Source organism: Candidatus Magnetominusculus xianensis, assembly GCA_001541255.1.
Classification (GTDB): Bacteria; Nitrospirota; Thermodesulfovibrionia; order Thermodesulfovibrionales; family Magnetobacteriaceae; genus Magnetominusculus; species Magnetominusculus xianensis.
Genome location: LNQR01000118.1, coordinates 1 through 44915, shown reverse-complemented (window position 1 = coordinate 44915; position 44915 = coordinate 1). Strand labels below are relative to the sequence as shown.

Annotated in this window: 47 protein-coding genes and 1 tRNA gene; 23 read left to right on the top strand and 25 right to left on the bottom strand. The window is 46.8% G+C overall.

Annotated features, from left to right (window positions below; translation table 11 throughout):
- The first annotated feature begins 151 nt into the window (after window positions 1-151).
- Window positions 152-224 (top strand) — tRNA-Thr (locus tag ASN18_RS14895).
- Between the two features lie 182 nt (window positions 225-406).
- Here ASN18_RS14895 and ASN18_RS14890 read toward each other — a convergent pair.
- From ASN18_RS14890 to asnB, 10 genes are all read right to left on the bottom strand, one after another.
- On the bottom strand, window positions 407-1891 hold the full coding sequence (locus tag ASN18_RS14890; protein WP_085053577.1) for a mechanosensitive ion channel family protein: 1485 nt from the start codon (window positions 1889-1891) through the stop codon (window positions 407-409).
- A 136-nt stretch (window positions 1892-2027) separates the two neighbouring features.
- Complete coding sequence (locus ASN18_RS14885; protein ID WP_085053576.1) at window positions 2028-2522, bottom strand: Uma2 family endonuclease; 495 nt, start codon at window positions 2520-2522, stop codon at window positions 2028-2030.
- Window positions 2523-2588: 66 nt separating this feature from the next.
- On the bottom strand, window positions 2589-3494 hold the full coding sequence (locus ASN18_RS14880) for an energy transducer TonB (protein WP_085053575.1): 906 nt from the start codon (window positions 3492-3494) through the stop codon (window positions 2589-2591).
- The gene (locus ASN18_RS14875) at window positions 3466-4584 is read right to left on the bottom strand and encodes an NAD(P)/FAD-dependent oxidoreductase (protein WP_085053574.1); all 1119 of its coding nucleotides are present in this window, start codon (window positions 4582-4584) and stop codon (window positions 3466-3468) included. Before ASN18_RS14875 ends, ASN18_RS14880 begins: the two co-directional genes overlap by 29 nt.
- Window positions 4575-5366: a type III pantothenate kinase gene (locus ASN18_RS14870; RefSeq protein WP_236861793.1), complete on the bottom strand. Its 792-nt coding sequence runs from the start codon at window positions 5364-5366 to the stop codon at window positions 4575-4577. Before ASN18_RS14870 ends, ASN18_RS14875 begins: the two co-directional genes overlap by 10 nt.
- Window positions 5320-6117 (bottom strand): biotin--[acetyl-CoA-carboxylase] ligase, encoded by a 798-nt coding sequence (locus tag ASN18_RS14865; RefSeq protein ID WP_085053572.1) that lies wholly within the window; start codon window positions 6115-6117, stop codon window positions 5320-5322. The genes ASN18_RS14870 and ASN18_RS14865 overlap by 47 nt, the downstream gene beginning before the upstream one ends.
- The gene (gene nth, locus ASN18_RS14860) at window positions 6114-6782 is read right to left on the bottom strand and encodes an endonuclease III (protein ID WP_085053571.1); all 669 of its coding nucleotides are present in this window, start codon (window positions 6780-6782) and stop codon (window positions 6114-6116) included. The genes ASN18_RS14865 and nth overlap by 4 nt, the downstream gene beginning before the upstream one ends.
- Window positions 6783-6786: 4 nt before the next feature.
- Entirely contained in the window at window positions 6787-7422 is a 636-nt protein-coding gene (locus ASN18_RS14855; RefSeq protein WP_085053570.1) for an MBL fold metallo-hydrolase, read from the bottom strand.
- A gap of 31 nt (window positions 7423-7453) precedes the next feature.
- Window positions 7454-8575, bottom strand: coding sequence for a glycosyltransferase (locus ASN18_RS14850; RefSeq protein WP_085053569.1), 1122 nt, complete (start codon window positions 8573-8575; stop codon window positions 7454-7456).
- Window positions 8572-10461 carry an asparagine synthase (glutamine-hydrolyzing) gene (asnB, locus tag ASN18_RS14845; protein WP_085053568.1) on the bottom strand — a complete coding sequence of 630 codons (1890 nt, stop codon included), beginning with the start codon at window positions 10459-10461 and terminating at the stop codon, window positions 8572-8574. Before asnB ends, ASN18_RS14850 begins: the two co-directional genes overlap by 4 nt.
- A gap of 196 nt (window positions 10462-10657) precedes the next feature.
- On the opposite strand from asnB, the gene ASN18_RS14840 reads away from it, so the two are divergent.
- The 6 genes from ASN18_RS14840 (at window position 10658) to ASN18_RS17300 (ending at window position 14508) form a co-directional block, all read left to right on the top strand.
- Window positions 10658-10900 (top strand): DUF2283 domain-containing protein, encoded by a 243-nt coding sequence (locus ASN18_RS14840; protein WP_085053567.1) that lies wholly within the window; start codon window positions 10658-10660, stop codon window positions 10898-10900.
- A gap of 123 nt (window positions 10901-11023) precedes the next feature.
- Window positions 11024-11809, top strand: coding sequence for a tryptophan synthase subunit alpha (gene trpA, locus ASN18_RS14835; RefSeq protein WP_085053566.1), 786 nt, complete (start codon window positions 11024-11026; stop codon window positions 11807-11809).
- A gap of 6 nt (window positions 11810-11815) precedes the next feature.
- Window positions 11816-12673 carry an acetyl-CoA carboxylase, carboxyltransferase subunit beta gene (gene accD / locus ASN18_RS14830; protein WP_085053565.1) on the top strand — a complete coding sequence of 286 codons (858 nt, stop codon included), beginning with the start codon at window positions 11816-11818 and terminating at the stop codon, window positions 12671-12673.
- The gene (locus tag ASN18_RS14825; RefSeq protein ID WP_085053564.1) at window positions 12666-13988 is read left to right on the top strand and encodes a bifunctional folylpolyglutamate synthase/dihydrofolate synthase; all 1323 of its coding nucleotides are present in this window, start codon (window positions 12666-12668) and stop codon (window positions 13986-13988) included. Before accD ends, ASN18_RS14825 begins: the two co-directional genes overlap by 8 nt.
- On the top strand, window positions 13985-14359 hold the full coding sequence (crcB, locus tag ASN18_RS14820; protein ID WP_085053563.1) for a fluoride efflux transporter CrcB: 375 nt from the start codon (window positions 13985-13987) through the stop codon (window positions 14357-14359). The genes ASN18_RS14825 and crcB overlap by 4 nt, the downstream gene beginning before the upstream one ends.
- The gene (locus ASN18_RS17300) at window positions 14359-14508 is read left to right on the top strand and encodes a hypothetical protein (RefSeq protein WP_157073025.1); all 150 of its coding nucleotides are present in this window, start codon (window positions 14359-14361) and stop codon (window positions 14506-14508) included. Before crcB ends, ASN18_RS17300 begins: the two co-directional genes overlap by 1 nt.
- A 59-nt stretch (window positions 14509-14567) precedes the next feature.
- Here the strand turns inward: ASN18_RS17300 and ASN18_RS14815 are convergent, their stop codons facing one another.
- Window positions 14568-15896, bottom strand: coding sequence for an ATP-binding protein (locus ASN18_RS14815; protein WP_085053562.1), 1329 nt, complete (start codon window positions 15894-15896; stop codon window positions 14568-14570).
- A gap of 358 nt (window positions 15897-16254) precedes the next feature.
- Here ASN18_RS14815 and ASN18_RS14810 point away from each other — a divergent pair, with 358 nt between their 5' ends.
- From ASN18_RS14810 to ASN18_RS14775, 8 genes are read left to right on the top strand one after another with little or no spacing between them, the layout of a single operon-like run.
- Window positions 16255-16689 carry a F0F1 ATP synthase subunit B gene (locus ASN18_RS14810; protein ID WP_085053561.1) on the top strand — a complete coding sequence of 145 codons (435 nt, stop codon included), beginning with the start codon at window positions 16255-16257 and terminating at the stop codon, window positions 16687-16689.
- On the top strand, window positions 16667-17275 hold the full coding sequence (locus ASN18_RS14805; protein WP_085053560.1) for a F0F1 ATP synthase subunit B: 609 nt from the start codon (window positions 16667-16669) through the stop codon (window positions 17273-17275). Before ASN18_RS14810 ends, ASN18_RS14805 begins: the two co-directional genes overlap by 23 nt.
- On the top strand, window positions 17272-17814 hold the full coding sequence (atpH, locus tag ASN18_RS14800) for an ATP synthase F1 subunit delta (protein ID WP_085053559.1): 543 nt from the start codon (window positions 17272-17274) through the stop codon (window positions 17812-17814). The genes ASN18_RS14805 and atpH overlap by 4 nt, the downstream gene beginning before the upstream one ends.
- Window positions 17815-17818: 4 nt before the next feature.
- The gene (atpA, locus tag ASN18_RS14795) at window positions 17819-19333 is read left to right on the top strand and encodes a F0F1 ATP synthase subunit alpha (RefSeq protein ID WP_085053558.1); all 1515 of its coding nucleotides are present in this window, start codon (window positions 17819-17821) and stop codon (window positions 19331-19333) included.
- Window positions 19334-20215, top strand: coding sequence for an ATP synthase F1 subunit gamma (gene atpG / locus ASN18_RS14790; RefSeq protein ID WP_085053557.1), 882 nt, complete (start codon window positions 19334-19336; stop codon window positions 20213-20215).
- A 47-nt stretch (window positions 20216-20262) separates the two neighbouring features.
- Window positions 20263-21678, top strand: coding sequence for a F0F1 ATP synthase subunit beta (gene atpD, locus ASN18_RS14785; RefSeq protein WP_085053556.1), 1416 nt, complete (start codon window positions 20263-20265; stop codon window positions 21676-21678).
- Window positions 21679-21682: 4 nt separating this feature from the next.
- On the top strand, window positions 21683-21946 hold the full coding sequence (gene atpC, locus ASN18_RS14780) for an ATP synthase F1 subunit epsilon (protein WP_085053555.1): 264 nt from the start codon (window positions 21683-21685) through the stop codon (window positions 21944-21946).
- Between the two features lie 24 nt (window positions 21947-21970).
- Window positions 21971-23149, top strand: coding sequence for a peptidase U32 family protein (locus tag ASN18_RS14775; protein ID WP_157073024.1), 1179 nt, complete (start codon window positions 21971-21973; stop codon window positions 23147-23149).
- 127 nt (window positions 23150-23276) lie between these two features.
- Here ASN18_RS14775 and ASN18_RS14770 read toward each other — a convergent pair whose 3' ends face one another.
- On the bottom strand, window positions 23277-23456 hold the full coding sequence (locus ASN18_RS14770) for a hypothetical protein (RefSeq protein ID WP_085053553.1): 180 nt from the start codon (window positions 23454-23456) through the stop codon (window positions 23277-23279).
- 78 nt (window positions 23457-23534) lie between these two features.
- Here ASN18_RS14770 and ASN18_RS14765 point away from each other — a divergent pair, with 78 nt between their 5' ends.
- Both ASN18_RS14765 and ASN18_RS14760 read left to right on the top strand, forming a co-directional pair.
- Window positions 23535-24986, top strand: a complete 1452-nt coding sequence (locus ASN18_RS14765; RefSeq protein WP_085053552.1) for a TRM11 family SAM-dependent methyltransferase — start codon at window positions 23535-23537, stop codon at window positions 24984-24986.
- 18 nt (window positions 24987-25004) lie between these two features.
- On the top strand, window positions 25005-25931 hold the full coding sequence (locus ASN18_RS14760; protein ID WP_085053551.1) for a type II restriction endonuclease: 927 nt from the start codon (window positions 25005-25007) through the stop codon (window positions 25929-25931).
- 54 nt (window positions 25932-25985) lie between these two features.
- Here the strand turns inward: ASN18_RS14760 and ASN18_RS14755 are convergent, their stop codons facing one another.
- The 5 genes from ASN18_RS14755 to ASN18_RS14735 all read right to left on the bottom strand — a co-directional run bounded on the left by ASN18_RS14755 (window position 25986) and on the right by ASN18_RS14735 (window position 31166).
- Entirely contained in the window at window positions 25986-26954 is a 969-nt protein-coding gene (locus ASN18_RS14755) for an NAD-dependent epimerase/dehydratase family protein (protein ID WP_085053550.1), read from the bottom strand.
- Window positions 26955-26968: 14 nt separating this feature from the next.
- On the bottom strand, window positions 26969-28072 hold the full coding sequence (gene glf / locus ASN18_RS14750) for a UDP-galactopyranose mutase (RefSeq protein ID WP_236861792.1): 1104 nt from the start codon (window positions 28070-28072) through the stop codon (window positions 26969-26971).
- On the bottom strand, window positions 28073-28969 hold the full coding sequence (gene rfbD / locus ASN18_RS14745) for a dTDP-4-dehydrorhamnose reductase (RefSeq protein WP_085053549.1): 897 nt from the start codon (window positions 28967-28969) through the stop codon (window positions 28073-28075).
- Window positions 28966-29982, bottom strand: coding sequence for a dTDP-glucose 4,6-dehydratase (gene rfbB, locus ASN18_RS14740; RefSeq protein WP_085053548.1), 1017 nt, complete (start codon window positions 29980-29982; stop codon window positions 28966-28968). Before rfbB ends, rfbD begins: the two co-directional genes overlap by 4 nt.
- A gap of 113 nt (window positions 29983-30095) precedes the next feature.
- Window positions 30096-31166, bottom strand: coding sequence for a glucose-1-phosphate thymidylyltransferase (locus ASN18_RS14735; RefSeq protein WP_085053547.1), 1071 nt, complete (start codon window positions 31164-31166; stop codon window positions 30096-30098).
- A 153-nt stretch (window positions 31167-31319) separates the two neighbouring features.
- On the opposite strand from ASN18_RS14735, the gene wbaP reads away from it, so the two are divergent.
- The 3 genes from wbaP to tsaD are packed head-to-tail and all read left to right on the top strand — an operon-like array spanning window position 31320 to window position 34383.
- The gene (gene wbaP / locus ASN18_RS14730) at window positions 31320-32741 is read left to right on the top strand and encodes an undecaprenyl-phosphate galactose phosphotransferase WbaP (RefSeq protein ID WP_085053546.1); all 1422 of its coding nucleotides are present in this window, start codon (window positions 31320-31322) and stop codon (window positions 32739-32741) included.
- 1 nt (window position 32742) lies between these two features.
- Window positions 32743-33375 (top strand): outer membrane lipoprotein periplasmic chaperone LolA, encoded by a 633-nt coding sequence (gene lolA, locus ASN18_RS14725; RefSeq protein WP_085053545.1) that lies wholly within the window; start codon window positions 32743-32745, stop codon window positions 33373-33375.
- 15 nt (window positions 33376-33390) lie between these two features.
- Entirely contained in the window at window positions 33391-34383 is a 993-nt protein-coding gene (gene tsaD, locus ASN18_RS14720; protein ID WP_085053544.1) for a tRNA (adenosine(37)-N6)-threonylcarbamoyltransferase complex transferase subunit TsaD, read from the top strand.
- 241 nt (window positions 34384-34624) lie between these two features.
- Here tsaD and ASN18_RS14715 read toward each other — a convergent pair whose 3' ends face one another.
- The 6 genes from ASN18_RS14715 to ASN18_RS14690 all read right to left on the bottom strand — a co-directional run bounded on the left by ASN18_RS14715 (window position 34625) and on the right by ASN18_RS14690 (window position 40511).
- Window positions 34625-36988, bottom strand: a complete 2364-nt coding sequence (locus ASN18_RS14715; RefSeq protein WP_085053543.1) for a VIT domain-containing protein — start codon at window positions 36986-36988, stop codon at window positions 34625-34627.
- A gap of 135 nt (window positions 36989-37123) precedes the next feature.
- Window positions 37124-37564 carry a SoxR reducing system RseC family protein gene (locus ASN18_RS14710; RefSeq protein ID WP_085053542.1) on the bottom strand — a complete coding sequence of 147 codons (441 nt, stop codon included), beginning with the start codon at window positions 37562-37564 and terminating at the stop codon, window positions 37124-37126.
- Between the two features lie 10 nt (window positions 37565-37574).
- On the bottom strand, window positions 37575-38378 hold the full coding sequence (locus ASN18_RS14705) for a metal ABC transporter permease (RefSeq protein ID WP_085053541.1): 804 nt from the start codon (window positions 38376-38378) through the stop codon (window positions 37575-37577).
- Window positions 38379-38398: 20 nt separating this feature from the next.
- Window positions 38399-39157 (bottom strand): metal ABC transporter ATP-binding protein, encoded by a 759-nt coding sequence (locus ASN18_RS14700; protein ID WP_085053540.1) that lies wholly within the window; start codon window positions 39155-39157, stop codon window positions 38399-38401.
- Window positions 39154-40044: a metal ABC transporter solute-binding protein, Zn/Mn family gene (locus tag ASN18_RS14695; protein WP_236861791.1), complete on the bottom strand. Its 891-nt coding sequence runs from the start codon at window positions 40042-40044 to the stop codon at window positions 39154-39156. The genes ASN18_RS14700 and ASN18_RS14695 overlap by 4 nt, the downstream gene beginning before the upstream one ends.
- The gene (locus ASN18_RS14690) at window positions 40041-40511 is read right to left on the bottom strand and encodes a Fur family transcriptional regulator (protein ID WP_085053538.1); all 471 of its coding nucleotides are present in this window, start codon (window positions 40509-40511) and stop codon (window positions 40041-40043) included. Before ASN18_RS14690 ends, ASN18_RS14695 begins: the two co-directional genes overlap by 4 nt.
- Before the next feature lie 112 nt (window positions 40512-40623).
- On the opposite strand from ASN18_RS14690, the gene ASN18_RS18020 reads away from it, so the two are divergent.
- Both ASN18_RS18020 and ASN18_RS14680 read left to right on the top strand, forming a co-directional pair.
- Window positions 40624-40890 carry a BrnT family toxin gene (locus ASN18_RS18020; RefSeq protein WP_085053537.1) on the top strand — a complete coding sequence of 89 codons (267 nt, stop codon included), beginning with the start codon at window positions 40624-40626 and terminating at the stop codon, window positions 40888-40890.
- Entirely contained in the window at window positions 40853-41191 is a 339-nt protein-coding gene (locus ASN18_RS14680) for a BrnA antitoxin family protein (protein WP_085053536.1), read from the top strand. Before ASN18_RS18020 ends, ASN18_RS14680 begins: the two co-directional genes overlap by 38 nt.
- Before the next feature lie 57 nt (window positions 41192-41248).
- Here the strand turns inward: ASN18_RS14680 and ASN18_RS14675 are convergent, their stop codons facing one another.
- Window positions 41249-42034, bottom strand: coding sequence for a mechanosensitive ion channel family protein (locus ASN18_RS14675; RefSeq protein WP_085053535.1), 786 nt, complete (start codon window positions 42032-42034; stop codon window positions 41249-41251).
- A 180-nt stretch (window positions 42035-42214) separates the two neighbouring features.
- Here ASN18_RS14675 and ASN18_RS14670 point away from each other — a divergent pair, with 180 nt between their 5' ends.
- Window positions 42215-44545 (top strand): acetate/propionate family kinase, encoded by a 2331-nt coding sequence (locus tag ASN18_RS14670; RefSeq protein ID WP_085053534.1) that lies wholly within the window; start codon window positions 42215-42217, stop codon window positions 44543-44545.
- Window positions 44546-44644: 99 nt separating this feature from the next.
- On the opposite strand, the gene ASN18_RS14665 is transcribed toward ASN18_RS14670, so the two are convergent.
- Window positions 44645-44915 (bottom strand): Uma2 family endonuclease (locus ASN18_RS14665; RefSeq protein ID WP_236861790.1); only part of this gene is annotated, 271 nt, incomplete at its 5' end.

Sequence of the window (44915 nt, the reverse complement as noted above, 5' to 3'; positions counted from 1 at the left end):
CTTACGGTCTCCTTGACTCCACATCGTTTTCACTTATTAATACACTATACGTATAAACAGTGTCTTTCTTGCCTTCACCGAGAATTGCTGCCCTGGTAATGATTCACTTGACAGAAATTATCATTAAATGTTACCTTTAGTAGCGGTCAATGCCACCGTAGCTCAGTCGGTAGAGCAGCTGATTTGTAATCAGCCGGTCGGGGGTTCGAATCCTCTCGGTGGCTTCCTTAATACCGGGCTTACGGCAAGCTGTATTAAAACTCCTTCTAACGTCATCATACAAAGAGATATTTTCCCCATTCCTCTGGCAGCGGTCAAAATGGTGATATTATTGAAAAGTACAATGCTAAGAATAAGACTGTCAGACTTGTTAAATCACCTTCTGGTACAATGGGGCCAACACTGTTTACTTAATAGATTCGCTGATAGAGCTATCCTCGTCTGCGTAGAAAAAGTATTTCATCTGCTGTAAGATTTTTTTCGCCAGATTTGCCTTTTCCTCTGGAGGTTTTGTCTCATTTTCAACTTGGCTTAGTCTTGCAAGCATTTCGCTTCTTTTTGCCATTACCTTGCTTATCTTTTCCATCAATTCTGGGGTCTGCGCAAAGAGATTACTGAGAATATCCTTGGAAATCTCAAAACACTCAATTTCTGTTACCGCCCTGGCAGTGGCGCTGCGCGGCTGCCCGGTTAAGAGCGACATCTCCCCAAAATACTGGCCTGGTTCCACCTGAGCTACAAAGATTTCCTTTTCACCCTGGTCTTTTACAAATATATGAATCAGTCCCTCAAACAGGATGTACAACGAGGAGCCCTCATCGCCCTGTTTAATAATCGTATCCTTTGCCTTAAAACTCCTCTTTATCATTTTCGATTCTATGACTGCCAGTTGAGCGTCGTTGAAAAATTCAAAAAACTCAATACGCTTCAGCAGCTTTTCTTTCACAGGTGTTTTCTCAAGCCCTGAGCTAAATGATGTGAAATTCCTCATCTCCACCGTGGGGTAGGAGAAGTCTATACCAGCAATTTGAAAATGCCGCAATACGCTCTCATGGGCAGCCTTGACCACCTTGCGGTTGTGAGTGAAATCACTTACCCAGAATCTCGCCGACCACAGCACTCCCTCGCTGTCAAATCGCAGAAGAGTTATCTTTGGAGCTGGTTTCGTCATTATTTCGGGTGTTCCTCTGACTGCGGCCAGAAGTATACGCTTTATTCTGTCCGATGGCACGGTATGCCCTACGTGGAGCTGAACCTCAGCCCGGTAATGTCTTTCCGGTTTGCTGAAGTTGATAATTCTCATGCGCGCCATTTCACTGTTTGGAATAACTACTAGTTCATCTGCTTTTGTATGCAAATGAGTAGCACGCCAGTTAATTTCTACCACTTCTCCGGTTATATATCTTTTCTTTCTTGAAGGGGCCTCTATCTCAAGCCAATCCCCTACACTGTATGCCCTCTCAATGCTCAATGCTGCCCCGGAGAATACATCGGAAATCATTCTTGTTATGGCAAAGCCGACCACCGCGGCAACAACGCTTGACCCGGCTATCAACCCCGATATGGGCACCTTAAACACATTGGACAATATGTTTAATATAATAACAAAGAATATTGTCGCTTTAATGATGTCTTTAACGAGTTTTGGAGTGGCATAACCCTGTTTTTTGTCCTGTATTTTGACCAGATAAATATCTATAGCCCCGTAAATCAACCAGCCGCCGGAAGTCCACAGGGTGAGCTTTATTAATGTATCCAGTAGCTGCTGAAGTTTACTATTGGTTAAACCTAGTAAAAGAAAGACCGTATTTTCGTATTCACTGACTACTATTACGGCAGCTACAAGAAATATCTGCAGACCAAGCCTCTTTATCTCTTTTCTTATCACCACAGTTTGACTGTTATGCCTCTCCTATTACATCAAATTATAATTACACAATACTGTCATTGTCAAACAAAAATGTTCAATTAATTTATGCGATCACCCGTCCAGTCTGTAGCCGTTATTGGGCAACACCGTTGTGGGCTCAGTCGAATATATCGCTGATATTAATCTGAAGCCCTTCTATAACCTTAGACGTAACCGAACCTTCTATCGCTGCGAATGAATGCAGCTTATACTTATCGCCTTCAATCGTCAATATCTCAATGGTTTTTGGCTCCGGCATTACTATCCAGTACTCCGGCACCCTGTATTTCTCGTAGATAGCCATTTTCACTTCGGTATCTATTTCATAGCTGCTTGAGGAGACAATTTCGCAAACCATATCGGGGACGCCTCGTATCCAATCCTGAAAGATACCCATGTTCTCTTTCCTGATAAATAATATATCGGGCTGGAGCCTGTTAATTCCATCCTCAAAAATAACATCAAGTGGAGAAAAATATACAGAGCCCAATGGCTCAACAAATCTATCTAACAGTCTAAAAATATTCGCCGCTATTCTTTGGTGTTTTCCAAACGGACTAGGCCCCGTGATTTCCACTCCATTAATGATTTCCGTTAAGTCTAATGTTTCCATATCGATAGTTTAGCTCTAACATTACGGTTTTGTCTAATATATGATAGAATGTCAGCCTCCCCCCTGTTAATTAAGCGTCTGCCCGTGCAGTCTGTACACGAAGTGGCCCTTTACCGTAAAGGAATCCTTTCCCCATTCCTCTGGCAGCGGCCAAAACGGTGCAGCGTCTTTTACTGAGCTTACTGCCGCGTCGTCAAGCGACCTCTGACCTGATGTGCGCATCACATCTATCGCCTTGAGTGTCCCGTTTTTGTTAATCGTAAAACTTATGTTTAAATCGCCGTGTATTCCCCTTCTGGCTGCGTCTGCCGGGTACTGCCATGCGCTTTCTATTGCCTCCTTCAGGCGTCTCATGTAGGCTGCGTATCTGATGTCTGAGGTATCGAATGATATAGAATTGCCGCTGCCTTCCTTTGAGTTCGGTGAACTCCTGTCTCTGGCAATAGAGGCCATCGCGTGTTTTCCTATTATGTCTTTATCGAAAAAACTCCCAATGCCAGATAGCTTAGGCGCTTGCGGCGAGGGTTGGGACGGGGGCTGCTGGGGCGGCGCTTCGGCAGCGCTCGGCTCACTCTTGGGCAGGATAGGCCTGGCAGTAGGCTCTATACCGCCTGTCTCCTTTGGCTTTGATGGGGTATAGATTTTCGGCTGCCGCGGCGGGTGCGGCACCGGTTTTGACTGAGGGACAGGTTTAACCTGTGGGGGAGGTGGCGGCACTTTCTGTGCCGCTTGTGGCTGCGGTTGAGGCGGTCTAGGCTGTGGCTGTGAATCGGAGCGCTGTTGGGGCGGAGCTTGTGGTGGCGGTGGGGCCTTCACATCCGGGGTTACTATCTTTGCCATCAGCGGTCTCTCTCCAACAAGCGGCTCCTTGTGCCCCTTTATCAAATACAATATCAGACCAAACACCAGCGCGTGAAGCAGTATCGATATTGTTATATAACGATCAAGCATCAGCTTCTCGCACACTGCCATATTTTCTTATAAGGGCTGCAAAACCCCCTATCAGATTTATCTTTGTGTCATCCTGTGTCCACAGGCGCATCGACGCCTCCCGTATGTGCGTGTGACCGTACAGAGACACAAGCTGCTCCATTCTGCCGTCGTTTTTTAGAAAATATCTCTGAAGCGCCCTCATCACAAGGTAGCGTTTTCTGTACGCCTCCTGCCAGTGTTTTCTATAAAGGCCGGGTTTATTTTTCAATATAGCAGCCACGGCAAACTCCGCCGACCTCATCGCATAGTATATACCCTCATACGTAAAGGGCAGGACCATACCCGCTGCATCACCAACAAAATAGACGCCATTTTTATAGTACAATGACCCATCCCACACCGGTATAAAATACCCCCTGCGCTGACCATTCGGTTTAGTCCCATGAGCGCTCACCAGCCTGTCTAAATACGCGTCAACCTCCCTCGTGTGTTCTGAGCCTGTGCCTATGGATATGCCGTCTTTGTGTGGAAATATCCATGAGTAAAATCCCGGGGGCGTTACAGAGCCAAAACGAAACTCGCAGTGGCTCATATTACACGCTCCGCCCTCAGCGCTGTGAATCTCATGCGCCGTGTAAATGCGCCGCGGGAACCTCTTAAGCATCCTCTTTACTACAGTTGAGTTCACGCCGTCAGCCGCTATGACATGCCGTGCCTTAATTGTAATCTCTCCGGCGGTTGTCTTTACAGTCAGTACCGATTGTCCATCGATATGCCTTATGTCGTTAAACCGCCCCTCTATAATCCCAGTGTCTTCTGATGCCGCCAGCTTTCTCAGCGCCTCGTCAAACTCCACTCTATGAACTATGGCAAGATATGCCGTACTAAGCGATATATCGTGCGTGTTTCCATTTGGGGATACGATTCTTATCGATTCTACCCGCTTTTTGATAAGCTCAAGTGGTATGTCAAATGCCGTAAATGCCTTTGAGAGGAGTCCGCCGCCGCAGGGTTTTTCGTTCTTCAGATTTCTCTCAATCAGGACGGTTTCCCTCTTAGCGCGGCTCAAAAGCCTTGCAGCAATTGCCCCGGCCGGGCCTCCGCCTATTACGGCTATATCTACATCCAAGCCTGTCTCATCCTCTCATATATCTGCTTTAAACCCTTAAGCAGCAAATCAGGCTCTGCCACATCTACCCTTTCTAAGCAAGGTACTATCAGCGGCATATTTCCACCTGTTATGGCAATCTTTAGATTATAGCCAATTTCCATCTCTATTTCATATATTATACGCGATACTGCCCCAGCCGTGCCGTATACTATGCCGGAGATTATGGCCTCGCGCGTGTCTTTTCCCAATGCTGACAAAGGCATAGCCAGCTCCACAAGTGGAAGCGCCGCCGTATGCTCACTAAAAGCCCTCGCCATTGTCCTTAGCCCAGGGATGATTGCACCGCCTATAAACACCCCACTATGCCCTGTTACGCTTATCGTTGTGGCCGTGCCAAAATCTATCACCGCTGAAGGAGCGCCGAAGTGATGATACGCCCATGCTGCCGCCACTAGCCTGTCTGCCCCAAGGCGCTCGGGGTGGTGTAGTGAATAACTTAACCCCGTGTTCGTGCGGTGCGATACGATGTGTAGCTCTCCTGTAAGGTATGGTCTTAGAGCCGAACAAATCTGCCCCGTCAGCAACGGCACTACGGAGGATACCATGGCGGCTGTAATCTTCTCAGCAGCAGCGTTCTGTCTGATAAGTTCGCCTAATCCTTCGCCAAATAAATGACTGTCAGCTAGTGCAATTGAAAATTTTATTAGTGAACCACCGCAAAACAGTCCAAGCTTTATGTTTGTATTTCCTATGTCAATGGCAAGGAGCAATTGTAATCCCGCTGCTTGTGACAGCTTCACCGTTTTCAAGGGCTATGACCAGCGAACCGTCTTCGTTTAACGCCCTGGCTATGCCGCACTGTCCTGCAACATACACATATGAACCAATTGTCTTACTCATGCCTGTCCACTCGCTTATCACATGACCCGGGGCACAGCGGCGGCACTGGTCAAATTCCCTTAAGATTGATGCGATTAGCTGTCCTCTGCTGTATGTCATGCCGGTCTCCAGAGTCAGGCTTGTTGCCTTGTCCTTTAGTCCTGCGGGGAATCCCGGTGTGTTTACATTAATGCCGATACCGATTATCAGCCTGAGTACTCTGCCGCCCAAGATTATGGACTCGGAGAGGATGCCGCCGGTTTTCCTCGTGCCGATATATACGTCATTGGGCCACTTGGGCCAGACATCCAGGCCGGTCTCAGCCCGAAGCGCCCTTGATACTGCAAGCGAGGCAGCCGTGTTCAACAACGAAAGCGCCGCAGCGGGCACATCATCAGCGGGTCTCAGCGCTATGCTCATTGATATATTCACGCCGGGCGGGGAGTACCAGTCCCTTGTGAACCTGCCCCTGCCGTTGACCTGGGCATCGGCTATGATTACCGTCTCTGCGGGGTAATCCCCTGACTTTGCCGTGTCGTTCGTCGAGTTAATGCTGCCGTAATAAACAAAGCTGTAAGAGGCGTCAGACGCCTGAGAAAATTCCCGCAGCGGCCTTAAGTCCTCCGGCAGTGTTTCGTCATAAATACCGCATGGCAACTGGAGGGAATTCATTTAACGGGCGGCTGGCTCTTTTTCTCCGGCCATTTGCAAATATCATATATTGCACATTTCCAGCAGAGGGGTTTTTTTGCCGCGCATATCTCCCTGCCAAACAAAACCAGTCCAAAGGAGACTGTTATCCACTTTGCCTTTTCAAAGATGCCGCAAAGGGCAAATTCGATTTTCTCCGGGTCTTTAGAACTCACAAGACCAAGCCTGTTTGAAATCCTCAGCACATGTGTATCAACCGCAATGGCTGGCACATCGAATGCCGCAGCAAGGACAACGCTTGCCGTCTTACGCCCCACGCCGGGCAGCGTTACCAGTTCCTCCATAGTTGAGGGTACCTGACCATTGAAATCTTTTAGAATTGCCTGTGCCGCGCCGATTATCATCTTAGTCTTGTTCTTGTAAAACCCGGTAGATTTTATCTCCTCCTCGAATACGGCGGGGTCAGCCGCGGCATAGTCTTCCACAGTTCTATAGCGCCGATATAGGGTCTTGACGACGATGTTGACACGCTTGTCTGTACACTGTGCGGAGAGAATTGTTGCAGTGAGCAGCTCAAAGGGGCTGCCAAACTGGAGTTCTGTCTTTGGATCAGGGTATCTGCGCTCCAGATACGCTGCTACAGCATCTATCTCATCTTGATTCAACTTACAAGCGCTGGTTTTCATATCTTCAGTGCTGCGGCAATATTACCGTTTCTATTTTAGGGCCGGAGGCGGTCAGGCGTTTTATCTCATCGGCAAATCTCTGTGCATCTTTCAATGTGCCGACAATATCGCCATAGTGCATTGGGATGGCGAACTGTGGGGCAATGTCAAAAGCCGCCCGTACTGCCTCATCAGCAGTCATAACATATACGCCGCTCACCGGCAGAAAAGCCGCATAGATTGCCTTCAGCGTTTTCATCTCAGCAATATGGTCTGTGTCGCCAGCGATGTAGTATCTCCTGCCGCCAAGCGTAAAGACATATCCAACCCAGCCGTGTGACTTTGGATGAAAATCTTTATTGGTATTGTACGCCGGGACAGCCTCAACTTCTATACCGGCTGCGGTAAATTTATCACCAGGTGCAGCGATTTTTATATTGCCCTTCAATTTTGCAGCACAGTCTTTGGGGGCAGCAATTACGGTCTTATCCCCACTAACTCTTACAATGTCATCCACTGAGCAGTGGTCGAAGTGGCTGTGGGTAATCAGGATAAGGTCAGCCGCGTCCGGCTTTTCAATCTTATACGGGTCTGTGTAGACAACAAGCCCATCTGTTATCTTAAAGGAATCATGACCAAACCATGTGATATTCTCAAGCATATGATTGCCTCCTTATTCACAGGGTATTATATCATATGGCGTTGAGAATGTCTTTAAGCAGTGTGGTATATTTCTGGACTACTACATCAAGGCTGTATTGAGATGTGATTTTACTGTATGCCCTTTGTGCCAGCCCGTTTCTCAGAGAATTGTCTGACAGGAGCATCTCCATTGCCTCAGCCAATTTAGCGGAGTTTTTTATGGGAACAAGTACAGCCGTGTCCCCTGCAAGCTCTGCATTTACCGGAATATCTGTTGTTATAATGGCAACTTTTGACGCCATTGCCTCCATAATAGCGTTACTCATGCCTTCGTAAAGCGTGGGGAGGACAAAGAGGTCGCTTATTTTCAATATCTCGCGGACATCGTCTCTGCTGCCGAGGAAATGGATGTTGGCCTGAGATGTAAAGGGCTTGATTTGCTCAACCAACTGCTTCTTTTTCTGCCCGCCGCCGACAATCAGCAGATTTATGCCAGGAAAGCGTTTTGAAAATAGCTCTTCAAAGGCGTCAAGCAGGTATTCGTGTCCCTTGCCCTCTCTCAGATTGCCAACGCATACGATAGTTTTATTGTTAGGGTTGAGGCCTAGTTCTTTCTTTTTCGCGGCCTTATCCAAATCAAATGTCGTTGTATCAATGGCGTTGCCGATTACTGCTATCTTTTCACCTGATATTTTAAGGGCAGCCGTTAATTCTTCTTTGGCCGTCTCTGTCTGAACTATATATTTAGTTACCAGCGGCTTAGTAAGCCTGTCAAATGTACGCAGGAATTCCCAGTTTAAGAGGGAACCGCGCTGATAGCATACAATCCTTTTTATGCCAAATGCCCTCCCGCATATCCTTCCAAAGAGGTCTGCGTGAATTAAGTATGTTACAAGTATATCGGGTTTGAACTCAGCGGCAAGTCTTCTGAATCTTAATATTGGCTGTAAATTAAACGGGCTCTTAAGGTCAAGATAAACGACGGGAATCCCTGTCTGCTCAAGTTCCGGCCCAAGCCGCCCCCTGTCTTTGATTACACAGACACGGTTTTCAAATGCACCCTCCATGCGCGGGACTATGCGCAGGAGCATCTTTTCTGCCCCGCCTACTTCCATGCCGGTTATCAGGTGAAGGACCTTAGAGCGTTTTGCTGTCATCAGAAGATTTGTCAATCAAAAAACTCGCGAAACCACAGCTCAAGCATCAGGAGTGCCCAGAGGTGATAGCCCCAGTTTATTCTTGGCTCATCAAGAAGTGCCTTCACCGCGTCTTTTTTGAACATACCGCGCCCAACTGCCTTGTCAGACAGCAGTACCGCCCTGGCATAGTTCTTTAGCCGTGTCCTGAACCACACATCAAGCGGGACAGCAAAGCCCATCTTTGGCCTATACATAACAGCCTTTGGAAGCAGTGTCAGGAGCGCCTTTTTCAGTATATATTTCTTATTGTTCAGCCCCTTGAGTTTAAGGCTGTATGGAATTTTTGCAGTAAGCTCAAGGAATTCGTGGTCTAAAAACGGGCTTCTCCCCTCAAGGGATACGGCCATAGCGGCAATATCCATCTTGACCATCAGGTCATCGGGCAGATAAGTCATAAAATCAGTGTAGAGCGCGGCGTCAAGCAAATTTCGAGTACCGGCCTCTCTGAATCTATTCTCAATAAGTGCATATGAATCCTTACCAGCCATACGCGCGGCGAATTTATCGCTGTAGAGTGTGTGTTTCATTGCATTTGTAAAGTAGCAGATATAGTTTACATATCTGCGGGCGGCGTCATCGGGCAAGGTTGTGATGAAGCGCTCGAGGCGGTTAACAAGTGTGGTCTTAATCCTGCCAGAGAGAAATCTGCTGATTTGCCTAAGCAGTTTATTGGGCAGGAGAGCGCCGTAGTTAACGGCAAATTTGTGAACTGCATATCTGTCATAACCGGCGAAGTTCTCATCGCCGCCGTCGCCGTTGAGGGCAACTGTGACGTGTTCCCGGGTAAGTTTGCTGACATAGTAAGAGGGTAGGGCGCTGGAGTCGGCATAAGGCTCCTCGTACATATGCGCTAGATGCGGCAGGATTTCCTCGGCGTTTAGTGGTGTAACGATGAGTTCAGTATGGTCTGTTTTGAATTTATTTGCAATTATTTTAGCATACCTGAGTTCGCTGAATTTATCTTCCTCAAACCCTACAGAAAAAGTCCTGATTGGTTTGCTGCTTACGCGGCTCATCAGGGCGGTAATGGCGCTGGAGTCAACCCCGCCCGAAAGCAGTGCCCCGAGGGGGACGTCGGAGCGCATTCTAATGCCGACAGACTCAGTGAGTTTTTCCATAATCGCAGCGCCCCACTGCCGCCGCGTCTGTTCCAGTTTTTGTGAATAGTCCAGCGACCAGTAGCGTTTTTTTGTTATCTTCATCGTGTCGATTTCGATGAGCAGATAATGCGCCGGTTCAAGTTTTTGGATTCCCATAAAACCGGTCAAAGGAGACGGCACGTATTGATAAGTCAGATAGTGGTGAATGGCCTCGTAGTCGGGTTCTCTGTGGTATTCGTCCTGAGTAAGAATGGCCTTCAGCTCTGAAGCAAAGATAAATACATTGTTATTCAGGAAATATTTAAAGGGTTTTTTGCCAACCCTGTCGCGGGCACAAAATAGTGTACGCCGCTTTTCGTCATAAATTGCGAAGGAGAACATGCCGCGCAGGTGTTCAAGGCAGCCAACTCCGAATTTATCATAGAGGGCGGGGATGACCTCAGTGTCCGTGTCTGAGTGAAAGCTGTATCCATCTTTTTCAAGGTTGGCGCGCTGCTGTCTGTAGTTATATATCTCGCCGTTATAGACAATCCAGTATCTTCTGTTCCCCTGACCGGGGCAGTACATGGGCTGTCTGCCAAGCGGCGACAGATCGATAACAGACAACCGCCTGTGCCCGAGGCCAACCTTGCCGTCACGGGATATGAATACGCCGTGACCGTCAGGGCCGCGATGGGCCATTGCATCATTCATAGCGCCAATATCGCCTTCAGATATGGCTGTACCTTTAAATATAATTTTTCCAGCTATCGCACACACTCAATCTATTATCGCACATATAATCTATAAATTTCCCGCTGCAAAAAAACTACCCTGCGTATTATGTGCTCTGCCGATGACAAATATATAGGCACACTGATTAAAATTCTGGGATTAAAATTCTGGACAGCGTCAGTAATTTAGTTTTACTATTATATGGAAAGAGGTATTTTTAATGAGAGGAGGGTCTTAAAAGATGAAAATAACCTACGATCCAAGATATAATATTGCCTATTTCCGGTTGCATAAGAAGGTTGCCGAGGTGGAAACAATAAAAATAAGTGATGAAATTAACATTGATATGGCACCTGATGGCACAATTTATGGTATAGAATTATTAAACGCTAACGAACAAATTACAAAAGAGGACAAAGGAAATCTCCTTGTGGTTAACGAGGCAACAGGAGAGGAGACGGAAATCCTGTTAGCAGGCGCTTAGAAGTCAGATGCAATGAACACCCCGTGAAACCACTACAAAAAAACTCCACCGCGTATTATGCTTTAATGGTATAATAGGCTGCCGATGGCACAGAATGACGCGTACTGAGGAAGTGGGGGCACTATGACACACTCTGCTATTACCGAAAGATTCATAAAGATTAAAAAGGCAGATAACGGGAAAAAGGCCTTTATTCCATATATCATGGCCGGGGAGCCGTCCCTGTCTTCAACTGCGGTCATTGTACAGGAACTTGAGGAGATGGGGGCAGATATTGTCGAACTTGGCGTGCCGTTTTCTGACCCCGTTGCCGACGGCCCTACCATACAACATGCCGCGATGAGCGCTCTAAGCAGAGGGGTAACGCTTCGTAAGGTCATCGATATGGTCAAGTCTATAAGGCAGAAGTCCACAATCCCCATCGTCTTAATGACATATTTTAATCCTGTGCTGAAGTTTGGACTTAATAATTTCATCGGTGCTGCCCTAAGCAGCGGTGTTGACGGCATAATCATCCCTGATTTACCGCCTGATGAGGAGACTGATTTTATTGCATCGTGCCACAAGGCAGGCCCTGATACGATTTTCCTGCTTGCCCCCACATCGACAGACAAAAGAATAGACCTGGTCTGCCATCAATCGCGTGGATTTATCTATTATGTGTCATTAACCGGCATAACCGGCTCTGCAATCTCTATAGATGATTCACTCAAGGCGCAGATAGAAAAGATTCGCTCTAATTCAAATAAACCTGTTGCTGTCGGCTTTGGCGTAAAGACAAGTGATGAGGCGGCAAGAGTAGCGGCAATTGCCGATGGGGTAATAGTTGGAAGCGCTATTGTCAAGGCTATTGAAGAAGGACGTGAATCCTTTCGGGCTCTTGTGAAATCTCTAAGGGCGGCAATCTAAAACTCAATGGCATGGTTTAAAAAGACAGCTGTCACAAGCAGTGACCCGTCAAAAAAAGTAAAAATCCCCGAAGGTCTCTGGGTCAAGTGCGCTGACTGCAAGGAAATCGTATACAGAAAAGAGTTCGAGAAAAACCTTAAGGTCTGCCCGAAGTGCAACTACCACAGTCGAATCGGCGTAAAGGAACGTATAGCCCTCACTACTGATGCGGGGAGTTTCGTCGAAATCGCTGTTGAACTTCAGTCCTGTGACCCGCTTGACTTTACTGACACGATAGCATATAAGGAACGTATACTATCGAACCAGTCAAAGGCCGGACTGAAAGACGCCGTTACAGCCGGTACGGCTGCGATTAATAAAAATCCGGCGGTTGTTGCTGTGATGGATTTTTCGTTCATGGGCGGCTCGATGGGCAGTGCCGTCGGGGAGAAGATGGTACGGGCTGCTGAGGCGGCCATTGAACATCGTCTTCCTCTTATAGTGTTCACGTCTTCGGGCGGGGCACGAATGCAGGAGGGAATTTTTTCTCTGATGCAGATGGCAAAGGTCTCTGCTGCGGTGGGACGCCTGAAAAAATACCCGCTGCCATATATTACAGTCCTGACAGACCCCACGTTTGGCGGTGTCAGCGCCAGCTTTGCCATGCTTGGCGATATAATCATTGCAGAGCCAAAGAGCCTGATAGGATTTGCCGGTGCAAGGGTAATCCAGCAGACTATCAACCAGCAGCTCCCTGATGACTTTCAACAGGCCGAGTTCCTGCTCAAAAAAGGACTGATTGACAAGGTTGTCCACAGGAAGGATTTAAAGACCTCCATTGCAAGGCTCATCAGGATGCTGAGGGGCGCCCCAAAAAATGCCTGACCACAGATACGAAAGGGCTGTCTCCTATCTATACAGCCTCCAAAAACACGGGATAAAATTAGGTCTCACCAACATAACCCACATATCGAATCTGCTTGGCGCGCCGCAGTCTGCTTATAAGTCAATCCATGTTGCCGGTACTAACGGCAAAGGCTCGACATGCGCTATGCTTCAGGGGATTCTCATGGAGAGGGGTTATAAAACAGGGCTTTTTACATCGCCTCACATGGTTAGATTTACAGAGCGTATTAAGGTAGACGGCGTTGAGATACTGCCTGAGACAGTTGTTGAGCTGACAGAAGAGATTAATCATGCAATAAGGGGCGCTGACACCCTCAACCCTACGTTTTTTGAATTCGTAACTGCGATAGCCTTTTTGTATTTCAAGAGGCAGGATGTCGATTGGGTTGTCTTTGAAACTGGCATGGGCGGGCGTTTTGACGCTACAAATATAATCAAGCCGGAGGCATCGGTTATAACAAATATCGATATGGACCATATGGAATTTCTGGGTAATACGATAGAGGAAATAGCCGGGGAAAAGGCCGGGATAATCAAACAAGATACACCAGTTGTGACCACATCACAGGCGCCTCGTGCGCTTGGCGTACTCAGACAAAAGGCAGCGGAGCAAAATGCCCGGCTGGAGCAATTCGGCGTAGACTTTGACGCACATCTCATAAGGCATGACATCACAGGTATTGAGTTTAACTATTGTGGCAGCGGCGGACTTAGTACACTGAAAATCCCGTTTACCGGCGTCCATCAGGTGGAAAACGCGGCATGTGCTGCCCGTACTGCTGAAATATTATTTAACGGCACGCAAGGCCTTGAATCTGCCCTGAGGGGCATTAAGTGGCCGGGCAGGTGTGAGTTGATTAAATATGCCGGAGTAGATATGCTGCTTGACGGCGCACACAATCCAGCCGCAGCGGAGGCGCTCTCACAGACGCTTCAAGGTATATACGTTCAGTCGTTCCCTGCGATTATCCTGATTATTGGTGCAATGGCAGACAAGGACACCGCTGGGATGCTGCGAGCGCTCATGCCCGCTGCCGACACAGTGATTCTCAGTACACCGTCCTATGAAAGGGCAGCAAGGCCGGAGAGACTGCTTGAACTGGCAAGGGCACACTCAACACTGAGGCATACGCTCTACTCTGCACCATCGATAAGCGAGGCCATTAAGCTGGCCGGGCAAATTTACAAAAAGGGCAGCCTGGTCGTAATCACCGGTTCGTTTTACACCGTCGGCGAGGCGAAAGAGGCAATGGGTGAACCGGCACTGTTAAAAACGCTCGCGGAGTTTAAATGACCGCCTATTTAGTTGTAGGCATAGGCGGATTTCTCGGCGCTATAAGCAGATATGCCATTCATGTGTGGATACTGGGGAGATGGGGCAGGGTGTTTCCGCTTGGCACGTTTGTGATAAACGTAAGCGGCAGTTTTTTGATAGGGTTTGTGATGTCCATACTTGCCGCAAGGAACATCATCGATTCGCAGTGGAGATTGTTCGTTGTGGTGGGGTTTCTTGGTGGATATACGACATTTTCTGCGTTTGAATTTGAGATTAACTCCATGCTAAAACAAGGAGAGCCGTATACTGCGATGCTCTATATCGTGTTGAGCGTCATTGTGGGATTTATCGCCCTGAGAATTGGCGATGCCGCCGGTAAGTATATTTAATGGGGTTTTCTGCTGCCGTCTACGCAAATATATTTAGCGGCTTTTTTGGCACAAAATTCGTGGATATTAAAGTGGGGACAACATCGGGCGGCACATACTATGTCCAATGGTTTACAAACGGCACCAGGCATTCTGGCCTGGATGGATGAACTGGAAATAACAAAAGCGCATTTTGCCGATCATTTTTCGACTCTTCTTATTTCCAACGCTATTTTATCACCGGAAACTGCAATACCACTGTCGTTCCCTCACCAACAGCGCTTGTTATGTTGATTTTCCCGTTGTGGCGCTTTATAATACCCTCAGTTATTGACAGCCCAATGCCGGTACCGGCACCAACATCTTTTGTCGTGAAAAAAGGATCAAATACCCTTTTTAACACATCAGGGGACATTCCTACGCCGTTGTCAGATATGTGGACAGTTATTGTTTTTGTTTCATCGTCATAGGATGTCTTTATATTAATAATACCAGTATGTGTAATAGCGTCAACGGCGTTTGTCAGTATGTGAAGCAGTGCCTGATTTATCTCTTTAGTGATACAGTCAATCAGTGGCAACTGATTCAGTTCCTTAATGAATTGTATAGACTTAGAATCCTTAGTGGATAGAATTTCAAGCACTTCTTCTATGCTCTTATTAATGTCAACCGTCCCTGACTGATCCATATCCAGGCAGGTTATACTCCTCATGGAGTTAACTATCTTTGAAATTCTTGTAATTCCCCGCTGAATCATATCAAACTTTTTATTTATTGATGCATTCATAGAATTGATATTTAACCCGTCTATATATTTCGCGTATTCATCCACTGTGGTTTGACTAAACGGATGATTCTCCCAATATACTGCCGCTTCAGTTAATTTAGCGAACTGCTTTTCAATAAACACTACACCGCTTTTCAGAAAACTTAACGGATTGTTAATTTCATGAGATATACCGGCTGCCAGCGTCCCCATCCCTGCAATTCTATCCATTTCTATGAGCTGCAGATCAACTTTTCGTAACATCTTTGTCTTCTCTTCCACTTGTTTCTCAAGTTCCTTACTGAAAAGAAGTAACTTGTCCTTTTCCTGTATAAGTTGTTTTACAACCTGTATGTTCGCGTGTTTCATTCTTTGATTGATACCCCACATCAGGTTCTTGCCTATAAGCGGATACTTATAATAAAAATCCCAGAACGTTTTCTTTCTGATGCTTCCTAATATACAATCTGTTCGTGTCCTCATAGTGGCTGCGCGTGGTGAGTTTTCGATAATAGCCATATCTCCAAAGAAGCAGTTCGATTCCACTGTGGCTATTTTTAATTCTACCCCATCGTTTGCTATTACTATGACATCAACTTCCCCTTCAAGGACAAGAATTATGGTGTCGCCTATGGAGCCAGCCTCGAAAATCGTCTCACCCGGCTTACGATATGAGATGTCTATCAATTCAACTGCTTCGCTGATGGCATTATCGTCAAAGCACTCTTCAGGTGATAAACTTTGAAAAAGCATGTTAGCCCTAACTAACCCATTTATCTCTGGTTTTGACAAACCGTTTTCTCCTTATTTAATTGCTGTCTGTTGCTTTTATAATGTCAGATGCCACTTTTTCTGAAACCACTACAGCACACTCCATCACGCAAATGCCTATTCTATAAGCAATGTCTTTTATGACAATTATAGTGTATACCACTCCACAATTGTCAAGACAAAAATATAGTGGTAAGCAGTTGGGTATACACAGCTCAGTTGAACCAGACCTCCAAATAATAAATCTTTGCATTGGCTTGACAGGCCGCAGATTTATCTTGACAAGATTTTTTTAGTTGTGGTAGAGTTCACCCACTCGGTGTCTCCGGGTGAACATGTGTGGGCTTGTACAAGAGGAGTTTCAAGAGGAGTTTATAGTATGGTTGAGTTTAACGGCTGGTTTTTTGTCCTTGTTGCCAACTTTTTGATTTTGCTTCTGGTATTAAACGCTGTACTGTTTAAGCCAGTGCTTGGGTTGATTAAGGAGCGGCATAATATCAGATACGGTTCGTTAGATGAGGTCAGAGCGCTTGAGAAGAAAAAAGAACAGGCCATCGAACAGCTTAAAACTGAGATGGCGGCAGCTCATGCAAACGCAAAAGAGATATTTACGAGAATCAGAGAGAAAGGCATCATCAGACAACATGAACTCATCGCCATAAGCCAGGACAAGGCCGTAAGCAGCTTTTACAACGCCACAAAAGAGTTGACCAAAGAGGTAGAACAGGTAACCGCTGACATTATGAGAGACTTAGATAAATATGCCGATGAGGTTGTAGGGAAACTTACGCATGGATATGTCAAAAACAACTAAAACCATTATATTTATGTCGATGGCGGCTGTCCTTGCGTCGGTGGTCGTTCAAGTGGCTGTTCCTGAACTGTTGTATGCCTCATCATCAGAGGGTGCAGACCAGGGGTCGCATTTAAAAGAGTGGTTTTGGCTGATCGTTAATTTCCTTATCTTAGTCGGGGTGTTGGGGTTTTTCCTGAAAAAGCCGCTTGCCATGTATTATAAGCAAAGGACAGAGCTTCTTGAAAAGGCATTGTACGAGGCGCGTGAGGCCAGGGTGCTTGCCGAGAAGGCGCTTGCTGAAATAGAACAGCAGTTGAAACTAAAAGACGAAGAGATAAAAAGGATAATCGAGGCGGCAACCGCAGCAGGAGAGGCTGAGTGCGATCGTCATATCGCAGAAGGCAAGGCAACAAGTGAGGCCATTGAGCGGCTTGCATGGGAAAATATAGAATATGAGATGAAAAAAGCAAAGGATATGATAAGAAAAAAGGCTGCGGCAGCCATTGCCGACATATCGGCAGATAAGATGAGAAAAGCCCTGAACGATGAGATTTCTGCCAAGCTGATAAACGATTCAATCTCAAAAATAGGCACAGCAAATTGAAAATCAACGGCAAATCAATAGTAAGATACGCTAAATCGATATACGCCTCGGTCACTATCGACAAGCTGGAGGCTGTTATCAATGAATTAACGGCTGTCAACCGTCTCGTGTGTGAGAAAAAACATATAACAGGCATCTTCATAAACCCGTTCTTTAACACCGAGGACAGGGTGAAGGCCCTTGAGACTATCGCTGGTAAGCTCGCACTTGCTGATACGACAAAGAGATTCTTATCCATGTTGATTAAATCACGGGCAATAAAAGCACTCCCACAGATTATAACAATATTGGCGGCCTTGTACCGAGATGGGATGAAAACGGCTAATGCCGTCGTTGCAACCCCCATAGCGTTAAATGGCGAGCAGGTGCAGAATCTTAAAAAGGCGTTGAGCCATCGTCTGAACAAGGAAGTCACCATAGAAAACGTAATAGACCCCACCCTAATCGGCGGACTAATAGCCACAGTGGGTAATTTGGTCATAGATACCAGCATAAAGGGCCAATTGAGGCTTTTAACAGAGTCGCTCACAAAGGAGTGAATAAATGGAAATTAAGTCCGAAGAGATATGTGATTTAATCAAAAAGGGTATCAGCGGTTTCGACGAGAAGATAGATGTGCGCGAAATCGGCACAGTGCTTAGCGTAGGCGATGGAATTGCCAAGATATATGGCCTCGATGACGTTATGTCAGGTGAACTGTTGGAGTTCCCTAACAACCTTGTCGGTATGGCCCTGAACCTCGAAGAAGATGCAGTCGGGGCAGTCTTATTCGGACAGTCTGAGCTGATAAATGAAAAGGACATTGTAAAACGTACCGGCAGGATTATGGATGTCCCCGTAGGTGAAGCGCTGCTTGGCAGGGTGGTAAACGCAATCGGCGTACCGATTGACGGCAAAGGCCCGATTGACACGCCGCACAGAAGGAAGGTTGATATAATTGCACCCGGCATCGTTGACAGGCAGCCGGTCACTGAACCGCTTCAGACTGGGCTAAAGGCCGTTGACAGCATGGTTCCTATCGGCAGGGGACAGAGAGAGTTAATCATCGGCGACCGCCAGACGGGAAAGACCGCTATAGGCGTCGATGCCATAATAAATCAAAAGGGCGGCGATGTGTTTTGTATATATGTTGCCGTAGGACAAAAACTATCAAACGTGGTGCGCGTCGTAAAGACCCTCGAAGAACACGGTGCAATGGCACATACCATCGTGGTATGTACATCGGCCAGCGAACCAGCCCCGCTGCAGTACCTTGCCCCATACACAGGCTGCGCGATGGGTGAATATTTCAGAGACTCCGGCAGACATGCCCTCATTATATATGATGATTTAAGCAAACAGGCAGTTGCCTACAGACAGCTTTCTCTGCTCTTGAGGCGTCCGCCCGGGCGTGAGGCATACCCGGGTGACGTGTTCTTTCTTCACTCGAGGCTGCTTGAGAGGGCATCTAAGATGTCGAAAGAAAAGGGAGGCGGTTCGTTGACTGCCCTTCCCATTATTGAAACGCAGGCAGGTGATGTCTCTGCCTACATCCCCACAAACGTTATATCGATAACCGACGGTCAGATTTATCTTGAGCCGGATTTATTTTATGCCGGTATCAGGCCGGCCATAAACGTTGGCCTTTCGGTCAGCCGCGTAGGCAGCGCCGCCCAGACCAAGGCGATGAAGCAAGTTGCCGGAACACTCCGCTTGAGCCTTGCCCAGTTTAGAGAGCTTGCCGCCTTTGCGCAGTTTGGCACTGACCTGGATAAGTCCACGCTGGCCATGATCTCACGTGGTAAGCGCATGGTCGAGCTGCTTAAACAATCCCAGTACGTGCCTATGTCTATTGCCGAGCAGATACTTGTACTGTACACGGGCAGCGAGGGGTTTCTTGATGATTTACCGGTTGAAAAGGTTGTAGAGTTTGAGAAGGGCTTATTAGCGTTTGCAAAGGCTAAAAAGACTGAACTCCTAAAGGAAATTACAGACAAAAAGGCACTTGACGACGACTTAAAGCAGAGGTTGAGCGCTGCTGTCAGCGAATACAAGGCCGAGTTCATGAAAGCGGTATAAATGCCAAATCTAAGAGATATAAGAACCCGTATAACGTCGGTTACAAACACCGGCAAGATAACCAAGGCCATGCAGATGGTCTCGGCGGCCAAGCTGAGAAGGGCACAGAACTCTATGCTTGCCGCCCGCCCGTACTCCAATAAGCTATTCGACATGCTGTCGTACATATCTTCAGCAGTGGATAGGGAGTCCTACCCGCTTCTGAATCTGAGGGAGAGAAAGGTTGTAGAGTTAATAGTGTTGACCTCAGACAAGGGCCTCTGCGGTGCGTTTAATACAAATATACTGAAAGAGACAGCCAGGCTGATGAATGAGCTGAAGGGCGAGGGCATTAAACTGTCCATTGTGGCCGTAGGGAAAAAGGCAAGGGACTATTTCCACCGCTTCGGGGTTCCAGTCAGAAAGACATATATTGACTTCTATAAAAATGTTAAATACGAAGATGCCCAGGAAATTGCCGCTGAGATAATCGAAAGCTATACGAATGAATCAATAGATGAGCTTATCATAGTATATAATGAGTTTAAGACTGTGTTGCAGCAAACCCCAAAGAGGGCGAGGCTGCTGCCTGTTGAGCCGCAGTCAACCGGCGGCACAGGTGGCACAGGTGACGGCGTTTTAGACAGGTTCATATTTGAACCTTCCGAGGCCGAAATACTAAACGCCTTGCTGCCTAAGTACGTTGAGAATCAGATATTCAGGGCAATATTAGAGTCCCGCGTCTCTGAGGAGGCCGCCAGGATGATAGCTATGGAAAACGCGAATAAAAATACAAAAGAACTCATTGGCAAACTTACGCTCCAATACAATAAGGCCAGGCAGGCGTCCATTACAACAGAGTTGATGGACATCGTAGGCGGGGCAGAGGCCCTAAGCCAATGACAAAGCCGATGCCTATGAATAATATACTGACAGAGGAGGTCTGATAGATGAACACTGGTAAAGTTGCGCAGGTAATAGGGGCAGTTGTCGATGTTGCCTTTGAAGGAGATCTCCCTGCGATATTAAATGCCCTGAAAATTGAAACCCCGGGTGACCCGGCCAACAACATACCGCCAATAAAGCTGACACTTGAGACGGCGTCGCACATTGGAGACGGCATGGTAAGGACAATCGCCATGACATCTACAGATGGTCTCGTCAGGGGGATGCCAGTTGTCGATACCGGCAAGCCCATATCCATCCCCGTAGGGAATGAAACCCTGGGCAGGATAGTAAACGTACTCGGTGACCCAAGCGATAACAAAGGCCCTATTAACGCAGCCGAACACTGGTCAATCCACAGGGAGGCCCCGGCATTTATCGAGCAGGAGCCTACTACTCAGGTCTTTGAAACCGGCGTTAAGGTGTTTGACCTGATGATCCCGTTCGTAAGGGGCGGGAAGATTGGTATGTTTGGCGGTGCCGGAGTTGGCAAGACGGTTGTCATCATGGAGATGATTAATAATATAGCAATGGTACACGGCGGCGTTTCAGTGTTTGCCGGCGTAGGCGAGAGGACAAGAGAGGGGAATGACCTCTACGGTGAGATGTGCGACTCAGGGGTTATAAATAAGGCCGCATTAATCTATGGTCAGATGAACGAACCCCCCGGCGCTAGGCTCCGTGTAGCGCTGACTGCCCTGACCACATCGGAGTATTTCAGAGAGCAGGGGCAGGATGTGCTCCTGTTTATTGACAATATATTCAGGTTTACGCTTGCAGGCTCTGAGGTCTCAGCGCTGCTTGGCAGAATGCCCTCAGCCGTTGGCTATCAGCCAAACCTTGCTACTGACATGGGTGAGCTGCAAGAGCGAATCACTACGACAAAGAAGGGCTCGATTACTTCTATGCAGGCCATATATGTCCCTGCCGATGACCTTACAGACCCGGCAGTTGCCACGGCCTTTACGCATCTGGACGCCACTGTAGTTCTATCGAGGAAGATTTCTGAGCTTGGCATATATCCTGCGGTTGACCCGCTTGACTCCACATCAAGAATCTTAAACCCGCTGATAATCGGTGACGAGCACTACAATACATCAAGAAAAGTACAGATGATACTTCAGAGATACAAGGAACTCCAGGACATCATAGCCATATTGGGTATGGAGGAACTCTCCGAAGATGACAAGATAACTGTTGCGCGTGCGCGTAAGGTTCAACGCTTTTTGAGCCAGCCGTTTCATGTTGCTGAGAAATTCACTGGTATGCAGGGCAAGTACGTCAAACTTGCTGATACGATAAGGGGTTTTAACGCCATAGCAGACGGCAAACATGACGACATGCCGGAGCAGTCGTTCTACATGGTAGGCACAATCGAAGAGGCCGAGGAAAAGGCCAGGTCGCTTGGATGGCAGAGATAGTTATATGGCTGAGAAACTAACGCTTGAGATAATTACCCCTGAAGGGTTTTCCTTTACAGAGACCGTCGATGAACTCACAGCCCCCGGTACGCTGGGGGAGTTTGGGGTGCTGCCCGGGCACACCGGTTTTATGACATCTTTGGAGACTGGTGTGATAACATATAAAATCGGCAGCACATCAAAGCACATTACAGTGAAATCTGCCTATGCACAGGTCGCCAATGACCACATATTGGTACTTGCCGACAGCGCTGAGATAAAAGGGTAGGGGATTCAGAGCAAGCCGGAACTATTGTCGCCCGCCGGTACGATGGGGAAACTTCGGGCAGCGCTGCACTACGGGGCAGATGCCGTATATCTGGGGCTCACCGGCTTTAGTCTCCGCGCAAAGGCCGGTAATTTCACCCTTGATACACTCAGAGACGCAATCACTTTAGTTCACGAGGCCAATAAAAGGGCCTATGTAACCATCAATATATTCCCACACAACACCGACATCGCACCGATTGAAGGACATATCACAGCGCTCAATGATTTGCACCCCGATGCAGTCATAGTCTCAGACATCGGTGTATTTGATATGATAAAGACATTTGCACCTGAAATTCCCATACACGTCAGCACACAGGCGAACATAACGAACTACCGGTCTGCCCGCATGTGGGAGCGGCTTGGTGCGAAGAGGCTTGTCCTGTCGCGTGAACTTACAATTGATGAGATAAGAAGAATCAGGGATGCTGTCTCGATAGAGCTTGAGTGCTTTGTCCATGGCTCCATATGTTTGTCATATTCTGGCAGGTGTTATCTCAGCAGTTTTCTGGCAAATCGAGGGGCGAACAAGGGGCTGTGTACGAACTCGTGCAGGTGGAGCTATCAGCTAGTTGAGGAGAAGCGTCCTGGTGAGTCTATGCCGGTCTATGAAGACAACAGGGGGGCGTATATACTAAGCCCGCGCGACCTCTGCATGGTAGAGCATCTTGATAAACTGGCAGGGGCAGGCGTTGACAGCTTTAAAATCGAAGGCAGGACAAAAGGCATAAACTATGTCTCAGGCGTAACGAAGATATACAGGGATGCCATAGATGCACTTGCCGCAGCGCCGTTAAATAGTGCATGGCTTAAAGAGCTTGAGATGTTTTCAAACCGTGGGTTTACGACAGGCATGTACTTTGGCAGGCACCCAGACTCCGATTACAGTTATGACGAGACCCATGCTCCAGCCACATATGCAATCGCAGGGGTAGTCAAGGGTGTCACAGGCAGCACGGCAACTGTGCTTCTAAAGGGCAACTTAGCCGTCGGCGACGAGGTTGCATTTCTATCAACGGCAGCGCACAATGGCTCATATATAATAAACGAACTCAGGGACGCCGAAGGACAGATAAGCGGCATTGCCCACAACGAAGACATAGTATTTATGGAAGTCCCCGAAGGTGTGAAGAAAAACGATATTATACGACGGCGTGTTTGACCGCGGGTTATGAGCGTTGAAGTTTTTTATACCATTGTCGATGATGTTATAGTAACCGTAACAGTCTATGGGCAAGTGGGAGGTGTGAATGCGTATAACCTATGTAAAGATTAGGTTTTCTTGACGTTTACTCATCACCGCCGCATCTTTCTGTATTACACGCCTGTCTATCGCCACTTGCACTGCCTTCAACCTCTTCAAATCTCTTAAGCTCATCTCTATTCTGTCCTTTCAGGCCATCTACACCTCCTTTCTCTATAAAGTTAGTATAGCCTCTCTTTAGGACATTATCATTTTGCTGTGACATTATACGCCAAACTTGTTGACATATCAGCGTGGTATATAATAGACTTGTGTATAAGCTAACGTGGATATGTATAAGTCTATGGCTCAAATAAATCTGGAACTTGAAAAATCAATCATAGCCGATAAGAAAAAAGGGCTTTCCGATAAGGACATTGGCGCTAAGTTTGGCGTCACACTCAGGGCCATAGAAAAAATTATCACTAAGGAATTTGGTATTAATATATCTTCACCGGCTGCCCTGGCGTCAGTTACCGGCAATCGTCAGAAAACTGTACCTGCTGCTAACCGTATCAAAACCCTTGCGCCGAAGGATTTTGAAATGGAAAAGACAACTGTCTGGAGTTTTAAATCAAGAGGCACATGGGCAACTCACAACGGCAATTACCGAGGAAACTGGTCTCCATATATTCCAAGAAATGTCATTCTAAGATATTCAAAAGATAAAGATTTAGTCCTTGATTATTTCTGCGGTGCTGGAACTACCGGAGTCGAATGTAAACTCCTCAGCAGGAATTTTACAGGCATTGACATAAACCCTCATGCAATCGGCCTTGCAAATGAAAATATAAATTTTGAATTCCACGCCAGTACCACCGGCACAAACGTCGATTTCATGGTTGGCGATGCCAGAACTCTTGATAATATCGGGAATAACTCCATAGATTTGATCTGTGCCCACCCACCGTATGCAGATATTGTTCAATATACACATAACAATGAAGGCGATTTGTCGAATTGCACCGCAGAGAAATTCCTGATTGAAATAGGAAAAACGGCAAGGGAAAGCTATCGTGTTTTAAAGTCGCATGGCTGCTGTGCAATATTAATAGGGGATATGCGTAAAAACAAAAATGTCATACCGCTAGGCTTCAGAACAATTGAGCGATTTCTCAATGAAGGGTTCGAGCTTAAAGACCTTGTAATTAAAAGACAACATAATTGTAAAACCACGGGTTTTTGGTACACGAACAGTATTAAGTATAATTTTCTACTGCTTGCCCACGAGTATCTTGCAATATTTAAAAAGAAAGAAGCTGGACATGCCCCAACCGAAAATGCTGACCAGCCCATACTAACTATCGATAAAATTATGGACGAAACAATTCCGATGGAGTCTACAACCGTATGGATATTCAATGAGAAAAACTGGATGGCTCAAACGCTTTATAATCTGATAAAAAGGTATTCCTCTACAGACAAATATGCTTTATTTAATAATAATGAGAGCAGTGCTCTAAATAAAAATTTGGCAATTGATTTAACAGGCAACAATATTAAAAAGTCTCTTGTATTTGCAAAGAATGCCTTGTCATCTGGTGGAATCTTTGCAATCATGTGTGAGGATATTCGCAGGGAAGATGGATTTATTATTCCAACCGCTATACACATAGAAAGACTTCTGAGAGCAGAAAAAGGCTTTCATATAAAGGAAATAGTAGTAGTTTCAATCGAAAACGCAAACAGGACTAATAATAAAGAGGACCTCGATATAACCCACAAATACATCTTGATTTATAAGAAAGCAGATTGAACAGGTAATGATTACACTTTGAAATATTCAAACATATTTAAGGACAGAATTAATTGTCTTAACTCTGATGATGTATTTAAGTATTTAATTGATACTCTTAAGGATACGATTCACGGGTGGGGTTACTATGTGAATTGGGACAAGGTGTTTAAGGACATTAGAGACGTAGAGATTTCTTTAAATATAATGAATTGTTTAATAGGGAAAGATGACATTGAAAACGAATACTCGTATCTGTTAAAACAATATCCATCTATCGCTTCGGTAATCCCTATACTAATCGCTGAACGCCAGAGTGATTTCAAAATCTTAGACCAATACAGCCTTGATAGTTTCAAAGTCAGGCACTGCTCATTTGTCCCAAAAACTGTACTAACTGACGATGAAATTGCCGATATTGTTGAGTTTAGCAAGAATGTTGGACTGCTTGATATTCTGAGAAGTAAGAAAATTAAAAACCTCGTCGATTATGTAATCGGCGTTGAGGTCGGATTGGACACAAATGGAAGGAAAAATCGTAGCGGTACAGAAATGGAAACAATCGTTGAAACATTTATTCGTGACATCTGTAAAAAGAATAACTATGCATATATAAAACAGGCAACGGCGTTAAATGTCAGAAAGACATGGAATATGGACATGGCGGTAGATAAATCGTCGAGAAGGATAGATTTCGCACTGAACAACAAGAAAAGACTTTATTTGATTGAGACCAATTTTTATAACGTCGGAGGCTCAAAGCTGAAATCTACTGCAGGTGAGTACAAATCGGCTCATGATCTATGGAAAAAAGGTGGTCATACTTTCATATGGATTACTGACGGCATGGGATGGCACTCGACAAAGCTGCCGCTACAAGAGACTTTCAGCTATATAGATTATGTGCTAAATCTGGAAATGGTATCACTAAAGTTACTGGAAGATATTATTAATGGCAACCTGTAAGCCCTGAGCGCGGGCAGGCTGCGCAACACAAATCTTAGTGACAACTTCACCTCATCAGGTAATCTTGTGAAGCCCGAAATTAAAGCGGTCTACTGTAACAGCGATGCCCTTTTTCAGGTCATACTCAGGCTGCCAGTTGAGTGACTTGGCCGCCTTTGAGTTATCCAGACAGCTTCGTCTGATGTCGCCAGCACGGGCAGGCCCCTTGTGCGGGGTGTCAAACTTGGGGTCTTTGGCTGTTCCTCGCTCTCTGAGCGACTCAAGAACCGTTCTGTAGAGATGCATTGTGCTGGTTTCAATGCCTGAGCTTATATTAATAATCTCAAAATCACCGGCAGTGAGGGCCATTATGTTTGCCCTTACTATGTCTTTCACGCAGCAATAATCGCGCGTCATTCCCTCTGGCGACTCATCATAATGGTATACCGTAGGAATCCCCCCTGATATAATCTTTTCCATAAAAATCGACACTACCCCTGCCTCGGCGTGCGGCACCTGACGCGGGCCATAGACATTTGCGTATCTCAGTACCGTGTATTTCAGGCCATAGTGCGAGGCGTAGAAATGCAGATATAGTTCGGTCGTTCGTTTTGTTATCGCATAGGGTGACAGCGGGTTTCCCAGATATGTCTCAGGCGTAGGAATAACGTCTGCCTCACCGTAGATGGCGCCGCCTGTCGAGGCAAAAAGAATCTTTTTCGTGCCATACTTTACTGCACATTGAAGAATATTCACCGCCCCAAGCACATTTACCTGTGCATCAAAATGCGGGTCGTTTACTGAGGCCGGCACTGACATCTGGGCGGCATGGTGGTCAACCACATCAGGTCTTTCTATCTCAAATACCTTGTGCAACTCATCGGAGCGTACGTCCATGACGTATAGTTTGGCCTTCGTGTTTATATTTTCCAGCTTGCCGGTAAACAGATTATCCACAATAACCACATCGTGCCCAGCGCTTATGAATCCATCCACAACATTTGAACCTATGAAACCTGCCCCGCCTGTCACTAATATTTTCATCTGTCTCCCCTGTCTCACTTATTGGCGGCAATCGTGCTAAACAGAGATAAGGCCCTCTTTACCGCCTGGTCCATGTTGTAGTACTTATACTCTGCAAGGCGCCCTGCAAAGTAAACCGTCTTAAGCTTGTCTGCCTCTTTTTTGTATTTCTCATATACCGACGCCGCACTGTCCATTGGAACAGGATAGTACGGCTCACCTGACGCCTCTGGATATTCGCGCACTATTGTCGTGCGCGGATGCTGCTGCTTTGTAAAGTGCTTGCTCTCTGTTATCTTTGTATACTGGTGGTCGTTTGGATAGTTGACAACGGCCACTTCCTGGTGGTATTCCACGTCCAGTGTCTCAAACTCAAAACGCTGGCTCCGGTATGGAAGTTCACCGTGCATGTTGTCAAAGAAGTAGTCTATCGGGCCGGTATATATTAAATAGTCGAACTTTACGTCATTGATTATCTTCTTGTAATCGGTGTTGAGCGCAATGGTTATGTTCTTGTGGTCAAGTATCCTGTCAAAGAGTTTAAAAAATCCATCGACGGGAAGCCCCTCGTACTTATCGCCAAAATATCTGTCATCTGTGTTATATCGCAGGGGGATTCGCTTAGTCACTTCAGGTGAGAGTGCCTCAGGATATACGCCCCATTGCTTGTATGTATAGTTTTTAAAGAATTTCTCATAGAAAAACTCCCCAACCTGCGACAGTACAACATCCTGTGAGTTTTTTATCTCACTGATGTTCAGGCGCACAGAGGCCAGATAGTCCCTGAGACCCTGTTCGTCAAGGTTTTTCCTGAGCAGCGTATTTACAGTGGTTAAGTTTATAGGAATTGGGAGTTTTAAGCCGTCCACATATGCCAGCACCCTGTGCGTGTAACCATTCCATTGGGCAAATTGATTGACGTACTGCCAGACGTCGTCATGGTTCGTGTGAAATATATGCGCCCCGTACTTATGCACAAGTATACCGGCGTCGTCAAAATAGTCATAGGAATTGCCGCCTGTGTGAGGGCGTTTTTCAACCAGCAGGACTTTCTTGTTTAACTGTGAGGCAAGGCGCTCGCTGACCACCGCACCGGCAAACCCTGAACCCACGACCAGATAGTCATACAGTTGGGCCACTTATGCGCCTGCAGCCCCTGAGTTTGAGTTCTCATCTTTTAAATATTCAGCTAGTGCCTCATCTTTTAAATATTCGGCTAATGCCTCATTCCACGGGCGCGGTTGAAAGGGTGTGGAGTACATTGCTGCCGAAAGGTCAAGGACTGAATATGCCGGTCTTTTTGCCGGGCGCGGGAACTCGTCCGTTGTAACAGGGATTACCTTGTTTGGCTTGCCGCTTAGTCTCAGGATTTCCACTGTGAAGTCATACCAGCTCAGTGTACCGTCTGTGGCGTCCGTAACGTGGTATATACCGTACTTGCCGCTCTCCACTATGGTCTTTATGCCGCGTGAGAGGCTGACCGTCCATGTGGGATTGCCCTTCTGGTCGTTGACCACTCTTAGTGTGTCCATCTTGCCGCTTAGGTCAAGTATTGTCTTTACGAAGTTCTTGCCAAAGCGCCCGTAGAGCCAACTGGTTCGTATTATATAGAATTTCCTTAACAGCCACTGGACATATTTCTCACCGGCTAATTTGCTGAATCCATAGAAATTGACTGGGTCAGTGTCGTCAAACGGTGTATATGGGACGGTGCTGGTGCCTGAGAATACATAATCAGTGCTGACGTGGCACAGTGGGATATCACGCTCGGCACATACCAGGGCCAGGTGCTGAGTGCCTGTGGCATTAACAAGCACTGCCATTGCACGGTCTTTCTCAGCGCCATCGACATTGGTGTATGCCGCACAGTTTATGATTATATCAGGGGAGTGTCTATCTACTGTGCCACGCACGGAGTCAACAGAGGTAATATCCATCTCGTCAATCGTCGCACTGCTACATGTATGTCCCTGCGATAGTACCGGTATTATGTCAGTTGATAACATACCGCCTGCTCCGGCTACAAAGATTTTCATTTCCAGAACCCCTCGCTCTCAGCCGCCAGCCGTTTTTTCAGCGACTGCCACCACCATTCGTTGTCTATATACCAGTTTATTGTATCAACAAGTCCGTCTTCTATTTTCTTTTCAGGTCTCCAGCCAAGTTCGGCGGTAATCTTTGCGTTATCAAGCGCATAGCGAAAGTCGTGACCAGGACGGTCTTTCACATACTTAAACGCCGCCTCACCTGTTATCTTAGCTGCCCCTGATTCGTTCATTATCTCCATGACCTTGTGTAATATTTCAAGATTCTTTCGTTCGCTGTCGCCCCCGATGTTATAGCTCTGCCCTTCCCTGCCCTTGTGAAACACTAAGTCAATGGCCTTACAGTTGTCCCCGACATAGAGCCAGTCTCTGACATTTGTTCCCTGCCCATAAACCGGTACGGGTTTACCGGTAAGCAGATTGGTTATCATAAGGGGGATAAATTTCTCAGGATATTGGTACGGCCCGTAATTATTCGACGGCCTTACGGTAATAACCGGAAAACCAAATGTCTTATAAAATGCCTTAATAAGCAAGTCCCCGGCTGCCTTTGATGCGGCATACGGTGAGTTAGGGTCAAACGGGGTGGTCTCGGTAAATTTACCATCCCCTGTCTCAAGGCTTCCATAGACCTCATCTGTTGAGACATGGACAAATCTCTGGACTTTTGCCTTTAGTGCGGCATCGAGGAGGACTTGCAGCCCTATAACGTTGGTGTCCAAAAATGGGCGGGAGTTTTCAATCGAGCGGTCAACGTGGCTCTCTGCGGCAAAGTTAATAACGCCGTCAACATTTTTCAGAAGTTCTGTGACAGCGGCCTCATCCCAAATCGAGCCATGTACGAAATGATACCGCCCTGAGTCAACCCCCTTGAGGTTATCCAAATTCCCTGCGTATGTCAGGGCATCCAGATTATACAGCTCATAATCAGGGTATTTATTAAGCATATATCTGACAAAATTTGAGCCAATGAAACCACAACAGCCTGTGACAAGAATTTTCACACCAGTCTCCTAATTATTTCAACTTGAAGAATGAGGGCTCTGCCCTCAAACTCCCGGCAGGGAACTTGTCCCCTGCACCCCCTCTAAGGGGCTTTCGCCCATTTGAAGCTATGTTATACCTCAACAATCGAATCGTCGCTTATCATTAGCCGCAAGGCCGTGTGTTGATGTGCATTTTTTATTACCTTAGCCCCCCTGCCGATAAGACTGTCCTCAAGGCGCTCAATCCCCTCAATGTGGGCATTGTCCAATATAACAGAGTGCTCAATGGCGGAGTTTTTGATAGTAACGTTATCGCCTATGCTTGTGAAAGAACCTATGAAGGTATTTTCAATGGTGGAGTTTTTACCAATCTTAACAGGGCCGCGAATATTGCTGTTTGTTACTACCGAGCCGGGCTCTATTGTTACCCTGCCGGTTGTGCGGCTGTTCACGTCTATTTTTCCCTTAATGTCGTTTTTAATATACTCATCAAGGACGATGCTGTTGGCCTGGAGGAGGTCGTCTTTTTTACCTGTGTCAAGCCACCAGCCGTCAAGTATCTCACTGTCTACGGCATAACCCATGTTGATTAGTTCCTGAATGGCGTCGGTTATTTCAAGTTCTCCGCGCTTGGAGGGTTTTATACGGGCAATAGCGTCAAATATTTTTTTCGTAAATATATATACCCCGACAAGCGCCAGATTAGAGGGTGGGTTCTGGGGCTTTTCCATAAGCTCGATGACCTTGCCATCTGAATCAAGCCGCGCAACACCAAACCGGCGGGGGTCTTCTACTGCCTTTAGGAATATCATCGCATCAGGCTTATTCTTCTTAAACCTCGCAATAGCTGTTCGCACCCCTGAACTGAGAAGATTGTCACCGAGGTACATGACAAAATCATCATCACGCAGGAATGACCGGGCAGAGAGTACAGCATGCGCAAGGCCAAGCGGTTTTTTCTGCACAATATAGTGAGTCTTTATGTTCCACGGCAGACCGTCCCCTAAATAGTCTTTTACGTCCTGACCGGTCTCTGGGGAGATTATGATGCCCGCCTTTTTTATTTTTGCCTCGCATATATGGTCAAAGACATAGCCAAGAATGGGTTTTCCGGCTACAGGTACAAGTTGTTTTGCTATGGTATGCGTGAGGGGCCTTAGTCTTGTCCCCTGCCCGCCGCTTAATATCAGGGCCTTTTTCATTTATCTCCTTGCCTTAACCTTGCCGTAACCTCGCCTTAATCTCTTAAGGCAATCAAAAATATTTTTGAACTTTATGACCGAAATGTATTATAACAAATATACCGTGTTTTTTTACAACCATGTGACCATAGAAAAAGTGGAAGCGACTCAGCCATGAAAAAGGTTATACAGTTGTTTGCGCTTATTACCTTAGACATAGCCGCGTATTACGTTTCCCTGTACGGTGCGTGGTATGGCAGAGAGAAGGTTATCCCTTTATTCTATACGCCTCCGACGCCGAATTATACTTTTGAATATTATACCGAACTGCTGTGGATTCCTGTGATTTTTATCTTCTTCATCGCCTACAAGAACATATACACGGGTAGGATACCGTTATGGGATGAGTCAAAAAAACTGGCACACGCCAATACGCTGTCATTCATGATGCTTGTAGCTGTGGTAACGCTTGGGCAGGCACAGGGGCTGGTCTCACGCGCCGTAATATCGTTGTTATGGCTTATAAGCATTTTTATATTCCCAATTTTTCATCTCTATGGGAAAAAGCTGCTCTTTATGATGGGTATTACAAAGGAGAAAGTCCTTGTGCTGGGGGCAGGTAAGACCGGCAGGCTCATCTCTCAGTGGCTTGAGCGGGAGAGGCATATTGGATATGAAGTCCTCGGCTATCTGGATGATGAGGCAGATAGAATCGGCACATATATAGACGGGAAAAAGGTCTTCGGGCAGGTCAGGCACTATACCAGATTCATTAAAGAACTCCAAATCAACACCATTATCATAGCCATGCCGTCTCTTGGCCCTGATAAGATATCTTCGCTGGCCTTTGAGGTTCAGCAAAAGGTGAAAAACACGATGATTGTCCCCAATCTCTACGGCATAGCGCTCTTAAACACCGAGCTTCTGCACTTGTTCTACGAGGAGATATTCCTGCTCAAGGTCAAAAATAACCTGAAATCCACATACAACAGGATAATAAAAAGGCTCTTCGACCTTATCGTGAGCATCGTGCTGTTACCATTTCTGCTGCTATTAATGGCCGTCATAGGGATCATAACGAAACTCACATCACCCGGCCCGGTCATATATACACAGCAAAGAATCGGTATAGGCGGGCGGCCCTTTAACTGCTACAAATTCAGGACAATGGTGCAGGACTCTGAGAGGATATTAAACGAACTCCTGCAAAGCAACAGGGATATGAAAGATGAGTGGGACAGGCACTGGAAGCTCAGCAATGACCCGCGTATCACGCCAATTGGGATGTTCCTGAGAAAGACCTCCCTTGACGAACTGCCGCAAATCATTAATGTCCTCATGGGGGATATGAGCCTTGTAGGGCCAAGGCCATATCTTCAGCGGGAGATGTATGCCATAGCAGACGACATCGAAGACATTACGAAAGTTCCGCCTGGAATCACAGGGCTGTGGCAGGTCTCCGGCAGAAGCTCAACCACGTATGAACACAGAATCAGACTTGACATCTGGTATATGATGAACTGGTCCTTAGGGCTGGACTTGTATATACTGTTGAGAACCATAAAGGTTGTACTATTTATGAAGGGGGTACGTTGAAATGAAAAAGAAAACCGTTTTAAGTGCAGTGTCGCTGGTGTTATGTGTGTTGTTTATGGTGAGTGGAGCTGAGGCATCAGGGCCGATTTTTATGAAAATCAAATCTGCCTATGACTCGTTCAAAGACATAAGCGGCAAGTTCTTACAGGTAAGCAACATCAAGGAATTAAACAAAGAGATGTCATACGAAGGGACATTTCGCATAAAGCCCCCCTCAAGAATGTCATGGCGGTACGAGGGTGAAGACGAGCAGGAGGTCTACATAAACGACGATGAACTCCTGGTATATAAAAAGAAGCACAATCAAGCCATGCGCTCAAAAATTGAAGAGGCAGCGATTGCCCAAACCCCGCTTGCGCTGTTAAGGGGTCTAAAAAACATCGAAACGAACTATGATATTACAGAAAAAAACAACATCATGCGCCTTACACCAAAAAATACCGGACAAAATGTAAAATACTTTGATGTCTATCCATCGAAAGACGCCGCCTTCCCGATTAAGAAGATAGTGTTCTATGATAAAAATGACAACACCATAGAACTCACCCTTCAGGGAGTCAAGACAAACATCGGCCTCTCGAGCGAGATATTTCAGTTTACCCCTCCCGATGGGACTACAATCATTGACAACTGATGACAGACGCCATCTATGAGTGATGTAATACTTGCAATTGACACATCATGTGACGACACATCGGCTGCGGTAGTGCGCGGAGGGAGTCAAATACTTTCAAATGTAGTATCAGGGCAGACCCTTGTGCACGAGAGATTTGGGGGCATAGTGCCTGAGCTTGCCTCAAGAAGGCATCTTGAAATCATAGAAGGCGTCGTTGATGAGGCTATGAAAACGGCTGACATGTCCTTTTCGTCAGTCAGCGCTGTAGCCGTATGCCGGGGGCCAGGGCTCATAGGGTCACTAATCGTAGGGACGGCCTTTGCCAAGGCCCTTGCCTACATCCACAAGCTCCCGCTTATAGGCGTGAACCATCTTGAAGGACATATCTGTTCAGCATTTTTAAAAGAAGGCGGGCCGCCTGAACTGCCGTTTATATCACTTGTAGTCTCAGGTGGTCACACGAGCCTCTACAGAGTGGACAACCGGGGCAGTTACAGAGAGCTTGGCAGGAGCCGCGACGACGCCGCAGGTGAGGCTTATGACAAAGTGGCAAAGATGCTTGCTCTGGGGTTTCCCGGCGGCCCGGTTATCGACAGGCTAGCAAAGACCGGTAATCCACGCGCTGTGCCATTTCCACGGGCGTATATGCCGCAAACCCTGGACTTCAGTTTCAGCGGTCTGAAGACATCAGTAAGGAATTTTATAGCCCAAAGTACAAATAATGTACCGGTACAAGACATCTGCGCATCCTTTCAGGCAGCGGTCATAGATGTGCTGATAAAGAAAATCGAATGGGCAGCAGCACAAGAGGGCATCACCACGGTAGCGCTCTCAGGCGGGGTTGCGGCAAACGATGGACTGAGACAACAAATCACGCGGCTAAATGGAATCAAAGCCTACTGCCCGCCCAAACCTCTCTGCACAGACAACGCCGCCATGATAGGGGCTGCCGCGTATGGGCAATTTTTAAAAGGAGAATTTGAGGACTTAAGCCTGAACCCCAAGGCGTATCTGCCGGTGGGATGAGATGTTAGGCTTCTTGTAAAGCCTTAATAAGGCATCATTTAGTTAATCGCTTACTGAGGTTATTTCTCTTTCTAACGGATGCTCCTGACAAAAAGTCAATATGTGTCGAGGAAGTGTCGTTTAATGGGGTAGCCACGGCATTCAATCAGACTTGGATTTAGGGCAATAAAACAGCAGGGGCATAAAAGACGGCGATGTCTGTCATGCCCCTGCAGCTTATGTTCGGAACAGAATCTTAGTCTTATGTCCCATCACTAATCGTTAGGGTAACTGTTATTGCCGCCCCGCCTTGGGTTTGAGGAAAGACTGTTTGTTTGAGAACTACAAGCAGGCTCTCAACATTGACTATACTGCCGTTTATCCTCTCGGCCTTTGTGACTTTACCGTCCTGGCCAATGGTTATTTTTATTACCGAAGTCCCTTTGAGCTTATTGGTTATGGCAGCCGTGTTGAGCGCAGGCATGGCGGTTTTTATTGCAGCTTCTACGGCGCTGCGGTTGATTTCACTAGCCGTTACCAGCTTTGTAAGCTCGACGACAGATGGGGCTTCAACCTTTTTTAAGGCGTCTGCCGCGGCTTCCTGCTCGTGTGCCTTTTTTGCTTTTGTTTCGGCCTGTGATGCCGGAGATGCCGGAGATGAAGGAAGTGTCGGCATGGGCATTGCTCTAAGCGCATCTGCTCTGCCTGCACTAGCGCCAAATGTGTTTGCACCTACTGCATAGTCGGACACGCCTTCGGGAAGCGGCAGCGGCTGCTTAACCGTTACGGCCTTGCCGTCTTTAAGGCGAACTTCAGTGTCCACGGCGACAAACGACGTATAGTCTGTCAAGAGGCTGTATTTCAGTCCAAGCTCTGTAACCTCTTTTACAATGGCGCTGTCCTGACCAAGTCGGTTATAGTCGGCAAGCCTTGCTATGCGGTCGCGTGCCCACAGATACTTTAAGGCGCTATTGACCTTTTGCGGCTTTACCTTGCCAATGTCTATTTTCTGTGTGACAGGGCCGCCTCCGGTTTGCCCCTTTATTACAACTGTGCCTTCCGGCTCGCCTGAGTACTTACCAAACACTGCTATTGGACGATTTGACATTACATCTGGGACATGTTCCGGCTCTATGTCCTTTGTCTTTAATTGTCCGAAATCTACGCCTATCCTTGTCAGAACCGGTGAATCTATCATCTTTCTGAACTTGTCTGCCATGACTGGCGCTTCCTCGGGCTTTGTTATCACAAACGGCTCTCCTTTGCCAACCCGTGCCATACCCTCAAGCAGGTAGCGGTTTACGCTTGTGCCTATGCCAAATGTAAAGATATTTGTATTGCCAAGGTTGTTTCTTATTAACTCAAATACCTCTTTTTCAACGGTAACATAACCGTCTGTGGCGATTACTACTGTATTTGAGACACTTGAGTCCTGTGATAACATCGAAAAGGCATGTTTGATGGCAGGCAGGAGCTCTGTACCGCCGCCGCCTTTTTGCCTGTCAATGAGGGTTAAGGCCTTTTGTATGTTATCAGGGATTGCTGGCAGTGCCTTTTCAGACATTACAGATGACCCGCCTGCAAACAAAAGTACATTAAATGTGTCGGTGGGGCGCAGCGAACCTATTAAATCCTTTACCAGTTTTTTTGAAATCTCAAGCGGGAAGCCATTCATGGAGCCTGAGACATCTACTATGAACATGTACTGGCGCGGAGGGATTTGATTTATCTTGACATCTTTCTGCGGCTCTACCATCATGAGGAAATACTTATCAGCGCCGTCGTCATAGAGCATCAGCCCTGAGCCTATAGACTTGCCTGAGAGCCGGTACTTCAGAATGAAATCCCGCACCCCGCCGCGGCTTTCCTTATTATCAAGGTGTACATCGGCAAGCGCTGCCCCGCTGTATGACACATTGGTTTTGTGCGACGGCGTGGTGAGTTCAGTAATTGGCAGAGGCGATGAGAGCCTTACTGATATGTCAAGCGTTGACAGCGCCCCCTCGCCCTTACGCAGGTACGGGTTTTCTACCCATTGCTCAGATGGAGCGGAGTCTGCCTTTAATGCATTTGAATACCTTGGTCCTACAACCGTTGGATATACAAACTCATACACCCCGTCCGTTGGCGTTATTAACTCCGTGTATTTAAGTTCTATCTTTATTACGTCGCCGGGCAGGATATTAGCCACGTTCATTTGAAACACGTTGGGGCGCTGCTGCTCAAGCAAAGAGGCGCTTTTCCCCTCCTCTTTGGCCTTTTCGTAGTCCTTTCTAGCCTCATCGCGCCGTTTTATCCCGGCAGTAATGACACGCTCTCCGATAGTCATTTTCATGGCATGGACAGCCGCGCGTGTCGAGGCAGGGAATACATATATTGCCTCGATTGCCTTTGTCCCTTCATTTTTATATACCTGCTCAACCGTTACGTCGGCAATTACACCTGCGATATTTGCATCTACCCTTGTTGACTTAAGCGCCACCCTGTCAATGCCGTCGTCCTGTCCCCTGACAAAAAAATACGGTGAGAGCGTCTTATCAGAAGACTCCTCTGCTGCAGCCACAGATGCCACAAACATTACTGCCACAAACATTACCCATGCAATTATCCTCTTGTTCCCTTTCATCTTTAGTACCTCCGTTTCTTTTTTTCGATTGCAATCGTTACTTCTATAGACAACGGCTGATTGGAAAAGTTCCACGCAGCGGCAAAAAATTATTTGGTGTACAGTTGTGGGACGTATTCCCGTATCAGGGAAAAGTTAGGGTGTGCTTTTTACTACTGATTTAATAAATAATTTTTCGGTCTTCTCCATTTTACGCAGCCATTTAAATGAAAAGAACAGTGTTACGATTAAAGACAGAAAGCCTGATGCCACATCCAGATACGATATGTTAAACGTGTGCTTTAGTATGTATCCAATTACCGCCCCAAGCATAAAATTAAATGTGGGAAGCAGGTAGAGTAACAGGTATCCCTTCTTTTGAACACTGCTGTCTATGCCGACCGTAACTATATCATTCACTGTGGCATTAAGCGTGTTATTGACCTCCATGACCATGCCGGAGCCTCCGGGGTTGCACATCCCCATCTGCCCCTTTCCACAGCCCTTGCAGGCTGCACCCTTGTCTATCATGACAGTGGCCGTTACACCGTCTGTTTTTATCACCCTGCCGGTCTCTATGACAGCGTCTTTCATCATGGGCGATTGGTCATCTCCTTTTACCGGTTATCAGCCATACAAATATAAAAATTCCTAATGCCGTTATTACGATTGTCCCGCCGCTTGCTATGTCAAGGTAATACGACAAGACAAGACCGCATAACACCGAAATCAGCGATATTACAATCGATATAAAGAGTGTTTGCTTAAAACTCACGGCAAACTGCATCGCCGTTACTACGGGCACCACCATCAGGGCGCCTATCAGCAGTGCCCCCACTATCGGCATCGCCAGCACTATCGCCACTGCTGCCAGAATTACTATGACAAGATTAAAGGCCTCTGCCCTCAGACCATTAGCCTTTGCCAGAGACTCATCGAAGGACACGAAAAACAGCTCCTTATAAAGCAGAAAAATAGCCGCAAGAATCAACACACCAAGCGCCGCGATGAGATATAAATCCCTCTCTGTTACAGTTGAAATGCTCCCAAAGAGATACGCAAACAGCCCGGCATTAAACCCGCCCGCCATGCTCAACAGCACAACCGCCGCCGCCATCCCGCCCCAGAAAAAAAGCGCTACGGCAGACTCCCCAAATACCACCCTCGACCCGCGCAGCTTTTCTATCCCCACAGCGGCAGCTACAGACACGACCAGCGCCCCGCCAAGCGGATATGACTTCAGCAGCATCCCCGCCGCCACCCCCGTTAGTGAAATATGAGCAAGTGTGTCCGCCATCAGTGAATACCGCCTTACAACCATAAATATCCCTATCACAGGGGCAATTACAGCCAAGATCGCACCGGCAGCGAATGCCCTCAGCATAAAATCAAACTGAAATATCTCAGGCATCGCCTCCCCCTCGACCTCTCTCAGTGCCTGTGAACTACCGGCGTTACCATACCGCCATAGGCGATCTCAACAAGCCTGTCCTCTGTGAACTGCCCAGGCTCACTGTGGCACAATAGTGTTGTGTTCAGGCATAATACAGTTTCTACTTCGTGTGCTATAACCCCTAAGTCGTGCGTCACAAACAGGATGGTTATGCCGCTTTCTTTATTGAGTTTTTGCAGAAATTCATAGAAACGCTCCTTCGAGGCCGTGTCCACACCAACAGCCGGTTCGTCAAGGATTAGCACCTTTGGGTCTCCGGCCAGTGCCCTTGCGATAAATACACGCTGGCGCTGACCACCGGAGAGTTTTCCAATCAGGCGGTCTTTGAAATCAACCACCCCTGCGGTTTCCATAGCTTGAGCAACGGCTGAATTGTCTTCCTTTGTGAATCTCTTAAACAGACCCCGTCTTGCAGTACGCCCGCTTCTGACGATTTCATGGGCGGTTGCGGGAAAGTAAAACTCCGACTGTGAGGCGTTCTGAGGCACGTATCCAATCAGGAAACGCCTTGTAAACTCAATAGAGGGTTCACCAAAGAGCCTCACAGTACCTGATGACGGTGTAAGAAGGCCAAGTATTATCCTGATAAGCGTGGTCTTGCCGCCTCCGTTTGGCCCTATCAGGCCGGTGTACTGACCTTCGGCAATTTTAAAACTTACGTTTTCTATGACAACGTTTTTGTCGAAGCTGAAATTAATGTTTTCAGCTTCTATACAGTATGTGCCGCTTGTTTTCATTGGCAGGAGAGCGCTGTGCGCAGGTTTTTAAGGTTGCCTTCCATAATGGAGATATAGTCTCTGCCTGCTTTGGCATCGGCTGGCGTCAGTCCCTCCAGTGGATTGAGTACCAGCGTTGATGCACCTATTTCACGTGCTACTGTTTCGGCTATTTTAGGGCTTACGAGGGATTCAAAAAAGATATATTTTATGCCATGCGCCCGGGCAGTCGTCACCGCCTCGCCTAAACGCCGCGGCGATGGTTCCTCAGACGGTGAAAGACCGCTTAATACCAGTGTCTCTAAGTTATACCGCTGCGCTAAGTACGCAAAGGCGCCGTGTGTTACCACAATCTTACGTGTTGTGCAGGATTTAAGGCCGTCTCTGAATTTTTTGTCTAATGCCCTTAATTTTCCCAGATATACCTCTGCGCCTGTTCTATAGGTCTGCCCGTTTTCGTGGTCTGCCTTTGCGAATGAATCACGTATGATTTCTACCTCTTTTTGCGCAAACACGGGGTCAAGCCACGTGTGCGGGTCTGTCCGCCCATGGTGCTGCTGAAGTGTGATGCCAGATGTCATGTTTACCGTAAGGACACCTGTTTTTTCTAAGTCCGGTGCTATTTTCTCAGCCCACAGGTCAATACCGGCTCCGTTAAATATAAACACACGCGACGAATATATACGCCTTATGTCCTTAGGGGCAGGTTCGAATTCGTGCGGCTCTACTCCAGCGGGGATAATGGTCTCTACATCGGTGAGGCTGCCCCCCACTTGTTTGGCAAAGTGGGCAAGGGGATAAATAGATGCGGCAACTTTTATCGCAGCGTTTGCGTTTGGCGGTAATATTAACAAGGCCGTGACAGCGGCGATTATTAGCGGCAGCCTTGATATGGCTGTCCATTTCACCTGCACCCCACACAAAGGCCAAAAAAATTCAACGCATGACCGGTAACTTTAAAATTTTTTAAATCAACACGGCTTAACTGCTCCTCCAGCGCGCAGTCTTCGATAGTTACGCACTCAACGGCACTGCACTTCAGACACAATATATGGTGGTGATGGTCAGAGCGGTCAAGCTCATATCGTTTCTTGCCGTCACCGGCATTGACTTCCACTATTATGCCCTGTGCGGATAAAAAGTCCAGCTCCCGATACACAGTTGTCTTATTCACTTTCACGTCAAGGGCCATGAGATGGGTTTTTAGTTCAGGGGCAGATATGGGCGTGACCGTGTTAGAGAAAAATATCTCTATAATGAGTTTCCTGATTTTAGTTAGTCGAAACCCCTTGTCTTTCAGTGCAGCTATCGCCATTACTGTATGATGTTCCATGTGTATATTATATTGCAACGAGGTTGCATTTGTCAATGCCACAATTCACCGCCCTGGTCTCACCGTTGCCAGTCATTCCTTCAAAGGTCATGTAGTTTTTTCGTGAGGCAATTCGAGGTCTTGACATGTATAGACAAATTGTCTACAATATAATATGTTTGAGTGGGATGAAGCAAAACGGCAAAAGAACCTTGATAAACATCGCCTTGACTTTCGGAATACGCGGCTGATGTTTGACGGTCGAAAAGCAGTTCATGTGCCAGCCTTCAAAAATACTGAGTTCCGTTTTGCTACTATCGCCATTATTGGCGAGAAGTGTTACACGGTTGTGTGGACGTGGCGGGGAGATCTCCGCCGTATAATATCTTTCAGGAGGTCGCGCGATGGCGAGGAAAGAGCATATCGTCAAATACACGGATAATGAATTGAGCAAGCTGGTCGAGCGTGAGGGGACGCTTTCCGATTGGGAGAAGGCCGCCAGCATGACACAGGCAGAGATAGAAGCCTGTGTTGCCTCTGATTCTGATGAGGCTGAAATGGTCATGGATTGGGATAACATCACAGTAGAGTTGCCGCACCCTAAGGCCGTTCTGAACATGCGAATTGACAAGGACATACTTGACTACTTCCGTAAGACCGGCAGAGGCTACCAATCCCTCATCAATGCCGTTTTGCGGTCTTATGTTCAACGGCGAGATCCCCAGCATCACCACAAGGGATAACAAGCAGATGAGTGTTTGAGGTGACCGAACGTAAGCACCTTAGCTGTAATATAAAATCTATGGATATGTTATTTTAATCCCTTTGGCGGTAAATACATTTTTGGCTGTCTCAGGCATTTCATCGCTTAAAGCTGCATAGTCTGCCGCGTTACACCAGAGGAAGACAGACATTTTTATCGCGGCCTCAGCTATTTCAATTACTTTTATTGCAGGCGCCGGGGTCTTTAAGATACGGCTGTCTTCATTAAACATTGAGAGAAAGATTGCCTTAATATGTTGAATATCGCCGTTTTCTGCAATGCCAAACGTCAGGTCTAGTCTTCGCTGAGGCTCGGTAGAGACGTTTGTAATGCTTCCGCCGGAGAGCGGGCCGTTTGGAATAATAATGGTCTTGTTGTCTGAAGTCTTGATAACGGTATGAAATATCCCGATTTCGCTGACTTTACCTGTAAATCCCTGGGCTGAAATTACATCGCCAACCTTAAAAGGCTTAAACAGTAAAATAAGAACGCCGCCAGCAAAGTTAGCCAGATTATTCTGTAACGCAAGACCGACCGCCAACCCTGCGGCTCCCAAAATAGCTACAAAAGATGTTGTCGCTATTCCAACCATTGAAGCAACGCTGATAAATAGCAGCACTTTCAGTATAATATTTGATATGCTTCCCAGAAATGATTGCAGCGACGGCTCCAATTTACCCAAACTCATTGCCTTAACCAGTGCCTTATGTATAAACTTAATAACCCACAGTCCGGCAACCAGGACAGCGGCTGCGAGGAGTAACTTCGGTGCGTAGAGAATGACCATATCATATGCCCTATTTACATAATGAGTCGTGTCCATGCGGCCTCCTTATAAAATAATACATTCTAAACGATAGTAGAGCATAACGGCTGACTATATTTCAAGTTGGTACAATACTTTTTTTATCATACCTTACGCGATATTTTGGGCGCAGTTGTTAATAAGCTCAAGGGTATTATATAATAACGTCACGATTGAAGCATTTTAAGGAGGCAGCAGATGGAATTAGTCAAGTTTTTATCGTCAGTCAAGCAGTTTGAAGACTTAACCAAAGAAGAAATCGATTATCTCTTGCAAAACGCCGAGACTGTCGAATACAAACAAGGTGCCGACATAAAGAGACACGGGGAAATCGGCAGGTTTCTGTGGATTGTTTACGATGGAAAAGTAGATATCTCAATAAGTGACGACGATGGAAACAAGGAATCAATCGCCTCTTTAGCACGCGGTGAGATATTCGGCGAGATGTCAATTATTACCGGAGAGCCTTCGGGTGTCGATGTTGTGGCAGCGGACAATTCTCTATTGGTTCGTCTCCCAAGAGAAACCATCTCTGAGATATTCGCAAAAAATCCAAAGAGCCTTTCAAGGTTTGTTCAGATGATTACAAAGCGTCTGGTCAAAAGACAGACAGAGACCACATGGTCGGCCTCGAGAGAGACGGCAATAAAGGTAAACAATGACCCGTATGACCTTGAGTTTTCCTCTGCCGTTGACCCGATTAAAATTCTGGTAGTAAACTGCCGCAACACCTCTTTGAAATACACGCTGTTTAATACCGCGTACAGTGTGCCGCTTGTGGACGGTATTATCGAAAAGATTGGCAGCCCGGACTCCTCACACGTGATTCACTCTCCGCTAGGCGGCATGGAGCAGCATGAATCCCTTCAGGATATAGCGTCGGCCTTAAAGTCTATGATAACTGCAATTGCCGACCCAAAAAAGGGTTATTTAAAGAATATCGAAGAGATCAAGGCCGTAGGTCATAGGGTCGTTCACGGCGGAGATAGATTTTTCAACTCAATTGTTGTAAATGACGAGGTAATAGCGGGCATCCGCAGTTGCAATAAAATGGCCCCAATGCACAATCCATATAACCTGATGGGAATAGAGGTACTGGAGAAACTCATTCCATCGGCAGTCCATGTGGCGGTTTTTGATACCGCATTTCACAGAAATATGCCAGAACACGCCTATCGTTATGCACTGTCAAAGAGTCTCAACGAGGACGAAACCATACGGCGGTACGGGTTTCACGGGACAAATCACAATTTCGTCATGTTGAAGGCTGCCGAATTTTTAAAGCGGCGTGTTAAGGAGCTAAAGATAATCTCCTGCCATCTTGGGCACGGCTCATCAGTATGTGCCATAGACCACGGCAGAAGCATCGACGTCAGTATGGGGATGACACCGCTTGAGGGGCTGATAATGGGAACCAGAAGCGGGGATGTTGACCCGGGTTTGCTGCTCTATCTGACGCAGATAGGTTATACCACTGAAGAGCTTAACAGGATATTGAACACCGAAAGCGGCTTAAAGGGCCTGACCGGAGTGAGCGGCTACATGACAGATGTACTCAAAGCTGCAGAAGAAGGAAATGTGATGGCCGAGACAGCCATCAGGATGTTCTGCTACAGGGTAAAAAAATACATCGGCGCTTACACGGCAGCATTAGGCGGCCTTGACGTCTTAATATTCACAGGCGGTATCGGGGCCGGTTCTTATGAAATCAGGGCAAGGGTATGCCAGGGCTTTGAGGGATTTGGAACCATCATTGATAGCGATTTGAACAAAATGAATAAACCTCTCACCATGCAGGTAGAAGATGTTTCAGACGAGAAATCCAAAGTAAAAATCCTCGTAATCCAGCCCGATGAAAAGAAGATGATAGCCAGAGAGACCCTGCACGCGATGGGCAGATTTCATTCATCAAAGAACAGAATCGAAGACTACAAGAACATGCCCATACCAGTTAATGTCTCAGCGCACCATGTGCATCTGAACCCGGCGGCATTTGAGAAGTTGTTCGGTGCAGGCAAGACACTAAGAGAGAGGGCGCCGCTTAGTCAGCCCGGGCAGTTTGCAGCCGAGGAAACGGTAAATCTCATAGGTCCAAAGGGCAGAGTAGATAAGGTCAGAATACTTGGCCCGTTCAGAAAGGAATGTCAGGTGGAAATATCAAGGACAGAGGAGTTTAAACTTGGCATAGATGCCCCTGTGAGAGACTCCGGGGATATAGAAGGTACGCCGGGTATAACGCTTGAGGGCACAGAGGGCAGATTATTAAAGATAGAAAAAGGTGTGATATGCGCCAGAAGACACGTACACATGTCAACAGAGGATGCCCTACGCTTTGGTCTGCGGGACAGGGATGTTGTGCTAGTTAAGATAAAGAGCAGCAGGGAGCTGACATTTGGGGACGTACTGGTAAGGGTAAACCCTGAATACAGGCTTGACATGCACATCGACACGGATGAGGGAAATGCCGTACAGCACACTGTAGGGATGCAGGGCTACATCGAGGGCATACAGTCAAGGGCGTTTATGTAAAGAGCGCCTCACGCAACCGTGTGCTGGAGCCGGAGATTGATACTAAAGTCTCCGGTACGCCCGGATTGATTAATATCATGGATTTATTTTTGACCAATATTACAGAAGCGAGGCATTGAAGGAGCCAAATATGTCCATTACGTCGATTATTAAGCCTTCTATGACCTTAGATGTTACCATGCCTTCGAGTTCCGCGATTGAGTGTTTCATATATCTGCCGTTTTCAATAGTTAAAATCTCTATCATTTGTAACTCTGGTATAACTACCCAAAACTCCGGCACTTTGTATTTTTCGTAGACAGCCCGTTTGACTTCGGTATCTCTTTCATATGAGCCAGGTGATACTATCTCGCATACCATGTCCGGTACG

Coding starts and splice junctions, on each gene's coding strand:
- ASN18_RS14885 (WP_085053576.1), bottom strand. CDS start 2,522: ATGGAAACATTAGACTTAACGGAAATCATTAATGGAGTGGAAATCACG.
- ASN18_RS14880 (WP_085053575.1), bottom strand. CDS start 3,494: ATGGCAGTGTGCGAGAAGCTGATGCTTGATCGTTATATAACAATATCG.
- ASN18_RS14865 (WP_085053572.1), bottom strand. CDS start 6,117: ATGAATTCCCTCCAGTTGCCATGCGGTATTTATGACGAAACACTGCCG.
- nth (WP_085053571.1), bottom strand. CDS start 6,782: ATGAAAACCAGCGCTTGTAAGTTGAATCAAGATGAGATAGATGCTGTA.
- ASN18_RS14855 (WP_085053570.1), bottom strand. CDS start 7,422: ATGCTTGAGAATATCACATGGTTTGGTCATGATTCCTTTAAGATAACA.
- ASN18_RS14840 (WP_085053567.1), top strand. CDS start 10,658: ATGAAAATAACCTACGATCCAAGATATAATATTGCCTATTTCCGGTTG.
- trpA (WP_085053566.1), top strand. CDS start 11,024: ATGACACACTCTGCTATTACCGAAAGATTCATAAAGATTAAAAAGGCA.
- accD (WP_085053565.1), top strand. CDS start 11,816: ATGGCATGGTTTAAAAAGACAGCTGTCACAAGCAGTGACCCGTCAAAA.
- ASN18_RS14825 (WP_085053564.1), top strand. CDS start 12,666: ATGCCTGACCACAGATACGAAAGGGCTGTCTCCTATCTATACAGCCTC.
- crcB (WP_085053563.1), top strand. CDS start 13,985: ATGACCGCCTATTTAGTTGTAGGCATAGGCGGATTTCTCGGCGCTATA.
- ASN18_RS17300 (WP_157073025.1), top strand. CDS start 14,359: ATGGGGTTTTCTGCTGCCGTCTACGCAAATATATTTAGCGGCTTTTTT.
- ASN18_RS14810 (WP_085053561.1), top strand. CDS start 16,255: ATGGTTGAGTTTAACGGCTGGTTTTTTGTCCTTGTTGCCAACTTTTTG.
- ASN18_RS14805 (WP_085053560.1), top strand. CDS start 16,667: ATGGATATGTCAAAAACAACTAAAACCATTATATTTATGTCGATGGCG.
- atpA (WP_085053558.1), top strand. CDS start 17,819: ATGGAAATTAAGTCCGAAGAGATATGTGATTTAATCAAAAAGGGTATC.
- atpG (WP_085053557.1), top strand. CDS start 19,334: ATGCCAAATCTAAGAGATATAAGAACCCGTATAACGTCGGTTACAAAC.
- atpD (WP_085053556.1), top strand. CDS start 20,263: ATGAACACTGGTAAAGTTGCGCAGGTAATAGGGGCAGTTGTCGATGTT.
- atpC (WP_085053555.1), top strand. CDS start 21,683: ATGGCTGAGAAACTAACGCTTGAGATAATTACCCCTGAAGGGTTTTCC.
- ASN18_RS14770 (WP_085053553.1), bottom strand. CDS start 23,456: ATGTCACAGCAAAATGATAATGTCCTAAAGAGAGGCTATACTAACTTT.
- ASN18_RS14765 (WP_085053552.1), top strand. CDS start 23,535: ATGGCTCAAATAAATCTGGAACTTGAAAAATCAATCATAGCCGATAAG.
- ASN18_RS14755 (WP_085053550.1), bottom strand. CDS start 26,954: ATGAAAATATTAGTGACAGGCGGGGCAGGTTTCATAGGTTCAAATGTT.
- rfbD (WP_085053549.1), bottom strand. CDS start 28,969: ATGAAAATCTTTGTAGCCGGAGCAGGCGGTATGTTATCAACTGACATA.
- ASN18_RS14735 (WP_085053547.1), bottom strand. CDS start 31,166: ATGAAAAAGGCCCTGATATTAAGCGGCGGGCAGGGGACAAGACTAAGG.
- wbaP (WP_085053546.1), top strand. CDS start 31,320: ATGAAAAAGGTTATACAGTTGTTTGCGCTTATTACCTTAGACATAGCC.
- lolA (WP_085053545.1), top strand. CDS start 32,743: ATGAAAAAGAAAACCGTTTTAAGTGCAGTGTCGCTGGTGTTATGTGTG.
- tsaD (WP_085053544.1), top strand. CDS start 33,391: ATGAGTGATGTAATACTTGCAATTGACACATCATGTGACGACACATCG.
- ASN18_RS14715 (WP_085053543.1), bottom strand. CDS start 36,988: ATGAAAGGGAACAAGAGGATAATTGCATGGGTAATGTTTGTGGCAGTA.
- ASN18_RS14710 (WP_085053542.1), bottom strand. CDS start 37,564: ATGATGAAAGACGCTGTCATAGAGACCGGCAGGGTGATAAAAACAGAC.
- ASN18_RS14705 (WP_085053541.1), bottom strand. CDS start 38,378: ATGCCTGAGATATTTCAGTTTGATTTTATGCTGAGGGCATTCGCTGCC.
- ASN18_RS14700 (WP_085053540.1), bottom strand. CDS start 39,157: ATGAAAACAAGCGGCACATACTGTATAGAAGCTGAAAACATTAATTTC.
- ASN18_RS18020 (WP_085053537.1), top strand. CDS start 40,624: ATGTTTGAGTGGGATGAAGCAAAACGGCAAAAGAACCTTGATAAACAT.
- ASN18_RS14680 (WP_085053536.1), top strand. CDS start 40,853: ATGGCGAGGAAAGAGCATATCGTCAAATACACGGATAATGAATTGAGC.
- ASN18_RS14675 (WP_085053535.1), bottom strand. CDS start 42,034: ATGGACACGACTCATTATGTAAATAGGGCATATGATATGGTCATTCTC.
- ASN18_RS14670 (WP_085053534.1), top strand. CDS start 42,215: ATGGAATTAGTCAAGTTTTTATCGTCAGTCAAGCAGTTTGAAGACTTA.